Source organism: Pseudoalteromonas phenolica, from assembly GCF_005876835.1.
Classification (GTDB): Bacteria; Pseudomonadota; Gammaproteobacteria; order Enterobacterales; family Alteromonadaceae; genus Pseudoalteromonas; species Pseudoalteromonas phenolica_B.
Map to the genome: position 1 here is coordinate 346,028 of NZ_PPSW01000007.1, position 57,671 is coordinate 403,698.

Annotated in this window: 47 protein-coding genes (2 of these 47 running past the window's edge); 25 read left to right on the forward strand and 22 right to left on the reverse strand. The window is 38.7% G+C overall.

Annotation, left to right across the window (positions count from 1 at the left end):
* The 3 genes in view from minC to minE are tightly spaced (at most 5 nt apart) and all read left to right on the forward strand, a layout consistent with a single transcriptional unit that may run on beyond the window.
* Nucleotides 1-36, forward strand: partial view of a septum site-determining protein MinC gene (gene minC / locus C1E24_RS05250; RefSeq protein ID WP_138479392.1) — the end only. The gene continues 663 nt to the left of window position 1, outside the view; 36 of the gene's 699 nt are visible here — the last part of the coding sequence; its start codon lies off the left edge, out of view; the stop codon is at nucleotides 34-36.
* Between the two features lie 5 nt (nucleotides 37-41).
* The gene (gene minD, locus C1E24_RS05255; RefSeq protein ID WP_138479393.1) at nucleotides 42-851 is read left to right on the forward strand and encodes a septum site-determining protein MinD; all 810 of its coding nucleotides are present in this window, start codon (nucleotides 42-44) and stop codon (nucleotides 849-851) included.
* A 1-nt stretch (nucleotide 852) separates the two neighbouring features.
* Complete coding sequence (minE, locus tag C1E24_RS05260) at nucleotides 853-1,116, forward strand: cell division topological specificity factor MinE (RefSeq protein ID WP_058032510.1); 264 nt, start codon at nucleotides 853-855, stop codon at nucleotides 1,114-1,116.
* A 52-nt stretch (nucleotides 1,117-1,168) separates the two neighbouring features.
* Here the strand turns inward: minE and rnd are convergent, their stop codons facing one another.
* The 3 genes from rnd to C1E24_RS05275 all read right to left on the reverse strand — a co-directional run bounded on the left by rnd (nucleotide 1,169) and on the right by C1E24_RS05275 (nucleotide 4,961).
* Complete coding sequence (gene rnd, locus C1E24_RS05265; RefSeq protein WP_138479394.1) at nucleotides 1,169-2,296, reverse strand: ribonuclease D; 1,128 nt, start codon at nucleotides 2,294-2,296, stop codon at nucleotides 1,169-1,171.
* Between the two features lie 51 nt (nucleotides 2,297-2,347).
* A complete protein-coding gene (gene fadD, locus C1E24_RS05270; RefSeq protein WP_138479395.1) occupies nucleotides 2,348-4,000 on the reverse strand; it encodes a long-chain-fatty-acid--CoA ligase FadD in 1,653 nt (550 codons plus the stop codon).
* Between the two features lie 118 nt (nucleotides 4,001-4,118).
* Complete coding sequence (locus C1E24_RS05275) at nucleotides 4,119-4,961, reverse strand: alpha/beta hydrolase (RefSeq protein WP_171040796.1); 843 nt, start codon at nucleotides 4,959-4,961, stop codon at nucleotides 4,119-4,121.
* Between the two features lie 187 nt (nucleotides 4,962-5,148).
* On the opposite strand from C1E24_RS05275, the gene C1E24_RS05280 reads away from it, so the two are divergent.
* The gene (locus C1E24_RS05280; RefSeq protein WP_138479397.1) at nucleotides 5,149-6,447 is read left to right on the forward strand and encodes an alkaline phosphatase; all 1,299 of its coding nucleotides are present in this window, start codon (nucleotides 5,149-5,151) and stop codon (nucleotides 6,445-6,447) included.
* A 71-nt stretch (nucleotides 6,448-6,518) separates the two neighbouring features.
* On the opposite strand, the gene tsaB is transcribed toward C1E24_RS05280, so the two are convergent.
* The 3 genes from tsaB to C1E24_RS05295 all read right to left on the reverse strand — a co-directional run bounded on the left by tsaB (nucleotide 6,519) and on the right by C1E24_RS05295 (nucleotide 9,438).
* On the reverse strand, nucleotides 6,519-7,211 hold the full coding sequence (tsaB, locus tag C1E24_RS05285; protein WP_138479399.1) for a tRNA (adenosine(37)-N6)-threonylcarbamoyltransferase complex dimerization subunit type 1 TsaB: 693 nt from the start codon (nucleotides 7,209-7,211) through the stop codon (nucleotides 6,519-6,521).
* Nucleotide 7,212: 1 nt separating this feature from the next.
* Nucleotides 7,213-9,123, reverse strand: a complete 1,911-nt coding sequence (locus C1E24_RS05290; protein WP_346765670.1) for an ATP-dependent DNA helicase — start codon at nucleotides 9,121-9,123, stop codon at nucleotides 7,213-7,215.
* Nucleotides 9,124-9,207: 84 nt separating this feature from the next.
* Nucleotides 9,208-9,438 carry a hypothetical protein gene (locus C1E24_RS05295; RefSeq protein ID WP_138479401.1) on the reverse strand — a complete coding sequence of 77 codons (231 nt, stop codon included), beginning with the start codon at nucleotides 9,436-9,438 and terminating at the stop codon, nucleotides 9,208-9,210.
* Between the two features lie 311 nt (nucleotides 9,439-9,749).
* On the opposite strand from C1E24_RS05295, the gene hisG reads away from it, so the two are divergent.
* Genes hisG through hisIE form a run of 8 tightly spaced genes read left to right on the forward strand, consistent with a single transcriptional unit; the run spans nucleotide 9,750 to nucleotide 16,775 of the window.
* Complete coding sequence (hisG, locus tag C1E24_RS05300; RefSeq protein ID WP_138479402.1) at nucleotides 9,750-10,649, forward strand: ATP phosphoribosyltransferase; 900 nt, start codon at nucleotides 9,750-9,752, stop codon at nucleotides 10,647-10,649.
* A gap of 5 nt (nucleotides 10,650-10,654) precedes the next feature.
* The gene (gene hisD / locus C1E24_RS05305) at nucleotides 10,655-11,944 is read left to right on the forward strand and encodes a histidinol dehydrogenase (protein WP_138479404.1); all 1,290 of its coding nucleotides are present in this window, start codon (nucleotides 10,655-10,657) and stop codon (nucleotides 11,942-11,944) included.
* On the forward strand, nucleotides 11,945-13,000 hold the full coding sequence (gene hisC, locus C1E24_RS05310; protein ID WP_138479406.1) for a histidinol-phosphate transaminase: 1,056 nt from the start codon (nucleotides 11,945-11,947) through the stop codon (nucleotides 12,998-13,000).
* 16 nt (nucleotides 13,001-13,016) lie between these two features.
* Entirely contained in the window at nucleotides 13,017-14,078 is a 1,062-nt protein-coding gene (hisB, locus tag C1E24_RS05315) for a bifunctional histidinol-phosphatase/imidazoleglycerol-phosphate dehydratase HisB (RefSeq protein WP_138479408.1), read from the forward strand.
* Nucleotides 14,075-14,665 (forward strand): imidazole glycerol phosphate synthase subunit HisH, encoded by a 591-nt coding sequence (hisH, locus tag C1E24_RS05320; protein ID WP_138479410.1) that lies wholly within the window; start codon nucleotides 14,075-14,077, stop codon nucleotides 14,663-14,665. The genes hisB and hisH overlap by 4 nt, the downstream gene beginning before the upstream one ends.
* 12 nt (nucleotides 14,666-14,677) lie before the next feature.
* Nucleotides 14,678-15,412: a 1-(5-phosphoribosyl)-5-[(5-phosphoribosylamino)methylideneamino] imidazole-4-carboxamide isomerase gene (locus C1E24_RS05325; RefSeq protein ID WP_138479412.1), complete on the forward strand. Its 735-nt coding sequence runs from the start codon at nucleotides 14,678-14,680 to the stop codon at nucleotides 15,410-15,412.
* On the forward strand, nucleotides 15,394-16,173 hold the full coding sequence (hisF, locus tag C1E24_RS05330) for an imidazole glycerol phosphate synthase subunit HisF (protein WP_138479413.1): 780 nt from the start codon (nucleotides 15,394-15,396) through the stop codon (nucleotides 16,171-16,173). The genes C1E24_RS05325 and hisF overlap by 19 nt, the downstream gene beginning before the upstream one ends.
* On the forward strand, nucleotides 16,164-16,775 hold the full coding sequence (hisIE, locus tag C1E24_RS05335) for a bifunctional phosphoribosyl-AMP cyclohydrolase/phosphoribosyl-ATP diphosphatase HisIE (protein ID WP_138479415.1): 612 nt from the start codon (nucleotides 16,164-16,166) through the stop codon (nucleotides 16,773-16,775). The genes hisF and hisIE overlap by 10 nt, the downstream gene beginning before the upstream one ends.
* Nucleotides 16,776-16,864: 89 nt before the next feature.
* Here hisIE and C1E24_RS05340 read toward each other — a convergent pair whose 3' ends face one another.
* On the reverse strand, nucleotides 16,865-18,643 hold the full coding sequence (locus C1E24_RS05340) for a M61 family metallopeptidase (protein WP_138479417.1): 1,779 nt from the start codon (nucleotides 18,641-18,643) through the stop codon (nucleotides 16,865-16,867).
* 187 nt (nucleotides 18,644-18,830) lie between these two features.
* On the opposite strand from C1E24_RS05340, the gene C1E24_RS05345 reads away from it, so the two are divergent.
* The 6 genes from C1E24_RS05345 to C1E24_RS05370 all read left to right on the forward strand — a co-directional run bounded on the left by C1E24_RS05345 (nucleotide 18,831) and on the right by C1E24_RS05370 (nucleotide 25,853).
* The gene (locus tag C1E24_RS05345; RefSeq protein WP_138479647.1) at nucleotides 18,831-20,372 is read left to right on the forward strand and encodes a GGDEF domain-containing protein; all 1,542 of its coding nucleotides are present in this window, start codon (nucleotides 18,831-18,833) and stop codon (nucleotides 20,370-20,372) included.
* A gap of 14 nt (nucleotides 20,373-20,386) precedes the next feature.
* Nucleotides 20,387-21,727: a nucleotide 5'-monophosphate nucleosidase PpnN gene (gene ppnN / locus C1E24_RS05350; protein WP_138479419.1), complete on the forward strand. Its 1,341-nt coding sequence runs from the start codon at nucleotides 20,387-20,389 to the stop codon at nucleotides 21,725-21,727.
* The gene (gene xni, locus C1E24_RS05355) at nucleotides 21,724-22,491 is read left to right on the forward strand and encodes a flap endonuclease Xni (RefSeq protein WP_138479421.1); all 768 of its coding nucleotides are present in this window, start codon (nucleotides 21,724-21,726) and stop codon (nucleotides 22,489-22,491) included. Before ppnN ends, xni begins: the two co-directional genes overlap by 4 nt.
* Before the next feature lie 68 nt (nucleotides 22,492-22,559).
* Nucleotides 22,560-22,949 (forward strand): DUF3192 domain-containing protein, encoded by a 390-nt coding sequence (locus C1E24_RS05360; RefSeq protein WP_138479423.1) that lies wholly within the window; start codon nucleotides 22,560-22,562, stop codon nucleotides 22,947-22,949.
* 7 nt (nucleotides 22,950-22,956) lie between these two features.
* Nucleotides 22,957-24,639 (forward strand): hypothetical protein, encoded by a 1,683-nt coding sequence (locus C1E24_RS05365; RefSeq protein WP_138479425.1) that lies wholly within the window; start codon nucleotides 22,957-22,959, stop codon nucleotides 24,637-24,639.
* Between the two features lie 206 nt (nucleotides 24,640-24,845).
* Nucleotides 24,846-25,853 (forward strand): isocitrate dehydrogenase, encoded by a 1,008-nt coding sequence (locus tag C1E24_RS05370; RefSeq protein ID WP_058032489.1) that lies wholly within the window; start codon nucleotides 24,846-24,848, stop codon nucleotides 25,851-25,853.
* 73 nt (nucleotides 25,854-25,926) lie between these two features.
* On the opposite strand, the gene C1E24_RS05375 is transcribed toward C1E24_RS05370, so the two are convergent.
* Entirely contained in the window at nucleotides 25,927-28,887 is a 2,961-nt protein-coding gene (locus C1E24_RS05375) for an immune inhibitor A domain-containing protein (protein WP_138479427.1), read from the reverse strand.
* Nucleotides 28,888-29,286: 399 nt separating this feature from the next.
* Between C1E24_RS05375 and C1E24_RS05380 the strand changes: the two genes are divergently transcribed.
* On the forward strand, nucleotides 29,287-31,011 hold the full coding sequence (locus tag C1E24_RS05380; protein ID WP_138479429.1) for an acetolactate synthase 3 large subunit: 1,725 nt from the start codon (nucleotides 29,287-29,289) through the stop codon (nucleotides 31,009-31,011).
* Nucleotides 31,011-31,508 (forward strand): acetolactate synthase small subunit, encoded by a 498-nt coding sequence (gene ilvN, locus C1E24_RS05385; protein WP_138479431.1) that lies wholly within the window; start codon nucleotides 31,011-31,013, stop codon nucleotides 31,506-31,508. Before C1E24_RS05380 ends, ilvN begins: the two co-directional genes overlap by 1 nt.
* Before the next feature lie 58 nt (nucleotides 31,509-31,566).
* Here the strand turns inward: ilvN and C1E24_RS05390 are convergent, their stop codons facing one another.
* The 3 genes from C1E24_RS05390 to C1E24_RS05400 form a co-directional block, all read right to left on the reverse strand.
* The gene (locus tag C1E24_RS05390) at nucleotides 31,567-31,842 is read right to left on the reverse strand and encodes an HU family DNA-binding protein (protein WP_138479433.1); all 276 of its coding nucleotides are present in this window, start codon (nucleotides 31,840-31,842) and stop codon (nucleotides 31,567-31,569) included.
* Between the two features lie 149 nt (nucleotides 31,843-31,991).
* Nucleotides 31,992-32,300 (reverse strand): MGMT family protein, encoded by a 309-nt coding sequence (locus C1E24_RS05395; RefSeq protein ID WP_138479435.1) that lies wholly within the window; start codon nucleotides 32,298-32,300, stop codon nucleotides 31,992-31,994.
* Nucleotides 32,293-33,180, reverse strand: a complete 888-nt coding sequence (locus C1E24_RS05400; RefSeq protein WP_138479437.1) for a LysR family transcriptional regulator — start codon at nucleotides 33,178-33,180, stop codon at nucleotides 32,293-32,295. Before C1E24_RS05400 ends, C1E24_RS05395 begins: the two co-directional genes overlap by 8 nt.
* 102 nt (nucleotides 33,181-33,282) lie before the next feature.
* On the opposite strand from C1E24_RS05400, the gene C1E24_RS05405 reads away from it, so the two are divergent.
* Nucleotides 33,283-34,362 carry an efflux RND transporter periplasmic adaptor subunit gene (locus tag C1E24_RS05405; protein ID WP_138479439.1) on the forward strand — a complete coding sequence of 360 codons (1,080 nt, stop codon included), beginning with the start codon at nucleotides 33,283-33,285 and terminating at the stop codon, nucleotides 34,360-34,362.
* A 2-nt stretch (nucleotides 34,363-34,364) separates the two neighbouring features.
* Nucleotides 34,365-37,415, forward strand: coding sequence for an efflux RND transporter permease subunit (locus tag C1E24_RS05410; protein ID WP_138479441.1), 3,051 nt, complete (start codon nucleotides 34,365-34,367; stop codon nucleotides 37,413-37,415).
* 111 nt (nucleotides 37,416-37,526) lie between these two features.
* Here C1E24_RS05410 and rluF read toward each other — a convergent pair whose 3' ends face one another.
* The 10 genes from rluF to C1E24_RS05460 form a co-directional block, all read right to left on the reverse strand.
* Nucleotides 37,527-38,408 carry a 23S rRNA pseudouridine(2604) synthase RluF gene (rluF, locus tag C1E24_RS05415; protein WP_138479443.1) on the reverse strand — a complete coding sequence of 294 codons (882 nt, stop codon included), beginning with the start codon at nucleotides 38,406-38,408 and terminating at the stop codon, nucleotides 37,527-37,529.
* 57 nt (nucleotides 38,409-38,465) lie between these two features.
* Nucleotides 38,466-39,536: an ABC transporter substrate-binding protein gene (locus C1E24_RS05420; RefSeq protein ID WP_138479445.1), complete on the reverse strand. Its 1,071-nt coding sequence runs from the start codon at nucleotides 39,534-39,536 to the stop codon at nucleotides 38,466-38,468.
* Between the two features lie 27 nt (nucleotides 39,537-39,563).
* Entirely contained in the window at nucleotides 39,564-40,781 is a 1,218-nt protein-coding gene (locus tag C1E24_RS05425; protein WP_138479447.1) for an EAL and HDOD domain-containing protein, read from the reverse strand.
* 187 nt (nucleotides 40,782-40,968) lie between these two features.
* Nucleotides 40,969-42,501 carry a glycogen synthase gene (locus C1E24_RS05430; protein WP_138479449.1) on the reverse strand — a complete coding sequence of 511 codons (1,533 nt, stop codon included), beginning with the start codon at nucleotides 42,499-42,501 and terminating at the stop codon, nucleotides 40,969-40,971.
* 11 nt (nucleotides 42,502-42,512) lie between these two features.
* A complete protein-coding gene (gene glgC / locus C1E24_RS05435; RefSeq protein ID WP_138479451.1) occupies nucleotides 42,513-43,817 on the reverse strand; it encodes a glucose-1-phosphate adenylyltransferase in 1,305 nt (434 codons plus the stop codon).
* Entirely contained in the window at nucleotides 43,810-46,329 is a 2,520-nt protein-coding gene (locus C1E24_RS05440; protein WP_138479453.1) for a glycogen/starch/alpha-glucan phosphorylase, read from the reverse strand. Before C1E24_RS05440 ends, glgC begins: the two co-directional genes overlap by 8 nt.
* The gene (glgX, locus tag C1E24_RS05445) at nucleotides 46,319-48,361 is read right to left on the reverse strand and encodes a glycogen debranching protein GlgX (protein WP_138479455.1); all 2,043 of its coding nucleotides are present in this window, start codon (nucleotides 48,359-48,361) and stop codon (nucleotides 46,319-46,321) included. Before glgX ends, C1E24_RS05440 begins: the two co-directional genes overlap by 11 nt.
* A gap of 2 nt (nucleotides 48,362-48,363) precedes the next feature.
* Nucleotides 48,364-50,583 carry a 1,4-alpha-glucan branching protein GlgB gene (glgB, locus tag C1E24_RS05450; protein WP_138479457.1) on the reverse strand — a complete coding sequence of 740 codons (2,220 nt, stop codon included), beginning with the start codon at nucleotides 50,581-50,583 and terminating at the stop codon, nucleotides 48,364-48,366.
* The gene (gene malQ, locus C1E24_RS05455) at nucleotides 50,576-52,558 is read right to left on the reverse strand and encodes a 4-alpha-glucanotransferase (RefSeq protein WP_138479459.1); all 1,983 of its coding nucleotides are present in this window, start codon (nucleotides 52,556-52,558) and stop codon (nucleotides 50,576-50,578) included. The genes glgB and malQ overlap by 8 nt, the downstream gene beginning before the upstream one ends.
* The gene (locus C1E24_RS05460; RefSeq protein ID WP_138479461.1) at nucleotides 52,545-52,868 is read right to left on the reverse strand and encodes an isoamylase early set domain-containing protein; all 324 of its coding nucleotides are present in this window, start codon (nucleotides 52,866-52,868) and stop codon (nucleotides 52,545-52,547) included. Before C1E24_RS05460 ends, malQ begins: the two co-directional genes overlap by 14 nt.
* 386 nt (nucleotides 52,869-53,254) lie before the next feature.
* On the opposite strand from C1E24_RS05460, the gene C1E24_RS05465 reads away from it, so the two are divergent.
* Nucleotides 53,255-55,171, forward strand: coding sequence for a putative bifunctional diguanylate cyclase/phosphodiesterase (locus C1E24_RS05465; RefSeq protein WP_138479463.1), 1,917 nt, complete (start codon nucleotides 53,255-53,257; stop codon nucleotides 55,169-55,171).
* Between the two features lie 60 nt (nucleotides 55,172-55,231).
* Here C1E24_RS05465 and C1E24_RS05470 read toward each other — a convergent pair whose 3' ends face one another.
* Nucleotides 55,232-55,660 (reverse strand): Lrp/AsnC family transcriptional regulator, encoded by a 429-nt coding sequence (locus tag C1E24_RS05470; protein WP_138479465.1) that lies wholly within the window; start codon nucleotides 55,658-55,660, stop codon nucleotides 55,232-55,234.
* A gap of 150 nt (nucleotides 55,661-55,810) precedes the next feature.
* Between C1E24_RS05470 and C1E24_RS05475 the strand changes: the two genes are divergently transcribed.
* Together C1E24_RS05475 and astA are read left to right on the forward strand one after the other, a co-directional pair.
* Complete coding sequence (locus tag C1E24_RS05475; protein ID WP_138479467.1) at nucleotides 55,811-57,016, forward strand: aspartate aminotransferase family protein; 1,206 nt, start codon at nucleotides 55,811-55,813, stop codon at nucleotides 57,014-57,016.
* Nucleotides 57,017-57,051: 35 nt separating this feature from the next.
* A protein-coding gene (astA, locus tag C1E24_RS05480; protein WP_138479469.1) for an arginine N-succinyltransferase crosses the window boundary here: on the forward strand, nucleotides 57,052-57,671 show its 5' portion. Its footprint extends 403 nt past the window's final position; 620 of the gene's 1,023 nt are visible here — the first part of the coding sequence; it begins with the start codon at nucleotides 57,052-57,054; its stop codon lies off the right edge, out of view.

The following is a 57,671-nucleotide window of genomic DNA, read 5'->3' on the forward strand; positions in this document are numbered from 1 at the left end:
GAATCTTTAGAAATAACAGCTTTGGTCAAAGGATAATTCAGATGGCAAAAATTATTGTCGTAACTTCAGGTAAAGGTGGTGTAGGTAAAACTACCTCTAGCGCAGCAATTGGCACAGGCCTGGCCCTCAAAGGATACAAAACAGCCATTATTGACTTTGATATTGGCCTTAGAAACCTTGATTTAATTATGGGTTGTGAACGCAGAGTTGTTTATGACTTTGTTAACGTTATTAATGGCGAAGCAAACTTAAATCAAGCACTTATCAAAGACAAAAGAGTTGAAAAACTCTATATCCTTCCTGCATCACAAACACGTGACAAAGACGCGCTTACAAAAGAAGGCGTAGAAAAAGTTTTAAATGAGTTAAAAGAAGAGTTTGACTATATTGTATGTGATTCGCCTGCAGGTATAGAAGCTGGTGCTATGATGGCGCTTTATTTTGCGGATGAAGCAATTGTAACAACAAACCCTGAAGTATCTTCTGTACGAGATTCAGATCGAATTTTAGGTATTTTACAGAGTAAATCTCGCCGAGCTGAGCAAGGGTTAGATCCAGTTAAAGAACATCTACTTCTTACTCGCTACAACCCTGAACGTGTAAACGCGGGTGAAATGTTGTCTGTGGAAGATGTACAAGAAATCCTTGCTATTGACCTTCTTGGTGTGATCCCTGAATCAACAGCAGTGCTAAATGCCTCTAACTCTGGTCAACCTGTTATCCTTGATAATGAATCTGATGCTGGTCAAGCTTACGCTGATGCAATTAATCGCTTACTCGGTGAAGTCGTTGATTTCAGATTCTTAGAGGTTGAGAAGAAAGGTTTATTCAAGCGTATATTTGGAGGATAGAATGTCATTACTCGATTATTTTCGTTCAGAAAAGAAATCAAGCGCTTCGCTGGCTAAAGAGCGACTTCAAATTATCGTTGCACATGAACGCTCAAAACGCGGCACGCCTGATTACTTGCCACAATTAAAGCAAGATATTTTAGATGTTATTAGAAAGTACGTGAAGGTCGATTCTGACGCTGTAAACGTCCAATTTGAACAAAATGAGGATGATTTAGCAGTTCTTGAACTTAACGTTACATTACCTGATGACGAAAAGTCTTAATAAAAAGCCTAGGCAATGCCTAGGCTTTTTTATTTTTATCGACAAACTTTAGTTATTGCCATTCCGCAAGGACGTCTTTTAAAAACTCCCATCGCCAAGATTTAAGTAGATCTGGCCTAATTAATAAACCCCTTGCTTCATCAGTGTATTTCCATTTCCAACTGATCAATTGATTAATTTGTTTTTTTGAAGCAAATACGTCAGAAGGAATTTCTGTGGTCGAAGCCACTTGCTTTATTTTAGTTGCAATGTCTTTTGCAGCTCTTTTGTATTGTGGGTAATCAATCAAGCGAAGTAATTTCTCAGGACATGCTTCTATATCGACTGATTTCGCTTGCTCGATGAGATTTAGAATTTCTTTACCAGAGCGATTTACTTCCATAGCCTCAACACCAGGTATATTTCTCAAAGAAGACAGGCTAGTAGGCCGACGCCTTGCTATCTCGACCATGTTTTGTTCTTTTACAACAAAATTCAAAGCTAAATTTTTATTCTTAGCTTTACTCCTTCTCCACGGCGCAAGCAGTTGTAAAGCAGCTAAATCTCGCGGTTTAAGTTGCCACGCATTTTTAATATCTTGGTAAAGAAATTCATCTGGTAATTCGTAAGAACGTTTCTCAATAACCAATTGGCTTTCTTCAAGTACAATATGGGTTAAACCCTTTTCAGAGATTTGCTTATAAATATAATTGAAACAAGGTAGCAAATAAAACACATCACTGGCTGCGTAATCTAATTGCTTCGTTGTCAATGGCCTCTGTAACCAGTTTGTCCTTGATTCACTTTTATCAATCTCTATTTCAAGGATTTGCTTAACCATATTTGCAAAACCAACACAATTGCCTTCACCTAATAATTGTAAAGCAAATTGAGTATCGAACATCGGAGTTGGGACAAAACCAGCAAAGTTATTGAACACTTCTATGTCTTCAGACGGTGAATGAAGTATTTTTAATACATCATCTGATTTCAAAATTTCCCAAAAAGCAGAATAATCTAACGCTGCTAATGGATCTATTAATGCTAAGTTTTGTCCATCATAAACTTGGATCAGTGCAACTTCTGGATATAAAGTACGACGACGCATGAACTCTGTATCTAATGCCAATATAGTGGCGTCACCAATCGCTTTTACAAATTGATCTAATTGTTGTTGCTCTGTAATGACTTGGTACTGCACTTTCACTCCTAAGCCTTGGGTTATAAAAAAACCGGCTTTCGCCGGTTTTTATCAATCTTTTAAAGCACGCCTTAGAATTTTTCCGACGTTAGTTTTTGGTAACTCGTCACGGAACTCTACTAGTTTCGGTACTTTATAATTGGTCAAATTATCTCGACAATGACTGATTATATCTTTTTCTGTTAACGATGGGTCTTTTTTAACGACAAATACTTTAACTTGTTCACCACTAACTTCATGCGGTACACCAATGGCAGCAACTTCAAGCACACCATCATGCATGGCAACAATTTCTTCGATTTCGTTCGGGAACACATTGAAACCAGACACTAAGATCATGTCTTTTTTACGGTCAACGATATAGAAGAAACCTTCGTCATCGTAAGTTGCGATATCACCCGTAGCAAACCAACCATCCTTAAGACACTCTGCAGTAGCTTCTGGACGATTATAGTAACCTTGCATGACCTGTGGCCCTTTAACGCAAAGCTCACCGGCTTCACCTTTCGGTGCTTCTTCACCGCTTTCAAGAATAACCTTGAGTTCAGTACTCGGTGCAGGCAAACCGATTGACCCATTGTAACCATCTAAATCATATGGACAAATTGTTACAAGTGGTGCGCACTCGGTAAGTCCATAGCCTTCCATTAGCTTGCTCTTGGTAACTGCTTGCCACTTTTCTGCTACAGGGCGTTGAACAGCCATGCCACCACCTAATGACATTTTAAGATTTGAGAAGTCTAACTCTGCAAACCCAGGCGTATTTAATAAACCATTAAATAAAGTGTTTACACCCGTAATCGCTGTAAATGGATATTTCGAAAGTTCTTTAACAAAACCAGGCATATCACGCGGGTTTGTTATAAGTATATTGTGACCACCGTACTTCATGAAAGTTAGGCAGTTCGCCGTTAACGCGAAGATGTGATAAAGCGGAAGTGCCGTAATGACAACTTCTTTACCTTTGTCTAGTACATTATCTAAACAGCCTGACACTTGCTCAAGATTGCCAACCATATTTCCATGTGAAAGCATAGCCCCCTTCGACACACCGGTAGTGCCACCTGTGTATTGCAAGAATGCTAGGTCATCTCTATGAATCTCTGGTTTTTTATAGGCTGTATGATCAGCACTCACAACATCATTGAATGGAATTGCATTTGGTAATGAAAATGGCGGCACCATTTTCTTTACACGCTTCACAACAAAATTCACTAAGTGCTTTTTAACACCGCCTAACATGTCGCCAATTTGAGTTAACACAACATGCTGAACGTTCGTTTTACTTATTACACTTTCAAGCGTATGAGCAAAATTAGCCAATATGAAAATCGCTTTGGTTTCAGAATCATTTAGCTGATGTTCAAGCTCTCGCGCAGTATAAAGTGGGTTTACATTTACAACAGTACAACCTGCTCTTAATACACCGAGAATACTTATTGGTGTTTGTAATAAGTTAGGCATCATTACGGCAACTTTATCACCTCGGCCCAAACCTAAAGTATTTTGTAGATAACTCGCAACAGCTTTTGTTGCAATATCAATCTGTTGATATGTCATGGTTTTAGACATATTGCTGTACGCAGGTAAAGAAGCGTACTGAGTAAAACTTTCATCAAATAATTCAAGCAGTGAGTTGTAATGCTCTGGATCAATTGTTTCAGGCATACCTTTTGGGTAGCGCTTTAACCAAATTTTATCCACAGTAACTCCTCGTTTATCGTTCTTATTTTAATCTTAACCTTAATCTATCTAAGGCACTTTAACAATTGAGCAAAAGCTCTAATTTATCGATATTCCCATATTTTTCGACAATGTACAATCAAGTTTCATTATATGCGTCGAAATGAAATGAAATGCTTTGTAAAGTTTCACTGGCGTTTTCCATATGGCAATGGTGACCACCATTGATCAAATCCACCTTTAACTGAGTAAAACACTTTTCAAAAACCTTAAGCTGTAGTTCAATCATTGGGTAACCATTTGTTGCCTTTAGAAACAGAGTGGGTACTCCGATATTTTCTAAACAAGCCAAGGCCTGTGCTGCAGAAAATCTAAATCCTGAATGTTGTTTAAGTCTTGGGTCCGATGTAAGTTTTACACCTTCTGGGAATATTTCAACATTTCGACGCATAAGTAATGCTGCATTTTCATATTCTAAATCAGACACTTTAAGTCTAGCAGCAACCACTTCTTCAAAGTTTGAAAATAATTTGGTATTACTTTGCTGTTGAGCTTTGCTTCTTTGTCTAAAAGCATTGATTAATTGTTGTTTCGAATCGCTTGGCTTCGTGGTAACAATTCCAATGCCATCAATTAAGGCCATTGCTAAAAGGTTGTCAGGGTAACAAGCTGCGAATAAATTACAGATCATTGCCCCCATGGAATGGCCGACCAACATGACTTTTTCGCATCGCAATTTTTCTAATAAAAATTTCAGATCATAAACGTAATCAATAAAATAGTAGTGCGCATCATGGCTTCTCCATTGAGAACGCCCATGGCCTGGTAAATCAATTGCAATCCAAGTGAAGTTTTTATCTTCATCAACAAGTTCAAGCATGGGCTTGAAACTATTACTATTGTCTAACCATCCATGTAAACAAATTACAAGCTGTTCACCTTGTCCATAGATTTGACCTGACAAGCCAATTTCTTTTAGCACTTCTAACGTATTTTTTTTGTCACTAATCATATTTTAATTATTTAATCGCATTTGAACTGGTAATATCTTCCCTTCACTTAAAAATAAAAGCAAAAGAATTCATCTACATCCTGATATTTCTATTTTTAAAGATTTCTTAATATCAAGATTGTAGAAAAGTTTTACACGGGAATTTAAAGGAACTCATATGAAGTACGCGATGAGCGCATTAACAACATCGTGCTTAATGGCATTTGGTAGTCATGCATTTGCTACCGAAGCACCAAAGAATATTATTTACATGATTGGTGATGGTATGGGCCCAGCTTTTACCACTGCATATCGTTATTATTCTGACAACCCAAATACCAAAGTAGTAGAACCCACTATATTTGACCAAATCCTTGTTGGTATGGCACACACCTATCCTGACGATGATACTTATGTCACTGACAGTGCAGCAGGTGCAACAGCCCTTAGTACTGCTACTAAAACCTATAATGGTGCAATTGCTGTCGACACGCATAAAAAATCTTTGAAAACCATGCTTCAAGTCGCCAAAGAAAAAGGCATGCGTACTGGATTAGTATCAACCTCTCAAATAAATCACGCAACACCTGCAAGTTTTGCAGCACATAATGAGTCTCGTCGTAACTATGATGAAATCGCTGATGATTATTTCGACGTAAAAATTGAAGGAAAGCTACCCGTCGATTTAATGCTTGGTGGCGGCGTGCAATATTTTAAACGTAGCGACAGAGATTTAGTTAAAGAATTTGGAAAAGCGGGTTATCAATATACGTCTGACTGGAACAAATTAAATCAAATTGAACAATTACCTGCTCTGGGGCTATTTGCCGACAAAGCGTTTCCGCATGCAATAGATGAGAACCCAAACCGCTTAGAAAAAATGACGTTTAAGTCTTTAGATTTGATTTCTAAAAACAATGATAAAGGTTTCTTTATCATGTTAGAAGGCAGCCAAATTGATTGGTGTGGTCACGCAAATGATATTGCATGTGCCATGAAAGAAATGCACGACTTTGCCAAATCAATTGAACTGGCAAAAGCCTATGTCGACCAAAATCCTGACACTTTATTAGTTGTAACCGCCGATCATTCTACCGGTGGTTTAACTTTAGGTGCTAATGGTAAATATACTTGGCTTCCTGATGAAGTGAAGAAAGTGAACTCGTCTGTTATGACGATAACAAAATCACTACTTGAAGCTAATGATTTAAAAACAGCTTGGTCTCAACACTCAACTTTAGAGCTGAGTAAAGACGACTTAGTTTCTCTATCAAAAGCTAAAAAGGACGGTGGTGAAGTGCTTTACAAAGCAATTAACAAAGTTATCAATACAGCGACTTATACTGGTTGGACGACAAGCGGTCATACGGCAATAGATGTACAAGTATTCGCTTATGGTAAGGGTTATGAGCAATTTATCGGGTCACAAAACAACACGCAAATTGCAGAAAAACTAATTAACTTTATCGAACAGTGATTTATTGATAAATAATAAAAAAGCCAGAACATGGTTCTGGCTTTTTAAATATTTAAGCGTGATATCGGACTTTATTCTCTGCCAGGCAGCTTTTTCCAAGTTACCGTATCTCTGACATAATGCGGCTGCGCATCGGCAGCTTGAACTGTGTTACCTTTAACAAACTCAACTTCTGCAATTTTTAGCATGTACGCGGCATCAGGTAGGGTAATTTCAGAGATGACATCTAAATTTAATTCGGCGGCTTGCTCAGCATAAGGTTCCCATGCAGTTCCCACCGCAGTTAAGCCTTTAATCGACTCAGGTAGCTCAGCTGGCGCACACACCACTTCATTTTCATCTATGTTTAATTCAGCGAGTCCAGTTTCAGATTTAAAATAATGAGCGAAATAAATCTCACCCATTCTTGCATCAATTCCCGTAACGACTGAATCTAATTCTTTTTCCTCAAGCGCTTGCTGTGCCATTGCCTGTAATGTTGAGACCCCAACCAGCGTTAAATTTGCACCATACGCCAGCCCTTGCGCGATCGCGACACTAATACGTACACCAGTGAAGCTTCCCGGTCCGCGACCAAATACAATGCCATCTAAATCTTGTAACTTACAACCTGCTTTGTCTAATAACTCAGAAACTAAAGGCAAAACCTTTTGGCTATGTTGCTGAGGACAAACTTCAAAATGTTTAAATGTCTGACCATTAAATTGAATGGCGATACTTAGCGCTTCTGTTGAAGCATCTAAAGCTAATAGATTATAAGTCATATTATTCTATGTTCTCTAAAAACTGTAATGCGCTTTGAAAATCTCTTGTGCGGCGCATATTAGGTAAGCTTTGTAAAAATGTCTGTCCATATTTTCGCGTAACTAAACGGTTATCGCAAATGACAAGTACACCTTTATCACTGTGATCTCGAATTAAACGACCAACACCTTGTTTTAAATTTATGATTGCTTGAGGTAACTGGATGTCTTCAAATGGCTCACCACCGGTCAATTCGCAATCTTTCATTCTCGCTTGTAGTAATGGATCGTCAGGTGATGTAAAAGGCAGTTTATCAATTAAAACACAACTGAGTGCATCACCACGAACATCAACCCCTTCCCAAAAAGAGGCCGTGCCCATTAATACCGCATTCCCGTGGCGAATAAACTGTTCAAGAATGATCCGCTTGGACGATTGCCCCTGCATAAACACGGGATATTCAGTAGCAGTACTTAACCCCTCGTAAACTAAGTGCATGACTCGATAACTTGTAAAAAGTAAAAATGTGCGCCCTTTTGCCGCCTTAATAAGTTCTTTGGCTAGTTTTACCAAACTATGTGGCATCATATCATCACTGGTTTCGGGCAAATATCTAGGCATACATAACACCGCTTGATTTTCATAATCAAATGGACTTTCGACCAATAATTGATGCTTAGGTTTTAAGCCCAAGCTCTTATTAAAATGATCTAACGAATCATTTACCGATAAGGTCGCAGATGCAAAAGTAAAACTCGCTTGGGTACGCTCTATAATTTCTTTGAATTTGTTTGCGACGTTTAAAGGTGTGATATTTATTGTTAAGAAACGTCTGGTTGTCTCGTACCAATAGCTATAACCCGTTTGTGTGGTGTCAAATGCGCGCTCTAATTGGTTTTTAAACTGCAATACCTTTTCGAATGGGTGCTCAATTTTGTCGCTTCTATCAAGACATAGCTTTAAGACTTTATACAAGAAATCTAAATCTGAAATAACACGGTGCAACGCATCACAAATGGTTTTGCTGGTTAACGATTCTCGCCAATCTCCCCGTGAACTCTCACCTGAAAAAGCGAGTCGCAGATCGGCCACTGCAGTTTCTAACTTATTGAGTGTATTACCCAATTGCAGCATATCAGGAATATCAGAACGGTAGATCAAACGAAGATCGTTAATCAAAGCAACCAGCTGTTTGGTGCTTATGCTATCACCAAAATAATCACTGGCAATTTCTGGAATTTGGTGCGCTTCATCAAAAATATAATTATCAGCATCAGGCATAAGCTCAGCAAAGCCAGAGTCTTTCACCGCCATATCAGCAAAAAATAAGTGATGATTAATCACAACAATATCAGATTCCATGGCTTTAATACGTGCTTTTCTTATATAGCATTCAGCGTAATCAGGGCACTCCTTGCCTAAACAGTTATCCGCCGTTGAGTTTACATAAGGTAATACTTTGGCATCTTCTTCAATACCAACACAATCAGCTAAATCACCCGTATTAGTTTGAGAGGCAAACTTTGCAACCATGGCAAGTTGATGCATCACATCAGGGTCATCGGTTGGAACATGGGCGACATGCTGCTCAAGTCGATAGGTACATAGATAATTTGCACGCCCTTTTAACAGGGCAACTTTTCTACCTTTATTCAATATTTTAGAAAGTTGTGGCAAATCTCGATGATAAAGCTGTTCTTGTAGTGCTTTAGAGCCAGTGGTAATGATCGACTTTTTATCGCTGAGTAACACGGGAATTAAATACGCGAATGTTTTACCCGTACCTGTTCCTGCTTCGACCACACATTGAGATTTATTTTCTATTGCGGCATGCACCATCTCAGCCATATCAATTTGAGGCTGTCTTGGTTTATATCCAGGAATATTTAAAGCTAATGGACCTGATTCTGAAAAAAGCGTTTTAATTTGCAAGAAGTGACTACAGCAGTGTTTTTTATAATTGTACGGTTTAGTGTTTAGATGAGCAACCGAGTGTTCGAAAACATGACTAATATGTTACGCCCATATATCTAAATGCTTGCCGTCATCCTCGCCGTTTTCATTTTGTTTTTGCTTTTTGTTGGGTGATTGCTCGTTCAGTTTTCTTTTTGCGTCTTCTTTTTTGGCTTTGTCGAGTTTTATTTTTTCAACTTTATTATCGATAACACCTGCAACATAGAAAGTCGGCTTATGCGACACTTCAAGTCTAATTACATTATTTAACAAGGGCTTAAATACATCCATCATATCCTCCAGCAAGCTTATACCTACTTCTTATTATCGACAGTTATAATTTATACTTTAAAAAATTCAAAATTTTAGTTGCACTGAATCTATAAAATATGTTCTTCTAATTGTGTTATCAAAATTGATTAAGAGAATTTACATGTTTATTACACTGACAACTATTCATCATCACCATCATACACCCGAATAGCCTGTCAGGTATTTCGCTGGTGGGTTATTCCTAAAAGGAACCTCCCGGCGACTCAATTCAGAATTTATATCGCCCCGAGGTTTCCTCGGGGTTTTTCGTTTTAGAACAAAGGATATAAATTATGAGTACTAACAATCGTTTAAGAATCGCAATTCAAAAATCAGGCAGACTTTCAAAAGATTGCCAAGAACTTCTCAAGCAACTAGGTGTTAAATTAAACCTTCGCGAACAACGCTTAATTGCACACTCAACCAATATGCCAATCGATGTTTTACGTGTTCGTGATGACGATATTCCAGGTCTTGTAATGGACGGTGTATGTGACTTAGGTATCGTTGGCGAAAACGTACTTGAAGAAACACAAGCTGAGCGTCAGAGTCTAAACCAATATTCTGAAGTACTTAAAATGTCGAAATTAGACTTTGGTTATTGCCGCCTTGCACTTGCATGGCCACAAGAACTTGGTCCACAAGATAAGTCATGGTTTGAAGGCAAGCGTATTGCAACAACATACCCTGAAATTCTAAAAGGCTACCTGAAACGAGAAGGTATTAATGCAAGTGCGGTGATGCTAACTGGCTCTGTAGAAGTCGCTCCTCGTGCTGGACTTGCTGATGCAATCTGTGATCTCGTTTCTACTGGCGCAACACTTGAAGCAAACGGCTTAATGCAGGGTGATACTATTCTTGAATCAAATGCATGCCTTATTCAAAACCCAAAACTGAACGATGAATCTAAGCTTGCTCTAATCAATAAATTAATGCCGCGTTTAAAGGGTGTTAAACAAGCTAAAGAAAGTAAATACATCATGCTACACGCGCCTAAAGCAAAATTAACAGAAGTATGTGAACTACTGCCGGGTACTGGTCAACCTACCCTACTATCACTTGCTGGCTCTGACGATTATGTGGCGCTACACATGGTTAGCAGCGAAACACTATTCTGGGAAACCATGGAAGAGCTAAAAGCACTTGGCGCAAACTCTATCCTCGTTATGCCAATTGAAAAAATGATGGAGTAACAACTGTGTTTAAGTGGAATGAGGGTTCTCAATCAGCACAGGCAGCAATTTTAGAAAGACCTGCGGTTACAGCCAGTGAGTCGATTGAGAAGCAAACACAAGCGATTATTGATGATGTCATAGCAAGCGGTGACAACGCATTACTTGAGTTTGCTAAAAAGTTCGACAAACGTGAACAACCTCGTTTACGTGTGCCGAGCGAAGAAATAGTGCAAAGTGAAGGCTTGCTTGAACCGTCTTTAAAACAAGCCATTGATTTAGCTTATAGCAACATCAAAGCGTTTCACCAACAACAACAACCGGTGTCTAAAAAGATTGAAACCGCACCGGGCGTGGTGTGTGAATTAAAATTTGAAGCCATCGATGCTATTGGTCTTTATGTACCAGGTGGCAGTGCGCCACTGCCTTCCTCTGTTTTAATGCAAGGCGTGTGTGCACAGCTATCAGGCGCCAAAACTGTGGTATTAGCAACCCCGGTAAATGGTGATCAACGCATTCACCCTGCCATTTTATATGCAGCTAAGCTTTGCGGTATCACCACTATCGTTGAAAGTGGCGGCGCTGGTGTTATCGCCGCTATGGCGTATGGCACCGAGTCGGTTCCTAAAGTAAACAAAGTATTTGGCCCTGGTAACAGCTATGTGACCATGGCAAAACAACTGCTGAGTCAGTCTGTTCCTGGGTTTGCGATTGATATGCCTGCAGGCCCTTCTGAAGTAATGGTTATTGCAGATGAGCGCGCGAACCCGGCTTTTATCGCTGCTGATTTACTCTCTCAGGCAGAGCACGGACGAGACTCTCAAGTGCTGCTTGTCTGTAACTCTGAAGAAATCATTGCCCTAACAAAGCAGCAAATTGAGCTTCAGCTTGAAACCTTATCTCGTGCAGATATCGCACGTGCGGCGCTAGAAAACAGTGCCTTGATATTAGTTGATGACATTGCACAGGCGTTTGACGTTTCTGCCAAATATGGTCCTGAACACCTTATTTTACAAATTGACCAAGCCGACCAATATGTCGGGTTAGTTAAAAATGCAGGCTCAGTGTTTGTTGGTGATTATACGCCTGAATCTGCAGGCGACTATGCCTCTGGTACAAATCATGTTTTACCAACTTATGGCTACAGTAAAGTCTACTCAAGTCTTAATTTAATGGACTTCTATAGAACATATACTGTGCAAAGTATTACCCCTTCGGGTTTAGTGAATTTAAGCAAAGCGATTTTACCGCTTGCTGATGCAGAAGGATTAGACGCACACGCTAATGCCGTTAAAGTGCGTTTGGAGAATTTGTAAATGAGTGATGTGATAGCCTCGCTACTACCAAAGAACATCAATGAGCTAAAAGCGTATAGCTCAGCTAAAAGCATGAAGCTATCGGGCTCAACTTGGTTAAATGCCAATGAAAGCCCGTATACGAAAACTTTTGACGTAAGTTTAGATAACTTGAATCGTTATCCTGATCCTCAACCGCAAGCAGTGATTAATGCATACGCTGACTATGCAGGTGTGAGCGAAGAAAATGTATTAATGACGCGCGGTGCTGACGAAGGAATTGAGCTGTTAGTTAGAACTTTCTGCGAGCCGGGCAAAGATTCAATCAGCATTTTTGCACCAACTTACGGCATGTATAAAGTCACGGCTGATACACACAATGTCGCATTGAATGTATTGAGCCAAGAGCAACTAATTAATGACGATAAAACTACAATTTGTGAAGCGTGTGCGCAATCAAAACTTGTCTTTATCTGTAATCCAAATAATCCGACCGGCGCAATTTTACCTGTAGAAAAAATTGCTGAAATTGCGGATGAATTGTCTGGAAAGGCCATTGTTGTTGTAGACGAAGCCTATATTGAATTTTGTGAGGCTTACTCTTCTGTGAGTCTGTTACAAGACTTCAAAAATGTCGTTGTTTTGAGAACACTTTCTAAAGCATTTGCCTTAGCGGGTTTAAGAACGGGCTTCATGCTTTCTAACAGCGAGTTATTGAATGTTGTCAGAAAGGTCATCGCACCTTACCCAGTTTCGACTGTGGTTGCTGCGATTGCAGCACAAGCATTAAGTAAAGATGCCATCACCCAAGTAAAACGCCAAGTGCAAATTTTAAACTCAGCGAAAGCTGAGCTTTCGTTAGCGCTTAAAAACAATAAGCAAGTAGTCACTGTTTTAGAAAGCTATGCAAACTTTGTCACTATCCGCCTAAAAGACAAAAAATCGATTGATGTAGCCATGCAATCAGGTTTGATCATGCGCCCATTTGTATTATTCGACCAAGATGATTGGATCAGGATTTCAATCGGCACAGAGCAAGAATTACAACAAGTCACCGACTGGCTGAATGGCTTCTAAGTAGTAAGGAATAAAAATGAGTCAACCATACCTATTTATCGACCGAGACGGCACCTTAATTGATGAGCCAATCACGGATAAACAAGTCGACAGTCTAGAAAAGCTAGTATTACTGCCAAATGTTATTCCTGCGCTTTTACAACTTCAAGCTGCAGGTTACCGCTTAATCATGGTGTCAAACCAAGATGGCTTAGGCACTGATAGCTTCCCAACCGCTGACTTCGATATTGCACAAGACAAGATGATGGAAATTTTTTCATCACAAGGGATCAAGTTCGATGACGTGTTGATCTGCCCACACTTCGATGAAGATAACTGTAATTGTCGAAAACCTAAAACAGGCTTGCTTACAGAATTAATGCGTTCAGGAAAAGTCGACCTTGCTAAATCTTATGTCATTGGCGACCGTCAAACTGATTTAGGCCTTGCTGATAACTTGTGTATTCAAGGTATTCTTTATGAAGGTGACTGGCCGCAAATTGTTACTCTATTAACCACTCTGAATCGTGAAGCATCAGTAACTCGAAACACCAAAGAAACACAAATTGATGTTGCTGTTAATCTTGACCGAGGCGTAAGCGGAGAAATTTCTACAGGGTTAGGTTTCTTTGATCACATGTTGGATCAAATTAGAACCCACGCCAATATCTATCTTAATATTAAGGCCTCTGGTGACTTACACATTGACGAGCACCACTTAGTTGAAGATATCGGTATCGCGCTTGGCCAAGTTGTAAAACAAGCCCTTGGTACAAAAACGCAAATTAACCGATATGGCTTTGCGCTGCCAATGGATGAATGTAAAGCAGAATGTCAGATTGATTTATCAGGCCGCGCCTCATTCGTACTTAATGCCGAATTCTCCCGTGAAAAAGTCGGCGACTTAGATGTACAAATGGTTGAGCACTTCTTTAAATCGTTCTCTGATAATGCAGCTGTGAGTTTGATCTTGTCTGTATCAGAGGGTAATTGTCACCACCAAGTAGAAGGGTTATTTAAAGCTTTCTCAAGAGCATTACGCGTGGCAATCCAAAAAGATGCAAGCCAGTTAACAGCAAGCTCTAAGGGATGTTTATGATAGCCATTATAAATACCGGCTGTGCCAATATTAACTCAGTGCGTTTTGCATTTGACCGATTAGGCGCTAACCCTGAAATTATTACTGCTCCTGAACAACTAGCACAATTTGACAGAGCAATACTTCCTGGTGTTGGCCACGCGTCTGTTGCAATGAAGCGTTTACTTGATAATGGTTGGCAGCAAGCCATTGATGAATATCAAAAACCATTAATGGGCATATGTTTAGGTATGCAGCTTTTGTGTGAGAAGACTTCAGAAGGTGACGTTGACTGCTTGAACAAGATCCCAGGTGCAGTTACGCAGCTAGAAGTTGGCAAGTTAACAGCACCACACATGGGCTGGAATAATTTAGGAATTGAAAAACCTCACGCGTTGACACAAGGGATCACTTCACAAGATCAAGTGTACTTTGTGCATAGCTTTGCGCACAGTGTAAACGACTACACTTTGGCATCTGGTGAATATGGTCAAGCCTTTTCTGCCATCGTCTGTAAAGACAACTACGCAGGTATGCAATTTCACCCTGAAAAAAGTGCACAAGTCGGTGCTAAGCTTTTAACAAACTTTTTAAATTGGAATGTATAGGCAGAGGTTAACATGATAATTCCAGCTTTAGATGTACTACAAAATCAAATTGTTCGCCTCTATCAAGGTAAATACGACACAGCGCAATTCTATCCATTTGAATTAGGAGCTCGCCTGCTTGCTTATCAAAACTCAGGGGCAGAAAAATTACATTTAGTAGATTTAGAAGGCGCTCGTGATCCGCAAAAGAAGCAATGGCAACAAATTCAAGCAGCAACAAAAGCATTAAACGTCCCTTACCAGGTCGGTGGCGGCGTGCGCAGCTATGAAGATGTAAAGCAATGGATTGAAGTTGGCGCAGCTCAAGTTGTTATTGGTTCAATGGCAGTAGATCAACAAACGCAAGTTGCAGAGTGGATCAAAGAGTTTGGCCCTGATAAATTTGTCATTGCACTTGATGTGAACAAAACCGAATCTGGTTGGGCACCAGCAACACACGGTTGGATAAGCGATGCCGACAAAGACCTATTCACCTTACTCGACTTTTATGTGGAATTAGGTGTTGTTGACTTTTTATGCACGGACATCAGTAAAGACGGCACTATGACAGGCCCCTCTTTTGCCTTGTATGAAGAAATCGTTGCTCATAATAACAGCATAAAAGTACAAGCCTCTGGTGGGGTAAGTTCATTAGACGACATTAAGCGACTCGCTGAAATTGGTGTAGGCGGTGTCATATTAGGTAAATCACTTCTTGATGGTGCTTTTACAGTTGAGGAGGCACTTGCATGTTATCAAAACGCATAATTCCTTGCCTTGATGTAAAAAATGGTCAAGTAGTAAAAGGCGTTAAGTTTAAAGGTCACGAAGTTGTCGGTGACATTCTAGAACTCGCTGAGCTTTACAGTAAAGCCGGTGCTGATGAGCTGGTGTTCTATGAAATTTCTGCCAGTGTAGAAAAACGTCTATTAGATGTCACTTGGGTAGAGCAAATCGCCCGTCACATCGATATTCCGTTTTGTGTTGCTGGTGGCATTAAGTCTGTTGCAGATGCCGCTAAAGTACTTGAAAGCGGTGCTGATAAAATCAGTATCAACAGCCCTGCGATACACAGACCAGAACTTATTAAAGAATTACACGATGAATTTGGTAAACAATGCGTGGTCGTGGGTATCGACAGCTTTTATGATGCTGAAACAGATCAATATCTTGTTTATCAGCTCACTGGCGATCCTAATGCGTCTTCAAGAACTCGTTATAAAACACAAGAATGGGTTAAACGTGTGCAAGATTTAGGCGCAGGTGAAATTGTTTTAAACTGCATGAACCAAGACGGTGTGCGTAAAGGCTACGACAATAAGCAATTATCTGAAATAAGAGCGATTTGTGACGTGCCGCTTATCGCATCTGGGGGGGCAGGCACAATGCAAGACTTTGTTGATGTATTTGAGCAAAGCCAAGTTGACGGTGCTCTTGCAGCAAGCGTATTCCACAAAAACGTCATCGACATAAACGAACTTAAACAATACCTAACAAACAATGGGGTCGCAGCTAGATTATGCAACTAACCACAGAAAACTTATCAAAACTTGACTTTAAAAAGTCCGATATGCTGCCTGCGATTATTCAAGATGCAGCAACTGGGCAAATTCTGATGCAAGGTTTTATGGACCAAGCGGCCATTGAAATGACTTTTGATAAAGGTCTAGTCACCTTTTATTCTCGCTCTAAACAGCGTTTATGGACTAAAGGTGAAACCTCAGAAAACTATTTAGAGCTTGTGTCAGCACACACAGACTGTGACTTTGACTCAATCTTAGTGCTTGCTAATCCGAAAGGTCCAACCTGCCACTTAGGCACAACAAGTTGCTTTGGTGATGCAAAACCTAACTTAGCTTTTTTAGCTCAGCTTGAAAATGTCATTGTTGAACGTAAAGATGCAGATCCAGCATCAAGTTATACAGCGTCATTGTTTGCAAAAGACTTAAGCCGCAGTTGTCAAAAAGTGGGCGAAGAAGGTGTAGAAGTCGCACTAGCCGCCATGAAAAAAGACAATGAAGAACTGCTTAATGAGTCAGCTGACTTGCTTTATCACCTAACGGTTTTATTGCAACGTAGCGAGTTAAACTTAAAAGATGTGATTGATACACTCGAGCAACGTCATAAGTAATTAACCACAACTCAGGTTAAATCATAGAAAATATAAAGCCCAAGTGATTAAAATAACTTGGGCTTTTTTATTTCTTTTAAAAATGAAAATTAGATCGCATTTGGATGTTCTACACCAGTCCATGCTTTATACAATTTCGCCTGACGTTCAGTCGGAGCTTTAACTGCTTTCACCTTTTTAGGTTTATCAAAGTCAGATGTAAGCTTTACTGTTGTTGTCATAAGTTGATGACGTCTAATAAAGCTCACTGTAACTTGTTGCTCTGGCTCAAACAAAGCCAGCGTTTCTTTTAATGACTTACGTACTTGACGTCCATCTAAAGCAACTAGCTTATCACCGGCAGTTAAACCACCTTGCCATGCAGAACTCTCTCTCGCTACATGATTTAAAATAAGTAGCTCGCCATTAGATTTTGCCATCACATCCAAACCAGCAACGGCTTTGCTATTGTCTGGGCGTGTATATTCTAAGCCAACAGTTGCAAGCAGCGCATCGAAGTCAATGCTTAGCGGTGATTCAACATTCTCTTTCCACCAGGTTGAATAATCCCGACCTGAAATTTGCTTTAAAATATTCTGAACATCTTGGCTATTAAAACTTTTTGGTAGTTTAAACTGTTTATATAGTTCTGAATGCACATCTCTATAACTTACTTTACCTTCACTCTTATCTAGTAAGTCAATATCAAGTACTAGTGACACTAATGACCCTTCTGAGTAAATATTGGTACTGAAGTTACGGCCATGATCGCCACCTGCGTTAATCCACTTATCAAAACTGGTTTCAGCAGCTGACTGCACTTCTCTACCTGGCGTTTTTAAGTGACGCGAAATGGTTTTATTTAGATCTTTATAAAACTCTTCGTTGGTTGTTATTCCAGCGCTTAACAGTAAATAGTTTTCTAAATAACTGGTTGAGCCTTCAGACAACCACAATAAATCAGAGTAATTTGGCGCGATGTAATCGTAAGGTACTAAGCCTTCAGGACGGTAGTTTTTTACATTCCAAGTATGGAAAAATTCGTGTGCAGCCGTTGCGATGAAACCAATATAATCGTCACGCTTTGCAAACGAATCTCTATGCCTTTGGATAATGGTCGAATTTAAATGCTCTGTTGCACCACGAGCACCGCTGGTCGCATGTACCATAAATACATAGCGTTCATAAGGATAATCATGCCAAATTAAGCTGCCTGTTTTAACAAGCTTTTTGAGGTCAGAAAGCATTAATTCAACATCGTAATTACCCTCGCCCCAAATAACGAGTTCATATTTACGACCATCAACTTCAAATTTATATAAGTCGTTAATACCTGTTTCGATAGGAGAATCTAATAAAATATCGTAGTTGTTCGCTTTGAAACTATGCTTGTCATCAGCGAAATCCATCCCTGAGACTGAACGCCACCCTTTTGGTACATCTAGGTCTACAGTTACTGGCTCTTGTCTAAATGAATCACTGAACATAAAAAAGCCTGATGCATCAATAAATGCGTGGCTATCATCAATATGGCGAGAACGCATGCCTAATTGATTAGCATAGACTTGGTATGAAATGTTAACTTCTGTTGGCTCGTCTAAATGAACTCGCCATGTATTTTTATCAATCTTTTTCCATTGAAGATTCTCTCCTCTTTCACTTTTTGCATCAAAAAAACGAATACCATTGGCAAGGTCTAAAATTTCATAACGACCTGTTCGCCAATCTGGGAGATGCACATCTAAATGTGCTTGAGCAGTTTTAGGAAAAGTAACTTTAACATCACCGAGGTGATGAGCCGGTTCATCTATCGATAATTTATATTCCACATCAGCAAATGCAGGAAAAGCTGTAAAAGCAGCCAGAAAAGAGAGTGTAATTTTATTCATACTGGTATTTGTAATATTCATAGAAAAGTATAAGAAAAGGCTAACAAACTCCCCTTAAAAAGTTTAATAAAAGAGATAAACTACATATCATCAGGCTTGTTGTGATATGTAACAAATAAATTGCCTTCAAAAATGAGATAATTGTTGTAAACTTAAAGTGTTAATGAATTTATAGATGGCAAAATTTGTGACCAATAAAGATGCGCTTATAGAAAAAAAATTAAAACAAGCAGTTAAAGCACGAGCTGAACTCGAGAATGCGCATAAAGATCAAATACAGATTCTGAGTAATTTTGCGGCGAAGCTCGCAGTGAGTAGCAAAGGTCAAGATGTTGCTCTAGATAATCTTTTGGCTAAATTTAGACAAGCACTTAGTAAAGGCGTGAGCTTTGATGATTTAGCGCCTCTTATTAATACCATTACTCAATCTCTCAAAAATCAAGAATCTGTAAACGCTGAAAATCATCAAAAGCTTTCAAGCAGTATTTCTGACGCAGGTAGACAACTGCAAAAGCTTAAAGGTATCCCAGATGATACCCGTCGCAAGCTACGAAACTTATTAGATCACGAATTGACTGAAGTGAATGTCAGTTATGAATTCTTGCCGGTTTTTGAAAAGCTCATTGTTATCTATCAAAAAGTGTTAGCTGTTAAAACAAGCTTTGACGCTTCAGCAAAAACATCAACAATGCAAAAGCCTGAATTGGCCAGTGAATTATTAACCTTAGCCAATGAAATTACATTCGAGGACGATGTAGCAAAAGAAGTCATCGATATTAAAACGACACTATCTCAGTCAGCAGAAGTCGATGTTTTACTTGATTGTGCGATTGCTATCATAGAGATAATTGCAAACAGCATTGCTAGAGAACGTCAATCTGCTCAAGGTTTTTTAGTTTCACTAAATCAAACTCTAGAAGAATTACACGCTTCAATCCTTAGTACGACTAATTCGACTAAGCATATGAGTGCCGAGCTTTCAGGTCTCAATAAACAAATTGAGACTAAAATCAAACTTTTAAATGAACAAACGCAAAAAGCGACATCTATTTCAGATTTAAAAGAACTGGTTGACGGTGAATTAAAGCTCTTGAGAAAAGACTTAATCAAAAGAGAAGAGTTAGAGCAAAAGGATAAAGCGGATTTACTCGCCAGTTTTGAGCAAATTAATACACGTATTAATGTTTTAGAGACTAAAGTTAATACTTACAAGAAAAGGCTTTCTGAACAGCAATTTAAAAGCTTACTAGACGGCTTAACAAAACTCCCCAACCGTGCAGCGTTCGATGATAGGTTTAACCAAGAATTCCACATGTTCGAACAGCATGGTAATGAAACGACTTTGGTTGTTATCGATGTCGATTTCTTTAAATCAATCAACGATCAATATGGTCATAGTGCTGGCGATAAAACACTTCAAGTAATCGCTAGAGCTTTAAAGAAAGCAATACGTAAATCAGATTTCATTGCCCGTTATGGCGGTGAAGAGTTTGTTTTATTAATGCCTGGTATGCCTTTAACGCATGCCAAAGCACCATTAGAGAAGATTAGGAATACAATTAAAGCAATTCCATTTAAGTTTAAAGATAAGCAAGTACAAATAACTGTGTCTTTAGGAGCGACGCAATTTAAAAAAGGTGATACACCTTTGGCAGCTTTTGATAGAGCTGATGATGCACTTTACGAAGCAAAAAACAGTGGTAGAGATCGCCTTTGCATTCGTAAATAACAAGGAGAATGCCTATGCAAGTCCAACTAAATCCAACTGGCGTACTTAATTTACTTTCAAAGCTTGAAGTCGACCTTTTACAAGCCTCTTCAAGTACAGAAAGGTATAAACTTTTTAGAAACTGCGTATTAGCTGTATTAAACGTAGGTAGTCATACTGATTCTAGCAGTGAAATCTACGACAAATACCAAGATTTTGATGTAAAACTCATCGCCAGAGAACGCGGCATAAAAATTGAGTTAGACAATCCCCCCGAAACTGCCTTTGTAGATGGAAGAATAATCACAGGTATCCATGAACATATCTTTTCTGTGATCCGTGATTTGTTATTTATTTATCAACGCCACGAGCCAACTGAAGACGAGCAACAAATTACTCATATGGTCTTTGATATGCTCAGAAACGCCTCTGCGTTACCTGTTAATACAGACCCAAATATGATTGTTTGTTGGGGCGGTCATTCAATCAGTGAAATCGAGTATAAATACACGAAAGAAGTCGGATATGAACTAGGCTTACGCGGGCTAAATATTTGTACCGGCTGTGGACCTGGGGCAATGAAAGGCCCTATGAAAGGCGCAACCATTGGTCATGCAAAACAACGTATTACTAGTAACCGTTATTTAGGCCTAACTGAACCGAGTATTATCGCCGCAGAGCCCCCTAACCCTATCGTTAATGAGCTTGTAATATTACCCGATATCGAAAAACGTTTGGAAGCATTTGTCAGAACTGCGCATGGCATTATCATTTTCCCTGGTGGTGCAGGAACAGCTGAAGAGCTTCTATATTTATTAGGTATACTGTTACACCCTGATAATCAAAAACAATGCCTACCCGTTATTTTAACAGGTCCTGAATCATCAGCTGATTATTTCAAAGAAATCTGCCAATTTGTTGAAGATACGCTCGGTGAAGAAGCTTTAAGTAAATTTGAAGTGATTGTTGGCGATCCACAAAAAGTTGCTGTCACTCTCAAGCAATCTATGCCTAAGGTTAGGGAATATAGAAAATCTCAGGGCGATGCTTATTATTTTAACTGGACGCTAAAAATTGAGCACCAGTTCCAAATGCCATTTGATCCAACTCATGAAAACATGGCTAATTTGAACTTATCCTTAAATCAGAATAAAGAGCTTCTTGCAGCTGATTTGCGTAGAGCATTTTCAGGTATAGTAGCTGGTAATGTTAAGGATGAAGGCATTAGAGAAATCAAAAAGCATGGACCTTACCAGCTTCATGGTGAAACATCGTTAATGGAAAAAATGGACACCCTATTACAAGCATTTGTAGAGCAAGGCCGTATGAAGTTACCTGGCAGTAAATATACGCCGTGTTATGTAGTGAATAAATGAGTAAAACCTTAGTACTAATCGATGCGCTGAACCTCGTTCGGCGCATTTTTGCAATTGAACCAAACCAAGAAGATATTTCCGCTGTAAATAATACCGCTCAACGGGTTTCTTCAGCCGTTAATAAGTTACTAAATCTTACTTCAGCAACTCATGCTATAGCTGTGTTCGATGGTGATGGAAGTTGGCGGTATCATTACTACCACAAATATAAAGTCACAAGAAAACCTATGCCTGAAATCTTGTCTAGCAATATGGAGACTATTGAAAAAGCATTTGAACAAGCTGGTATACCCGTTTATAGACCAGATCACGATGAAGCTGACGATATCATTGCAACCCTTGCCACTAAGGCAGCTGCTGCAAACGTAAATGTAGTGATAGCCTCAACAGATAAAGGCTTTCTTCCTCACCTTACCCCAAGCATTAGAATATATGATTATTTTAAGAAAACCTGGATTGATGCACAGCAGATAAGAGATAAATTCAAAGTCGAAAAGCATCAACTTACTGAACTTTGGGCTATGGCAGGTGATAAAACAAACGATGTACCAGGTATAGCTGGAATTGGTTTAAAGACAGCACAAAGATTATTAAACCAATGTAGTGATTTTGAAAATATTTTAGCTTACGAATCCCTTAAACCCGCTGAAAAGCAAAAGATCCACTCTGGTGTAGACGATTTTATTACTAGTAAGAACTTGGTTTCATTAAGAACAGATATACATTTAGGGTTTAATCTACAAGACTTGAGAGTTACCCGTTAATTGTCTAAGAAAGTTTTAACTCTTGAAGACTTTGATATACTGACTTTGACTTAATTCTTGGACTTGTCATGATCAAAAAAGTACTGCAATACATAATTTTAGGCCTTGCTGTTTATGCAAGTATTGTCATGCTAGTGATCAATTTCTATAAAGATGACCCTCAAGCTATGATCTGGCAAGATAGAGAGGCATTCAATAACCGTTTTATTTCAAAACTTGATGAATCTGAAGTAATGCCTTTGGAGGAAGTACTTGAAACACTTGGTAGCCCGGACTTGACCTATGTGTCTAAGCAACAAGATGATGTTTTTCAAATAGTTTACTATAGAACACAACTTGTTAAATCTGATGGCATTACAACTCAAGACGAATGTACAGGCCTGTTATTTAAAAATGGTATTTTGCTAGTTTGGGGTGATAATGCAACTCTTGAATATACAAAAATAAGTGGAGAATAGTGCCACCGTGAAAGCATCTCCTACACAATTAAAAAAACTTTTCGAGCATTCACATCAAGTTCTAAGGCTTTACTACAACAAAGAAAAATGGCCTATTATCTATCCAAGTATTACGCAACTGGCTGAAAGATTTGTTCAGTGTTACAGTCAGCAACCTGGCGCATTACATGCTCACCTTCACTTTTACGCAAAGCATCAAGGATACACAACTAACCTAGTTGTAAATCAATGCATACTTGTTACTGCAATCTGTTACGCATTAAAGTTTAATAAAGAAATCACAGAATCATTAGTAATCGCTGCTATATCTGACCAAATTTGTACATCAAATGAAACTAATAAGCTTGCTGCAGGGCAACACCTAACAGAGCAAGCTCAAAGGTTAGTTCAAAATCGACATGCACTCGCTGTGAAAATGCTAAATAAAGGCAATGTGCCCACTGGACAAGTACAAAGAATTCTCGCGCGTTTGGATAAATATGCTTCAGCCATTACGGGTATTAATGCAATACCTCTTTATGATAATCCCAGCATTATCGTCGCAATCGCGATGCGCATTGCCAAAGCAATTACACCTAGACCAAAAGTAAAAACGTTTAGCCTTAATCAAGCGATAAAATCACTTTATTTAAGCTGTTATAATGAATTCGCACAGAATGCATTATGTGAATTAAGTGGACAACTTGTTGCCCACCCTTCTGGGCTGTCAGTGTCTTATAAGAATGAGCAATGTATTGTTTTAGCAAAAAATGGCAATATTCATTACCTTGCGTTAGTGATAGAAAATAAAGCCAGAAGGATCATCAGAACGTCTCAGCCCATCTTTGGTGAATACCGAACTCAAATAATCAGTGATCCTATTTTACTTTATAAAATTTGGTTTAATGAACAGTTACCAGAAAACGAAGTTAAAGCTTTAGGCGATGGTGAAAACCTTGAGTCTATTGCAAAGCTCGGAAACACAAAATACCCTGACTTTAAACAGCTAGAAAGAGTAGTTACTAATTTTGAACATATAGAGCAAGCACTTAGAACTGCAGCTAAGCAATATAATCGTCAAGGACAAAAAGCGGGGAGTTTGAGGCATAGTTTAACAATGGTCGGTTTAGATACAGCAGCTTTACTTTGCCAGCGTGTATTATTAGAAACCATGATTGCAAATATTAGTCACCCATTTGCCTCTGATATTGTTAACAAATACGCGCATATTAATAAAGTTATCACCTTGTTAATAAGTAAAAAGCACAGTGAGAAGTTTGAATTTTATCTATGCCCTTTCGCCGCTTTTATTTACTTCTTACTTCATCAGCACCCTGAGAAAGTAATGCGTTTTATTCAAATAGATGAGGTTGAATTTTCGAGTAAACCGCTTTCAGTTGCACAATTATTTGGGCTAAAGGATTACCAGCATGATTCATTAATAAAATATGTGAGCAATTACTTTTCTGAATCATTTTCACATCGCGCACTGTTAAATACTGAAACAAAGACGAAAAGTCAGTTAAATGACGTCGACAAAGAATTTGTTGCTATTAAGTATTTGGCAATGACAACACTATTCGATATTGATTTAGGAACACCATGGCAAAAGCAAACCACAACGGATGTCCTTAAACACTTCGAGTGGGAAAATATTGATGTGTTCAAAGCCGCTCTGCTAGACCTATCACCACATTGTGTCATTGAGTGATATTTATTCTATAAATACTATCAATGACAAACATAAACAGTACTTATGCCTATTTCTCATTACTTGCTGGCATAAGACTGCATAAATTGTTATAAAACGCGCTTAATTTTTCAAGCGAACACACACCTTCCTTCTTTGTTTACTACACTCTGTATTTAGTGCCCAAGTGGCTAGGTGTGAAAAATATATTGATAAAGGAAACCATAATGGCAAAGCAAACTATCACTGTGATCAAGGGCGATGGTATCGGTCCAAGCATTATTGATTCAGCAATTGAGATCTTAAACGCTGCAGGCTGTGATTTTGATTATGAATTTGTTGATGCAGGTTTAACTGCACTAGAAAAAACAGGTGAGCTTCTACCTAAAGAAACACTAGAAGTAATCGAAAAAAATAAGATCACTTTAAAAGGCCCATTAACTACACCTGTTGGTGAAGGTTTCACTTCAATCAATGTAACACTACGTAAGCAATTTGGCTTATACGCTAACGTTCGCCCGGTAAAATCTTTTGCAGGCACAAAAGCGCGTTACGACGACATTGATATTATTACTATTCGTGAAAACACACAGGGCATGTACTCAGGTCTTGGTCAGGTTGTTTCTGAAGATGGTAATGAAGCAGAAGCAATGTCAAAAATCACACGTGATGGTGCAGAGAAAATTGTTACATTTGCATACGAGTTAGCACGTCGCGAAGGCCGTAAGAAAGTAACTGCTGTTCACAAAGCGAATATCCTTAAGTCAACTTCAGGTTTATTCCTTAAAGTTGCACGTGAAGTCGGTGAGCGTTATCCAGATATCGAATCAGCAGAAATGATTGTTGATGCGACGTGTATGAAACTTGTTATGACACCGGAAGAATTCGATGTAATCGTAACAACTAACTTATTTGGCGACATCTTATCAGACCTATGCGCTGGTTTAGTTGGTGGCCTTGGGATGGCACCTGGTGCAAACATTGGTGAAAATGCTGCTATTTTTGAAGCAGTTCACGGTAGTGCACCTGACATTGCAGGTAAAAACCTTGCAAACCCAACTTCAGTAATCTTAGCGTCAATCCAAATGCTTGAATACTTAGAAATGGGTGAAACAGCTGACCGTATCCGTAATGCAGTAGCTGATGTGATCAAAACAGGTGACAGAACTACGCGTGATCTAGGTGGAAGCCACGGTACGACAGATTTCACACAAGCTGTGATCGATCGCCTTTAACAAAGAATAAAGCTACAATTTATTTTTGTTTATTAAATAAAAGAGCTGCCAAAGGCAGCTCTTTTATTTATGATTAAAGCTTAAATCTGCGTAACAATAATAATCCTGACAACAACAGAACAAACATACTACCGCCAGAGCTCGACTCTTCACTTTGATTTTCAGTAACTGTTACAGTTTTCGTTTCTGTCTTCGCTTTATTACTCTCTGTATCTGTTAATGTTGCTGTGACAGTAAACTGTCCACTCGCAGAATAGGTATGTGACACACTCTCACCATTTCCCTGATTACCATCACCAAAATCCCAGCTAACTCTATAATTTCCTGTCCCGCCAGACAAAGTTGACTTGGCAGATAACCGTAGTCCATTCGTCGTCACTGAAGTAGTTATTTCAAGTGGAACAGACAAAGTAATCTGCTTCGATTCAGAAACAGAATTATCATTACCATCTGTCACTGTCACTTTAACCGAGTAAGAACCGCTCAGTGAATAACTATGTGATATTTCATCACCGCTTAAACTATTTCCATCCCCCATATCCCAGTCAACTCTATAGGGTTCAACTCCCCCATTAAACGAAACCTTTCCTGTCAGAACACCATTTGCATGTGCTAGATCAATCTCTGCAACCTCTAAAGGTTTACTTAAGTTCACTTCAGTTTCGGCACGATTAATTTGACCGTTTTCTTTAAGTTGTGTGAATTTAACCGTGTATTTTTGATATTGTTCAAATTGAATAGTTGGGTTAAGAACTTCACTTGATTGGCCGTCGGAAAATTCCCAAGTGAAACTATCTGTCTCAGATAACAAAAACCCATTTGCAAAAAAGCGCACTTGGTTATCGTTGATAATATAACTTATATCTGTTTGTCCTTTTGTATAAGAAATTTGAACTTCTGCATTATCGAAAAATTCAGAGATATCCAAAAGCTCTATCTTTAAGCCATATTTAGGAACCTGAACACCAGACTCAGGCTGTAACTTGAAAGTATAATCTAAACTATCATCAAAAAAGTTCACTGAAGAAAGGTCATTGTCTCCGAGCCCTGCTGATTGTGGCGTTAGTCGCATAGCTGCGTCACGGACTTGTATCATTGAACTAGCAGCATTAGTACCATTAGACTTAAATATAGGTCTCTGATCTGTATCGATAATAAGTAAATCACCAAAGCCTTGATGTTCAGAAGTGTTATTAGTTTCATAATTTTCATTAGAATACCAAAGCGTTAAGCCAGCAGGGTATTGGGCTTGCTGTAGACCTTTATCCAATCCTTGATGGCTCCTTAATTGTAGGTAGTAAGCGTGTTCATTGCCTGACTTATATCGGCCTATTTTTCGAAATCCCTTGAATTGGTTACTATTATTACTTTCGGCGTTGTCAGTTAGTATTATTTCTTGTGATGAGGAAATAGATATGTCATCAAGTACTATGCCAAAGAAAGAAACTGCTGCATCAGTTTGATAAACAAATGTAATGGTCACTTGTTGATTAGCATATGAAGAGAGATCATAAGTTAAATCAACAAATTCAGCATTCTGTACATTGCTTGCAGCCGAGCTACCATCAATATAATGTCTAACGCTTGGGTAATTAGGGTGAGTTGTTTTCGTTACATTACCAGCTAAAGGTTCTGAGTTCACATAAACCTGAAAAATATCGTAGTCAGATTCAATACTAAATTTACTCTTCATTTTTAGTGTTAACAGATCAGAGTCTGGTAATGACACCCGAAATGACATTTGGTTATTAAGATTATTACCATCGCCTGAATAGTATTGAAATGAGCCAGAACTAGGTGCGATAAAGTCTTCTAGTATAGGAGGTAATGTAATTTTAATTTGATTTGTAGATTCGTTAAAAATACTTGCATGCGTTACATTATGACTTTCACTACCATCTATTGAAGTCAACTCAAGCGACTTTTGATTAACCCAGTTTCCTCCAAAACGATTTTGAAGATATTCTAAATTTTTAGGGCTGAACATGACTGGGGCTGATCCTCTGACTTCCCCCATCCAACTACCACTTGACATGACAGACCAATTAGCAACAGGTTCACCTATTTCTATATCTTTTAAGTCGTATTCGTCTGGCAGACCTAAATCATGACCAAACTCATGTACAACCACACCAATTCCAGCATCAATTGGGTTAATTGTATAATTAAACGCTTTTATTGATGAACCAGTTACATTTGCCGGCTGATTTGAGCTATTTGTCACAAAGAACCGATGTGACCAAATAGCATCATCACCGAGCACACCGCCGCCAGCTTCTTGGCCAATGCTTGAGTGAAACAATAGAATATGGTCAATGACTCCATCAGGCTCATTGATGACACCATCGCCATCAACATCATTCAGATCAGTTTGATCGTACTCAGTAAGATCTAAACCTTGGGAAACTAAAGCTTCAACAGCCTCTATGACCAACTCAGTTACATTGTCATCTCGAATGTCTCCACTCTGTCGACCATAATATGCAGCTTCTTCCTTTACAGTAACCCAACCATAAACGCTGCCTGTTAAGTCAAAATTGTTTCCTGTGACATTTCGGTAATATTGTCTTGCACTGGAAAAGTTCTCATCGTTAGGTCCATTAAAGCCATCGACAGAGAAAAGTAAATCACGGTAATGTTGAAGTGGATAACTGTTATAAAACATATCGGTATCGCCAGATTCGAGTCTAGGATCACTTGACCTCAAATCAGGAAAATCGACAAGAATACCTAAAATCTTTACTTTATTTAGCGTCTCGATGTTGTCACTTTGTGTAAATTGTTTTAGATGTTTACGTGTTTGTTTGACTCCTTCAAAAGGTATAGTTAACGATGATAATTTTGGCTTTCCGCTTTTTGAAATATAATTATTTAATAACTGATTTTTTTCATACTCGCTTAAAGCACGGCCAAGTTTCTTTTCTTGCCAATAAACAACTCTATCTTCATCCAATCGTAATAAATCAGGCATAGCATTGGCATGTAAACTAAATAAAAGACCAAGGTTAAGTAGAACAAAATACTTTAAATTCATATATTTCACCGATATCAGTTTATTAATTCGATACTATCACTACAAAGGGTACAGGTCTGTACCAAGATAAAGTCGCAGTAAAAATACTTTATTCATTCAATTACTAAAAATAGACCATAAGAACAACCAAACCATCACCATAAATAAATTTATAGAAATTTTATGCAACTTTAGTTTAAAGCATCTTGACTTATGCATATAAAAAACCTTTAATGTTTCTGTTTAAATTTTAATAGTATTTTTATTTCAAGTTATGATTTCTAATTTAATTGTAAATGTCGTGCTCGTACTGGTCTTTTTAATAAGCTCAGCGGGGACGTATTAACTTGATTTACGATGAAACCCCGCAATTGCGGGGTTTTTTTTTGTTTATTTTTACGATTGCACCGAGGAATGAGGATGGTACAAACGCAATTTAACGGCTCAGAGTTAGTCGTGAAAGCTTTGAAAGCTTTAGAAGTAGAATATATATTTGGCTACCCTGGTGGGTCAGTACTTGATCTATATGATGCATTATTTCAACAAAGCGACATTGAGCATGTTTTAGTACGACATGAACAAGCTGCAACACACATGGCTGATGGCTATGCCAGAGCAACAGGTGAAGTCGGGGTTGTCCTTGCCACATCTGGCCCTGGTGCAACGAACTGTATTACAGGTATTGCCACTGCGTACATGGATTCTATTCCAATGGTCGTACTGTCAGGCCAAGTGCCTTCAAATCTCATTGGCGATGATGCATTTCAGGAAACCGATATCGTTGGTTGTTCAAGACCAATCGTTAAGCATAGTTTCAACTGCCGAAGTGCAGAAGAGATCCCTACAGTTCTGGCCAAAGCTTTTTATCTAGCTAATTCTGGTCGCCCAGGTCCGGTGGTCGTTGAATTACCCAAAGACATTTTAAATCCACAGTTAAAGTTCAACTTTAATATGCCTAATCAGATAGAAATGCGTACTTATAATCCTAGTGTTAAAGGTCACGGAAAACAGATAAAGAAAGCCGTTGAAGCTATCTTGAATGCAAAGCGCTTAGTTATCTATTCTGGCGGTGGCGTTGTTTTATCTGATACATCAGATAAATTGAAAGAACTGGTTGAAACTCTTAACGCCCCAATCACAAATACCCTCATGGGATTAGGTGGAATTAGTGGCACTCACCCTAACTTTATCGGCATGCTTGGTATGCATGGCAGTGTCGAGGCGAACAAAGCGATGGCCAATGCAGATGTGATTTTAGCACTAGGTGCAAGGTTTGATGATCGTGTCACCAATAATGTTAAAAAATTCTGTCCAAATGCGACCATTGTGCATGTAGATGTTGACCCTACTTCTATTTCTAAAACCATCAAAGCACATATTCCAGTAGTAGGGTGCCTTGCCACTGTATTCGAGCAATTGTTAAGTGCAATTAACGCCAGTTCAGAACGCATTGACAGAGCTGCACAAGAGGTTTGGTGGGAAGAAATCACAAAGTGGAGAGCACAAAAGTGTCTTGCTTATGAAACCAACCCTGAAGTTTTAAAACCGCAAACTGTCATCGAGAAAGTATACAATATTACTAATGGCGATGCCTACGTATGCTCTGATGTTGGCCAGCATCAGATGTTTGCTGCCCAGTACTACCCGTTTAAAAACCCGCGCCAATGGATTAACTCAGGTGGTCTTGGCACTATGGGCTTTGGCTTGCCCGCTGCAATGGGGGTTAAAATGGCTTTCCCAGAAAACGAGGTTCTGTGTGTAACGGGTGATGGCTCTATTCAAATGAATATTCAAGAGCTATCAACATGTTTGCAATATGGCTTAGCAGTGAAAATTATTTCGTTGAATAACCGCTCATTAGGCATGGTGAGGCAATGGCAGGATATGCAATATGGTGGTCGCCATTCCAGTTCATACATGGAGTCTTTACCTGATTTTGTTGCTCTGGCAGAAAGTTATGGCCACATCGGCATTAAAGTCGATAGACCTGATCAACTTGATGAAGCACTTAAAAAAGCATTCTCTATCAAAGACAGATTAGTATTTTTAGATATTCGTGTAGACGAAAAAGAACATGTTTATCCTATGCAAATAAAGCTGGGTGCAATTGACGATATGTGGTTGAAAAAAGGAGTAAAAGCATAATGCGTAGAATCTTAAGTATCCTTTTAGAAAATGAGCCTGGCGCATTATCAAGAATTGTTGGCTTATTCTCACAGCGCGCCTATAACATTGACAGCTTAACGGTTGGGACTACCGACGACCAAACCTTGTCGCGTATTACAATCACCACCCATGGTGACGATAGAGTCGTCGAGCAAATAACAAAACAAGTAAATAAACTGGTAGATGTGCTTAAAGTACAGGACTTAACAGAAGTTCAGCATATTGAAAGAGAGCTGTTACTTGTTAAAGTGTATGCCAGAGACGAAACCATGCGTGCCGCTGTTACGCGTATTGCCGATGTTTATCAAGGCGCTATTATCGACATGGGTAAACAAAGCTATACGCTGCAACTGCTTAGTAGCTCTGAAAAAATTGAATCGTTTTTAGATATGCTAAGACATGAGAGCGATATTATAGAATTAGTACGCTCTGGTGCGGTGGGGATCGGCCGCGGTGATAAGGCTTTAAGAGCCTAAATTAACAATAAAAAAAGGGGCTGAGGCCCCTTTTTTGTCAATTCAATATAAGTAAATATTACTGATTTACTTGATCTTTAAGACCTTTACCTGCTTTGAAGCTTGGAATATTTGCAGCTGCGATTTGGATCTCAGCGCCAGTCTGAGGGTTACGGCCAGTACGAGCTGCACGCTCTTTTACTGAGAAAGTACCAAAACCAACCAGTGCTACTGAATTACCTTCTTTTAAAGAAGTTGTAACAGCACCAGTGAATGATTCAAGCGCTCTTGCTGCAGCGGCTTTAGAAATTTCAGCATCAGCTGCCATCTTTTCAACTAGTTGAGCTTTATTCATTATTTAATTCCTATTTATTGTAATTTTGCCTAAGCAAAACCTATGTTTATGTATTTTTCGGCTTAGTGCAACTATTTACTACAGATTTTTATGAAAAATCGCATTAAATACCGTAAACAAAGGGCTTTCGAGTTGTTTTAGAGTTTATTTTAATCAAGCCACTTAAATTCTTTTAAACTCACTTTGTTATTTAGAAAAATCACGCCCTCGTTCTCAAGCCTTTCTTTCTGTTCAAAAAACTTGCTGCTATCCACCGGAAATGAAATTTTCCCTTGAGCGTTTATAACTCGGTACCAAGGTAACTTAGAATCTTTTGGCAACGTTTTTAAAATGCGGCCCACTTTTCTAGAGTAATTGGCTTGCCCCGCCAATTTTGCGATTTGTCCGTACGTTGCGACATGACCATATGGGATTGCACCTATAATGGTATGGACTCGTGATTCAAAATCATCAACCATATTTTTCACCTAATTGCTTAAATCTAGACCAAATCGCTCTAGCTACAGGTCCATGGTGTCTCGTATGCTTTCTGAACACATGGATATTAGCTGTGAAACTGTCTTGTCTATCTACAATCCTTATTCGCTCTAATTCCCCGTTATCAATATCATTTTTACAATGTGCGAGACTGGTTAGTGCAAACCCTAAGCCTGACAACAAAAATGATTTCATAGAGGTCAGGTCATCTACTTTCATGCGATTCGTGTTTAGCGTGTAAGCCAAACGCTCACTGTCAAAAGCAAACGCACTTTCAAACATCGCAATACATGGATAGGACTCTAAGGCTTCGTATTGCAAAGATGAAGGTAACAAACCTTTTTTTGCAACAATTCCGAGTTCTATCTCCCCTACTTTCATCGTTTCAAGCTCACCCGTTGCGTGAAACAAATCAAACCAAGGGCCTATGCCTAATTCAGCTCTACCACTGTTCACTTGTTGCAGTGCTTCAAAACGCGGGCCACTGGTAATTGAAAATTCAGTAGACTTATACGTTTTAAAAATATCTCCAATTGCTTCATTGTATATATTCTGATAAGAAATGGGTTCATAACAAATACTAAACTTAGCTTCATTACCCTCAGCAAATTCATTGGCCAGAATTTTCAAATCATCACGAATAGCCAGCAACTTGGTTGCTTCTAAATAAAAATGCCTACCTTGCTCTGTGAGTTTTAATCGATATGCTTCCCTATCTACAATGCTAAACCCAAGGTTTTGTTCTAGTCTTTTAATTGACTGAGAAATGGCCGGCTGGGTCTTGTGCATTCTTAATGCAACTTCTTGTAAGCTTTTAGAATTTGCAACTGCATCGAGTATTTCGAGATCTGCCAACTTCATAAATTAAACTTATCAACTTTACAATTTTTAATAATTTTAATTTTATCAGGTTTTTTCTTATCCTTACCGAAAATTTTCAGAGCTAACTAAATGGAGTGAACCATGTTGAGGTTAAGTGTTATCGCACTGCTTACAGTTTTGACACTAGGCTGCAGTCAAGAAAATGAAAAGTCAGAAAAAATAGAGGTCATACGACCAGTAAAACTATTCGAAGTGAAAGATCCTACAGCGCACAATATTCGCAGCTTTCCAGCAGAAGTCGTGGCTAACCAAGGCTCTTACTTGGCTTTTCGTGTCAGTGGAGAACTCATAGAGTTCCCTGTACGCGCTGGGCAAACTATTTATAAAAACGACCTACTCGCTAAATTAGATCCAGAAGATTTTCAATTACAGTATGAGCAACGTAAAGCACAATTCGAACTTGCTAGTGCTCAACTCAAGCGTGTGGATTCATTATTTAAACGTTCTATTGCAACCAAAGCCGAGTTTGACCAAGCCCTTGCTAACAAACAAGTCTCTGAATCGGCATTTAAAATCGCTAAAACAAATTTAGAAAATAGTGAGCTTCGCGCGCCTTTCTCAGGAACGGTTGCCAAAGTCTTTGTTAAGAACTTCGAAAATATCGTTGCCAAGCAAAATATTCTGCGTCTAGAAAGCAGAGATATGATGGATGTGGTTATTTACGTGCCTGAACGTTTAGTTGCCAGAGTTAAAAAAGATTTAGATTATCACCCTTCTGTTACCTTTGATGGTTATCCAGACAAAGCGTATAATCTATCAATCAAAGAATGGGACACACAGGCAGATCCTGCCACTCTAAGTTATAAGGTAGTTTTCTCATTACCCATTCCTAAAGACTTTAATTTATTTGAGGGGATGACGGGTCAGGTTTCGATAGACCTTTCAAAAATCACCGAACATCACAGCAATGCAATCACCGTCCCTGCCTCTGCAGTTTTCTCTTCTGATACAGAGCAGTTAGAAAATAACGCATATGTTTGGGTTTTTAATCCAGATACACAGAGTTTGTCTAAGCGCAAAGTCTCGGTTGGCAATATCTATCAAGACCAAATTGACGTACTTAAAGGCCTTAACGTTGGCGAACAAGTTGTATCGGCTGGCGTATATCACTTGTCTGAAGGTCTAAAGGTAAAACCTTGGGTTAAAGAGCGAGGCTTATAATAATGAGTCTAGCTAAATGGTCAATTGATAACAAAGTCATTAGTTGGATGTTCGCGCTATTGCTTTTAACAGCAGGCGCTGCCTCTTACTTAGACTTAGGGCAGCTAGAAGACCCTGAGTTTACGATCAAAAAAGCCATGGTCATCACCTATTACCCAGGTGCGTCTCCAGAACAAGTAGAAGAAGAAGTCACCTTCGTCATAGAAAATGCCATTCAGCAATTACCCTATGTCGATACTATTTCTTCAATTTCTTCTGCAGGAAAATCACAGATAACTGTTGAAATGAAGAGTACTTATAGAAAGCAACATTTACAACAGATCTGGGATGAGCTAAGAAGAAAAGTAAACGACCTTTCAGGACGTTTTCCTCAAGGCGTTTCTACACCTAATATAATTGATGACTTTGCCGACGTGTATGGTGTGTTATATGCGATAACTGGTGACGGCTACTCTTACAGTGAATTAAAAGATTATGTTGATTACTTAAAGCGTGAACTCGTACTTGTTGACGGGGTGAGTAAAGTCACAGTCTCTGGTACTCAGCAATCTCAGGTTATAGTTGAAATATCAACGCAAAAATTATCGCAATTGGGTATTCCGCCAGCACAAATTTTTTCTCTGTTACAATCTCAAAACCATGTTTCGAATGCGGGCAAAATACGAGTTGGCGATGAGTCAATCCGTTTTCACCCAACTGGTGAGTTCCATGATGTATCTGAATTAGAAAGCTTATTAATTTCAAGCCCTGGTGCCAATGAGCTAATCTATTTAAGGGACGTCGCGACAGTCAAAAGAGAGTTTGCTGAAATCCCAACTCATTTAACTAAATACAATGAGCAGCAGGCACTGTTATTAGGGATTTCATTTAATTCCGGAGTGAATGTTGTTGATATTGGTAAAGCAATCGATAAACATCTTGCTGATTTAGAGTATCAGCGTCCACATGGTATGGAAATTTCGTCTATTTATAATCAACCAAGCGAAGTAGAAAAGTCAGTTAACGGTTTTATTGTTAGTTTAGTTGAAGCCGTCGCGATTGTGATTGTGGTATTACTGGTATTTATGGGCGTAAAAAGTGGCATTCTTATCGGTGGTGTACTGCTCCTTACGGTACTTGGTACGTTTATATTCATGAAATTGTACGCCATAGATTTACAAAGAATTTCTTTAGGTGCACTGATCATTGCACTAGGGATGTTGGTTGATAATGCCATAGTCGTCACTGAAGGTATCTTAATCAATCTAAAGCGCGGACAAACTAAAGTTCAAGCCGCTGTAAATATTGTCGCTCAAACTAAATGGCCACTACTTGGTGCTACTATCATAGGGATCACCGCATTTGCGCCTATTGGTTTAAGTAGTGATGCAAGCGGTGAGTTTGCAGGCTCTTTATTCTGGGTATTGCTAATTTCATTGATGTTGAGTTGGGTTACTGCAATTACATTAACGCCATTTTTTGCTGACCTCATGTTCAAAGAAACAAAAAGTAGCGATAAAAAAGCATTAGATCCATATCAAGGCGTTATTTTTACTGTCTATAAAGCACTGTTAAGTACCGCGCTTAAATACCGTGTTTCAACCATTTTACTCATGGTTGCACTACTCGTTTCTTCTGTCATCGGCTTTGGCCAAGTAAAACAGTCGTTCTTCCCAGCGTCAAATACACCCATGTTCTATGTCGACTATTGGCATTATCAAGGTGCTGATATTCGTAGTACCGCGGACAACATAGCTCAGATTGAGAATTTCTTGTTAAATGACGAACTCGTTGAAGATGTTACAACAACAGTTGGTCAAGGGGCGCCTAGGTTTATGCTTACCTATGAGCCAGAAAAACAATACAACGCCTATGGACAACTTATCATCAGAGTCAAGGACCGTGACTCCGTTGCGGTTATGATTGAAAAGTTAAGAACGTTTGAAATGAATATGCCGATTGATGGCAGAATCAAAGTGAAGCGTATGGAAATTGGTCCATCTACGAGTGCAAAGATTGAGGCTCGTTTTTCAGGTGGAGATCCAGTTGTACTTAGACAGCTTGCTGAGCAAGCTAAACAAATTCTGCAGAAAGATAAAGGAGCTTTTAACATTCGTGATAATTGGCGTCAGCGAACTAAGGTGCTCCGTCCTCAATTTAATGAACAAAAAGCCAGAAGACTGGGTATTAGTAAGACTGACATAGATGACTTACTGCTTACCTCTGTAACAGGTAAAACAGTCGGTTTATACCGAGAAGGCACAGAGCTGCTACCAATTATTGCGCGCTCTCCAGTTGATGAACGTAATCAGGTAAATAACTTATCAGATTTACAAATATATAGCCCTATCCTCAATGTCTTTGTACCAATAACAACGGTTGTTGATGATTTTGAAGTAACTTGGGAAGATCCACTGATCATGCGTAAAGATAGAAAGCGTACTATCACAGTCATGACTGATCATGATGTCATAGGCGACGAAACGCCAGCTAAACTATTTGCACGCGTGAGAAGTGATATTGAAGCGATACCACTCCCTAAAGGCTATCACTTGGATTGGGGGGGAGAATTTGAGGCCTCAAGTAAAGCACAAAAAGCAATTTTTGGCTCATTACCCTTGGGTTACTTGGTCATGTTTATCATTACTGTTTGCCTGTTTAACTCTGTAAGACAACCGCTTGTGATATGGTCAACCGTGCCTTTAGCCATTATTGGTGTCACAGCCGGGTTAGTCGTGTTTCAAGCACCATTTAGCTTTATGGCACTTTTAGGCTTATTAAGTCTATCAGGTATGCTTATTAAAAATGGGATTGTGTTAGTCGACCACATAAATCTGGAGTTAAGTGAGGGTAAATCACCATATCAAGCAGTTTTTGATTCAGGTGTGAGCCGTGTTAGGCCAGTTTCGATGGCTGCGATCACAACTATCTTAGGCATGATCCCATTGCTATTTGATGTGTTTTTCAAATCAATGGCTGTGACTATCATGTTTGGATTAGGATTCGCCACAATCCTGACCTTGATTGTTTTACCAGTGATTTACTGTTTGTTTTTTTCGATTAAACAAAAATAAAAAAATGGCCTTAATCGGCCATTTTTATGCATGCAATTACTTATGTATTTGCATGCTTTAATAATTCAGAACTAGTTAATTTAAATCTAGCTAGCTAGCTTAAAACTATTTTTATTTGCGATTCAAAGACAAGGTGCCTTTTTTTCGTTCTGCAGGCTTTCTTGAATTCTTCTTAGGCTGCTGCCCATCTCTTTTAGACCTTGCATCGGTATAACGCGTCACAGCTTTTTTATCTGATGGCTTTTTGATTTTTTTATTGCTATCTACTGAACCTTCTTCTGTTTTTGCTGACCCTTCTATGGCTTTGTTTATTTCTGCCATTTCTTGCTCAGTTAAATGTCGCCATTGACCTGGTCTTAATCCATTCAAGTTAACATTCATAATACGTACGCGTTTCAGCGCTGTTACCTCATAACCAAGGTATTCGCACATTCGACGGATCTGTCTGTTTAAACCCTGAGTGAGGATAATGGTAAAAGTCTTATCGCCGGTCTGCTTCACGAAGCACTTTTTGGTTACCGTATCTAAGATTGGCAAACCACCAGCCATTCTTTCAACAAAACGTTTATTAATGCTTCTATCAACTGTAACCACATATTCTTTTTCGTGGTTATTACCGGCACGTAGAATTTTGTTAACGATGTCACCTTCATTTGTGAGAAATATTAACCCCTCAGAAGGCCTGTCGAGTCGACCAATTGGAAATATACGTTCTGGGTAATCTATCGCACTGACAATATTACTTTTAATTTTGTTCTCAGTTGTACAGGTCACGCCAACTGGTTTGTTATAAGCAATGTAAACACGTTTAGGCTTTGCTTTAAGCGGTTTGCCATCAATTAGAATCGTATCTGCGTCAGATACCTTCACACCCATTTCGGGTAGATTACCGTTAACTTTAATACGTCCAGCATCAATAAGCTTGTCAGCTTCTCTTCTAGAACAAAAACCTGTTTCACTAATGTATTTATTTAAACGTGTTGTAGCAGTCAAAAGACAATCCCAAAAATTCAATTGGCAGTATTTTAAAGGATTAGTATTTAATTTTCTCTAATTTTTCTGCCAAACCTTAGGAATTAAGTGGAGTTGATATTCAGATTGTTTATTTAGGTGCAAACTTTTAGATTTATAGTCAATTTGCCCCCAATTAGGATTACTTTTCATCCATTGATAATTTTGCACATTGTCTTTGGTAATAATACCCATAGGTATTACTAATTTTGTGTGTTCAGCCCAATAAGGGTGTTTGTTGTGATGATCAAATAAACTAACAAGCGCCCATGCCCCCATCATAAAATGCCCTCCGACGCTTGCTTGTACTTCACCTGAGGCTATTTTTTCTAGGCCTATTGATAACCAGTCAAACCCACCAAACACGATATTCTGACTTTCTGTGCAGGCTTGTTTGCATGCTTTCATTGCGCCAATAGCCATAAGATCTGAAGCAGCCCAAACAATATTAATATCTTGATGTCTTTTAAGGAGTTTGAGAGTTTGTGCAGTTGAAACAGATTCAGACCAAGACGCGTGGACTTCTTGTGCAACTGTCACACCTTTAGAAGAAAAGAAGTCAACGGCGCCTTTTGCGCGCATATCTGACTCAGAGCCATAATGACCATTAACAAGCACAGCTTTAAGGCTTTTATTGTTATTGCTTGAATTATATAAGCCTTCCGCTAGGTCATAACCGGCTTGATAATTATCGTGGTAGACTTCACCTAGCCAAGATTTAAAATTTTCACCAGGGCTTGCTATTTGTTGCTTTTCTTCTCCAGAAATTGTCTCTTCTAAAGTAATTGAAGGCACTTTATATTTTTCAAGTAATTTTAGTGTTTCTAACGCTGCGCCAGGGTAAAGGATCAAAATGGTGTAATCAGGTTTTTTTTGATACTCGAGATATTTCTTTAACTCTTGATATTGAATATGGCGATTGCCTTCACCATAAATCACATCCAGTTCAAAGCCCAATTGAAAAGCGGCATGTTGACTAATAGTCTGTACTTTTCGCCAAAAAGGGTCATCGACCACTGAAGGGTTTACAAACAAAACGGTTTGCTTTGCAGCAACATTAAAAGCAAGCATAAACAGAAATAAAAAGAGCAACCTTAATTGAAACCACATTTAAATTTTTCTTCTCATTGACTGAACCTAAAATGCTTTATCTTTGTACATATCTGCCCACAGGATGGCTGAAGCGTGAAATTCAGGTAAGCACTCATCACTGATGTTTATATATTGACACGCTTTTTGTAATTTCCACCAGCTCCCTGATTCATAGGCTTTCACGATATTTAAGACATAGTAATGAAAGTTTGCTTCACCTAACAAGGCTTTTTGAAGCTCTTCAGGAAAAGGTAATTTATCGACAACTTTTTCCATTGGCCTATCTAAAATTGCATCAAGTAATGAAAATAGACCAACTAAGAAACATGCTGATCCTGAATTTGGTTGAGCCTTACTGCCAATTAGTTCACAAAATCGAGCGCGAACAATACTCATTCTAGTTAGTTCTGTTGGTTTGCCTTTGGCAACATGCGCCGTCATGATCAAGCCCACAAACTTTTTAGTACGTTCGTACCCTAAATAAACCAAAGCTTGCTTAATAGACTCAATTTTACTTTTTATAGGAAATACACCTGAATTAATTAATCGCAACAATTTATAAGCTAACGCCGTATCTTGGGAAAATAATTGCGCAATTTTAGTCACATTGAGATTGGGTTTTAAAACTTCAGTATAAATGAGCATGACGATGGTGTAGTTGAATTCAATATCATTTTCTTCAATAACACGGGGTTTTGCAAAAAAATAACCTTGAAAAAAATGAAAACCCATTGTTTTTGCTATTTCATACTCTTCTTCAGTTTCTATCTTTTCAGCTAAGAGTTTAATATTTTTTTGCTGTTTTAATTCATCAATAATAGGACCAAGTGTATCAAGCGGACTTTGCATCACATCGAATTTTATTAGGCGAACTAATTTCAAAAATGGCTGCCAGCCCTCTTCGTATACAAAGTCGTCTAAGGCGAGTTTATAATTCTGATGAAACAAACTCCTAACACGTTCATAGTTTTCTTTCGTAGGTTGGATCGTTTCTAACAGTTCTAGGATAACATCATTAGCAGGAAGAAATGTTGCAAGCTCTTGCTTTAAAGATTCAGGGCCAATGTTAATAAGAGCTTTCTTACCGGATGTAAGATACCGCGTCCCAAGATTTAACTGATTATCAAGAATAAGTTTTGCAGTTGCTTTATCTTCAGCAATGTTGGGAAAACTGTTGCTCGAGCCATCTCTAAAAAGTAGCTCATAGGCAACAACTTGCTTTTTTCTATTAAAAATAGCTTGTCTTGCTACAAAAACTTTCAAGCATAAGCTCCTTTTCCCAATTACATCTTTTCAATATGAAACGTTTAATATAATAGCATTATAGTAAGACAAAAAAACCCAACTAAATAACTAAAAACAAAGTCATTAATTTAAAATTATAGCAAAAGATAAATAGGAATACGGCTGAAATAAGCATAGTTACTCATTTCAGCCAAATAAGTAAAGATTAATTATACAGTTTTGAGATGTATTCTTGCGCTAATCCATGCCACTCGAAACGGGCAGACTCAGCGTTCCTCGAAATAACATTGTATTGTGATTCATTGGTACTGAGTAATGACAAAGCTTGTTCAAATGATTCGATTAAATTTTCTACTTGTTGAACTAATGACTCACCATTAAAGACAAAGCCTGTTTCGTTATGCGAAACTGTATCTTTTAACCCACCGACACCATGCACTAAACATGGCTGTCCATCACGCATAGCAAGCATTTGGCTTATACCACAAGGCTCAAATGAGCTCGGCATTAAGAATAACTTACTTAATGGATATAGTGTATCTCCAAGCTTTTGATCATAGCCATTTAAAAATAAAACATTGTCTCTTCTTGCCATCACTTGCATAAATTGCGATTCGATATATGGATCGCCACTTCCTAGTATAACTATGTTGCTATTAAACTTATCCGCAACTAGAGCTAAATCATCAAGTACAATACCATTTGCAGATTTTTGCATTAGCAAAAGCACTTTTTGATCCGTGATACGGCCAACACTAGAGACGATGGCTTTCTCTTTCAAAGCTTTCCAGTTAGACACTCTTTGGTGAGCAATATAATGTTTGGTTTCGATAAGGTTAGACTTAGACATCCATTTAAAAATGCATTTTTCCGCTTCAGTTAGATACTCACTATAAGAGAGCTTATCCTTATCTGCTGCACTGTAATTACATCCATTTAGAATACCAAACAGCCTACCTTGACCCGCTGCCAAACGCATGTCATGTTCCAGGCCTTCACCACCAAAAAAACCTTCGTCAGGTCGGCTTGTCTCTTGTACCTCAAAACTGTAAGTAGTTGAGACGACATGGATCACATCACATAAGTTGAGACCACTACGCATCGGGTTATAGCAATGAGGATACTGATGATCACAAATTTGATGACCATCATAATTTAAGGTTGGAAACCAGGCTTCTAAGCTTGATTCATCATGATTAAAAGGTCTTATACCTTGAAGGGCTAAATTGTGCACTGTATATACAAGTTTCAACGTTTTTAAATACACAAATCGTGGGCTAAACTTAGCAAGCACAGACACACCCGCAGCATGCCAATCATGTAAGTGAATAACATCTAGGTTATCAATTACCCTGTGCTCTATAATTTCACAAACTGAAGCACTAAAAAAAGCAAATTTCGTTGCATCAGAGGCAAAAGGTCTATTTGCACCATCATCACAATATATCTTCCCACCATTGTCTGAAAACAAAGAATGTGAAATTACATATTGATTTACACCCTCACTTGATTCAACTAACCACAAACTCGCTGTCTCTAAATGTTGCCTAAAAGGCACTGCTATGTCTGCGATAAAATGTCGAGTTAATTGCTCTTGACCATAATCTGGTACTACAACAGATACTGTTAAGCCATGTCCACTTAAAGCATAAGGGATGTCACGGATAACATCCGCAACCCCCCCAACTTTACAGTTCGGCAATCGGTCATTTTCAGCACCGACCATTAAAATATGCATATAATGCCTTATTAAACTACTGAAAGCTCTTGTTTTTCTTCATTTTCTATTTGACGTTGATTATAAGCAGCAAGCATATCTCTCGTCACCAAAACAATGCCTTTTTTTGACACCCTAAAACCATTCTCTTCGTCAATTTTTGAGTCATAACCAATCACTATGCCTTCCGGAAGTTCACAGCTACGGTCGATGATGGCATTTCTAACTTTACAATTTCTGCCAATCTTAACACCGGGTAGGATCACTGAACCTTCAATAGTACAATAAGAATGAACATGAACGTTTGAAAACAGTAATGATTTACGCACAACAGAACCAGATATAATACAGCCACCAGAAACCGTTGAATCTACAGCCATACCGCGTCTTTCCTCATCATCAAAAATGAACTTGGCTGGAGGAAGCTGCTCTTGATAAGTCCAAATTGGCCAGCTTGGGTCGTATAGATCTAATTGAGGTTCAGGAGAAACGAGTTCCATATTTGCTTCCCAGAATGAGTCAATTGTGCCCACATCACGCCAGTAAGCTTGACCTTTTTGTGTTGGTTCTCTGAAAGGGAATGCAAACACGTTATGTTCTTCTATGATGGCAGGAATTATATCGTGACCAAAGTCGCGGCCTGACCCCTCACGTTCTGCATCATTTTTTAATTGCTCAAATAGGAATTCAGTATTGAAAACATAGTTGCCCATTGATGCTAGACAAGTCCCTTCTTTTCCTGGAATAGAAGAAGGTTCAGCAGGCTTTTCGTCAAACCGTCTGACACGGTTACTGTCATCAACTGTCATCACACCAAACGTATTCGCCGCTTCTTCACAAGGGACTTCAATACAACATACTGTCATATCTGCACCGGTTTCAACGTGTTTTGCGAGCAACGCGCCATAGTCCATACGATAAACATGGTCTCCTGATAAGATCATGACATATTTTGGCAATTCATGACGAATAATGTCCATATTTTGGAATACCGCATCCGCTGTTCCACAATACCATTCATCGCCATAACGCTGAGATGCCGGTAAGATTTCAACAGATTCACCGAGCTCCTTTTTAAAATGTCCCCACGCTCGATTAACGTGGCGAATTAGTGAGTGAGACTTGTACTGTGTGGCAATGCCGACACGTCTGATACCTGAATTTATACAATTTGAAAGCGGAAAATCGATGATCCTATGTTTACCGCCAAAGTAGACAGCAGGCTTTGCACGCCAGTTAGTTAATTCATGTAAACGAGAGCCTCGACCGCCCGCTAAAATCAGGGCATAAGTCTCTCTGGTTAAATTACTAATATAACGATTTTCATAACTAGGCATGTTGCTTCTCCATTTGTTCCTTGTCTGTAATCTTTGTTGTATCTGGCGTTATATGCCAGATCTCTTCACTGTATTGTGAAATAGTTCTGTCACTTGAAAACTTGCCACTGGCCGCAGTATTGAGAATACTCATTTGAGTCCAATGAACTTTATCTTGATACGCTTTGGCCGCATTACTTTGCGCCTGACAATAACTGTCAAAGTCATAAGCGGTTAACCAAGGGTCGCTTGGGCATTTAACAGCATTAATAATGTCGTCGAAGATGTTGGGTTCGAATAAATTAAAGTGACCGCTTTCAAGCAATTTAAATACGGCGCTCAAGTTTTCGCTGTTGTGAATAACTTTTTGAGGATCATAATGTGACCTAATAGTGTTGGTTTCTTCTGCTTTTGCACCAAATAAAAAGAAATTATCTGCACCAACATTTTCTAAAATTTCAATGTTCGCACCATCGAGTGTGCCGATTGTAATGGCGCCATTCATCATAAACTTCATGTTGCCTGTGCCCGATGCCTCTTTGCCTGCGGTTGAAATCTGCTCTGATAGATCGGTCGCCGGACAAATCGTTTCCATCGCCGTAACATTGTAGTTAGGAATAAATGCAACTCTTAAGTAAGGCTTAGCCCTTTCATCTTTATTTATGACTTCTGCAACATTGTTTATTAATTTAATGATTTGCTTAGCCATGTAATACCCAGGCGCAGCTTTACCACCAATCAAAACACATCGCGGTGTTAGGTTTTCTGTTTTGCCCTTACAAATCTGAATGTACAAATGAATAACATGAAGGATGTTCAATAATTGACGTTTATATTCATGAATACGCTTCACTTGCACGTCGAACATCATATTTGAATCAAACTCAACACCACATTGTGATTTAACTAAAGCAACAAGCTTGTCTTTGTTAGCTTTTTTAACTTCAAACCATTTGCCTTGAAACTCCTTATCATCGTAGTAGCGACGCAAGTCTTTAATCTTACTGAAATCTGAAATCCACTCATTGCCGATATACTCACTGATTAAAGACTTAAGCTCAGGATTGCAATGTGCAAGCCATCTTCGAGGAGTTACGCCATTGGTTTTGTTATTAAACTTCTCAGGCCAAAGCTTATAAAAGGTATTGAAAAGACCGCTTTTCAATAACTCAGTATGAAGCGCGGCAACACCATTAACGGAGAAACTTCCGACGATTGCTAAATATGCCATACGAATTTGTGGTACATCCCCTTCTTCAATTAAAGAAAGTTCTCTCTGTTTTGCAACATCGCCCGGCCAGTGAATGGCAACCTGCCCTAAGAAACGGGCATTAATTTCATAAATAATTTCTAGTAAGCGAGGTAAAAGTCTTTCAAATAAAGGAACTGACCAACGCTCTAATGCTTCAGGTAACAAGGTATGATTCGTGTATGCCATGGTACTTGTGGTGATTTCCCACGCTTTATCCCACTCGATTTCATAGTCATCAATCAGCAAACGCATAAGTTCTGCCACTGCAATACTTGGATGTGTATCGTTTAACTGAAATACATGAAATTTTGCAAAATCATCAAAATTTTCACCATGCTCGGCCACCCAATCATCTAGAATGTCTTGTAAACTCGAACTGGTTAAAAAGTACTGTTGTCGAAGCCTCAACTCTTTACCGTTTTCGCTACTGTCATTGGGATAAAGCACCATCGAAATTTGCTCTGCTAAATTTTTTTGCGCAACAGCATCAGAATAACTACCCTCATTGAACTCTCTTAAATTGAACTCATCTGTTGCTTCTGCTTTCCAAAGTCTCAATGTATTAACAATGTCATTTTTATAGCCTGGAATTGGTACATCATAAGGTACAGCAAGAACATCCTGGGTATTCACCCACGCTCTATGTGTTCTACCATGCTTATCGACATATGACTCAACATGACCAAAGAACTTAACTCGCTTTGACTGTTCAGGCGCACTCAACTCCCAAGGGTGCCCTTCACGTAACCAGTTGTCTGGATGCTCGACTTGATAACCGTTTTCGATAGATTGGTTAAACATGCCATATTCATAGCGAATACCATACCCAACAACCGGAAGTGCTAAACTTGCACAACTATCTAAAAAACATGCTGCAAGTCGACCTAAGCCTCCATTGCCAAGACCTGCATCATGCTCTGCACTACTTACACACTCCAACTCTGCACTATATTGCTCAAGCGCTGTTTTTACATCTTGTTCTAAATCGAGATTCAAAATAGCGTTACCGAGCGCTCGCCCCATTAAAAACTCGAGTGAAATGTACGCGGCTTTTCTGGTAGGCTGCTGATTTCTTATCTCATTAGTTTTTCTACATTTAGCTACCAGCCTATCTCGAATTGTTAATGCCAGAGCATGATATAAATAGAGTCTAGATTCGACGTTTTTATCTCGCCCTAAGGTATAGTAAAAATGTCGATTTAGATCTTCACTGACATCAGCTAACAAGGTGTCGACCTTGGCTGTATCAGGCACTTGTCCATTTGAATTTTTATGACTCATTATCATTTCCTTCAAAATTAGTAGAAAAAACCCAGCTTGATTGCGCTGAAATATCTAAAACTTGATCTATTTGGTTGAATTTATCAAAGGGCTCAGAAGTGATTTGTAATTGCCACTTCTGTGTAGCTTTGGGGAGACTGACATTAATTGTTACCTCGCCTGCATTTAAAAGTAATAAAAGAGACGTTTTATTGTTGTTATCATCCAAGCGACACATTAAAAATTGCGAAGTTGGGTCATGCCATTTAATCGTATCCATAGGCTGAGAGTGTTCATCAAACCAATGCACAGAAAAATCGCTGTCTTCTTGATGTACAAAAAAAGGATGCTTGAAAATAGCAAAACAACGCCTTATCTCGATAAGTCTAGCAATAAACTTTCTCAAATCGTGGCTGTTTTGCTCTTCCCAATTTAACCAACTAATGTCGTTATCTTGGCAATAGGCGTTGTTATTACCTTTTTGAGAGTGGCAAAGCTCTGTACCTGCGGCAATCATAGGCACACCGCAAGACATAAAAAGCGTGATAAGTGCATTCTTTTGCTGTTTTAATCTGAGAGCATTAACGTCAACATCTTGGGTTTTACCCTCAATACCGCAGTTGAAACTGTGATTGTCATTGTGACCATCTTGGTTGTTCTCACCATTAGCAAGATTGTTTTTATTTGCATAGCTCACCCAATCTTTGAGTGTAAAACCGTCATGGCTGGTGATGAAATTGATTGAATTTAAGGGACCTCGCAAGTTGTGTTCAAATAAGTCATTTGAACCATGAATACGTTTAGCCAATTCAGGAAGGATATGTTGCTTGGCTTGCCAGAACTGACGAATAGTATCTCTGTATTTATCGTTCCATTCACGCCAAGGGGCTGGAAACGCACCGAGTTGATAGCCTCCAGGACCAATATCCCAAGGCTCAGCGATCAGTTTACATTGACTTATAATAGGATCTTGATGGATTGCTTGAAAGAAGGTGTGACCTTTATTGAAGCCTTTTATGCCTCTACCGAGAATACTGGCGAGGTCAAACCTAAAACCATCAACCCCGTAATATTCAACCCAATAACGTAGGCTATCTAGTATGAGTTTTAGCGTATATGGGTCATCTATATTGACTGTGTTACCACACCCCGTATCGTTAATGTAATCACAACTATCTGCTAACAATCGATAATAACCAGAATTATTAAGCCCTTTAAAAGACAACGTTGGACCTTCAAGGCCTGCTTCAGCGGTATGATTAAAGACAACATCAATGATAACTTCTATACCCGCTTTATGAAGCAGCCCAACCATTTGCTGAAATTCATCAATATTTCCATCAACAAGGTATTCTTTATGTGGGGTAAAAAAGTTAAGTGTATTGTAGCCCCAATAATTCTTTAAGCCTTTGGCTGTTAAAAACTGTTCACTGATAAAGCTATGAACAGGCAATAACTCGATTGCATTGATACCCATAGACTTTAAATGACGAATGAAGTGCTCATGTGCAAGGCCAAGAAATTTACCTCTCAGCGCTTCCGGGATTTTGTTATTTAATTTCGTCGCGCCTTTAACATGACACTCGTAAATAACAGTCTCACTCCATTTAACATTCGGCCTTTCTCCTTGATATTTTTCAAGTAAAGTTAGCTTCGACTTCGTCATATCAAAGGCATTATCAGCATTATTGAAATGCCCAACGGGTAAATGACAAAAGTGCCTTTCGCTCCAATAAAAATGACCTTGAAGGTCTTTTGCGTAGGGGTCTAGCAATAATTTATGTTCATTATGTAACTGACCAGAACTCAAATCATAATTACCATTAACCCGGAAGCCATAAATACAACCTTCATGTAAACCGTCAACACAGACTGACCAGACCCCCCCTTCGTGTAAATGCATAGCCAAACGCTCTGTTTCAGCAAAGCCACTGTCATCAAATAAACAGAGTGAAACATGTGCAGCTTGTGGAGCATATACGGCAAAGTTCACTGAATTACCTGACTGTGAAGCGCCTAAGGGTGAGCTATTACCTTTACCAGAAATCAGCATTCTTAACCCGTCACGAACTTTAAATAAAGTGTAGATAAAGGCGGGATAGTTATTTGAATGCTTTGCTCAAAGCCGTGACTGGCGATATCTTGTGTTTCTATAAGTTGCTGAGTGTGTGCAACTGCATTAACACCACTGCCCCAAAACGTCTCATCGTCAGTGTTTAGGGCTACTTGATATACACCTTTAGCTGGCACCCCCATTCTAAATTGGTGGTAAACTTGACCGGTGAAATGAGAGATTACAACGATATGCTGATTTTTAGTTTTAGAAAAACGGACAAAGCTGAAAATACTTTGCTGACTATTATCACTGTCAATCCACTTGAACCCTTCAGATTGCTGATCCAATTCATAAAACGCAGGTGATGTTTTGTAGACTTGATTTAACTTTTGAATTGTTTTAAATACACCATGATGCGCTTCAGAGTTAAGTAAATCCCAATCTAAACCAGCATTGTGGTTCCACTCTTCCCTGGGTGCGAGCTCAGCGCCCATGAAAAGTAACTTTTTACCAGGGTGCGCATACATAAATGCATAATACGCTCTTAGATTAGCGAATTGTTGCCAATCGTCCCCTGGCATTTTAGATAGTAAAGAGCCTTTACCATGTACCACTTCGTCATGGCTGAGTGGCAAGATATAATTTTCTGAATAAGCGTATGCCATCGAAAACGTCATTTCATGGTGGTGGTATTGCCTATGAATTGGATCACGCTTCATATAATTTAACGTATCATTCATCCATCCCATATTCCACTTGTAACCAAAACCCAAACCATTATTATCAACAGAATTGGTCACTCCTGGCCAAGCTGTTGACTCTTCTGCAACCATCATGATGTCGTTTTGATTGGCATAACTGCGGGTATTTACTTTTTGTAAAAGATGTATGGCGTCAAAGTTTTCTCGACCACCTAAATGATTTGGTACCCATTCATTTTCTTCACGGCTGTAATCTAAGTACAACATAGAAGCAACAGCATCAACGCGTAAGCCATCTATTTGATATTGTTCTAACCAGTAGATGGCGTTTGAAAGTAAATATGACTGAACTTCAGGGCGACTGTAATTATAAATATAGGTATTCCAATCTGGGTGGAAACCTTGTCGCTTGTCTGCATGCTCATATAAATGCGTGCCATCAAAACAATGCAAACCATGTGGATCAGACGGAAAGTGCCCCGGTACCCAATCCAATAAAACGCCCAATTCCGCTTTTTTACATGACTCAATAAAATAAGCAAAGTCATCTACAGAGCCGAATCGACTTGATGGAGAAAATAACCCAACAGGCTGATAACCCCAAGAGCCATCAAAAGGATACTCACTGATTGGCATTAATTGAATATGCGTAAAACCTAGCTCTTTTACATAATTGATTAAATCATCTGCCAATTCTCGATAAGTAAGATAACGCGCCCCTTCATTTTCTCTTCTTTTCCAAGAGCCTAGATGTACTTCGTAAATACTGATTGCCGCATCAACTCTATTAAGTGTATTTTGAACTTTACTCTTTTTTACGGAGACTTGAGGGATCGACTTTTGAATAACGGATGCAGTACCTGGAGATTGTTGGGTTTTTAATGCATATGGATCTGCCTTTTCAAAACGATTACCGTGGCAATCTGTAATCGAATATTTATAACATTGCTCCGTTTCTATTTCTGGCAAAAACAGTTCCCAAATGCCACTTGAAGGGTGTTTTCGCATGAAATTTTGATTAGCATGCCAATGATTAAACTCACCGATAACAGACACTGACTGAGCATTTGGCGCCCATACAGCAAACCTAACACCTGATACACCTTGTTGCTCTACACAATGTGCGCCTAATAATCGATATGCATGTTCAAAGGTGCCTTCATTAAAAAGATACATATCATTCTGACTTAGGGATGAATTAAACTGGTAAGGGTCGTAATAAACGTTGTCTGAGCCATCGTGGTATAACGCCCTCAGTTGATACCGCTCTGGTAAATCGACATTTTTTAGCGCTAGGACAAATAAACCTGAGTCATTAATATTTGAGAAATTAATATTTCCAGAAGGGCTCACCAACTCGACAGAGTGTGCCCCTTCAATAAATGCTCTTATTTCAAATTGCTGTTCAGAGTTAACATGTAACCCTAAGAAAGAGAAAGGATCACTAAATTGACCTTGTTGTAATGCTTTTATTTGCGCGTCGTAAGTAGTTTCTTTGCGGGCCAAAGAGTCAATCATTGCTTTTCCTTAATGCTGTTAAATCATTGAGTAAACTTTGCTGTACGGCAAAAACGTCTTCTATCGGTGTGAGAATTCGACGTCGCCAATTTTTATATTCTTTATCTGTACCAGGAATGTTAATAGGCAAGGTTTGTTTTGCTAAATCATCAAAATTTAAGCTAAAGAGTTTAGGTGGGGTTTGAATGAGTGTTTTAACTAGCTCATTAAACAACTCGTCTACATCGCTTTCTAACTTAAGGTGCGATTTATTGAGCCAATTCAACACGCGTTGTTTATCAATTAGTCTTTGAGACTTTAATTCATTGGCTTCCAGTTCATTGCAAAGAGATAAACTTAATTTCAAATCAACGTCATGAGCATACCACCAAGAAATAAACGGTGGGACGTCATGGTTCGATAACATTAACATGCAATTTTCACGGTAATCGTTACCATGTTTGAACTCGCCCAAGTGGTTTTTTTCGAAATAAAACAGAGTATTTCCATAAATACCACTTATCGCCAAGGCTTCAGTAACTTCAGGCGGCACGACCCCTAAATCTTCTCCTACTAAACCAGTATTATTGAGATGAGATTCAATTTTTAAGATAGCTAAAAGATATTCAAACGGATAATAAACATAACAACCATTTTGTTCTTCATCGACTGTTAAGCACCACCACAAACGCCTTAATGACATCACATGGTCTATTCTTAAAGCTCCAAAATACTGCATGTTCTCTTTTATTAACTGCTTAAAATAAGCAAAGTTATTATCTGTCATTTTTTTAGGATCAATAACTGGTAACCCCCAATTCTGACCATTCTCAGCCCAAGGGTCGGGTGGCGCACCTATTTCAGCATACTTTGAAAAAATTGACTGATTTGCTAAGAATTCAAGACCATCTTTCGCGCAACCAACCGCTAAATCGTTGACTAAACCAGTTTTCATCCCAAGGGACAAACACAGCTTTTGACATTTATTTAGTTGTTCATGAGCAAGCCATTGCCAGAATTTTGCCCGTTCATCATCTGCAAAAGTGCTCAATAAATTACTTTTGGTTTGACAAAATCGACGAAAATTGCGTTGTAATTTTAAGCTGGCATTTTGCTTAAACTGACGATAAAGAGACTTTAATAACTTGTATTTGGTCTCTGCGACTAGTTCATAGTCTATATATTGCGCCTGTTTTTCAGCATTCAAAATTGCTAATGCCGAATTATGTTCGTCTGCCATTTGTACAAAGGTAGTCTGAGTAAGGCATTCAGCTATCGAAATATAGAGAGGGTTTATTAGCCCTCGGTGACTTGGACTATATGGGCTGGCTCTTTGTGGCTGCTCTTCAAACAAAAGATGTAAAGGATTCAACAAAATAAAATCAATGCCCGACTTTGCACTGCTGTTTATTAGTTGCTGCAAATCTGAGAAGTCACCAAAACCATAATTTTCTGCTGAAGTTAAGGTATAGAGTTGAACGCTAACACCAAATTGCTTTTGTTCATTAAAAGCCACAGCTTCTTTGGGTGTCACCCACAACTCTGTAAAATATACTTCGTCATCAAGTGTTACCTGTGCGGTGAAATAACCCGTAGGCAGGTGTTTTGATATAGGTAACTTGAGCTCAACAAAACGGTTATCGGCATCAATATATTCACCAGAAAAAACTGCTTTTTTAAACGATAATTCGACACTTAAATCAATCTCAGATACCTCTAAATATAAAGGCCCGTATTTTTGATTGTCTTTTATCCTAATCGTAAGATGAGGCTCTGATTGTTCAACTAAACTGATACTTGGCAATAGCGAATGCCATGGCGCAACGTCTAACTTGTAGTTCAAAGCATGTATTGATTTATTAGAGTAAAAATCAATGTCACATGCTTTTAAAGCCGCTTCTCTAACTTGCTGAGAAAACCTAACTGTTTCACCAGTATATTTTGTGAACTCAGAACCTATGCCGTATAAATAGCAAAGTTGTTCAAATGCATTCATTCTGAATACCAACTTCCTTTATGGTAGACACTAAACTGTTTTCTGAACCAAACCCATTTGCTTTGTAGCCATCAGCTTGATTATCATTTTCCCAAACTTCACCATCTATCAGGTATCTGAACTGATACTGTTTATTTGTTGGTAAGCGAAATTTACTTTTGAATACTTGACGTGATTTAACGAATTTCATCTCAACTGGTTGCCAGTCGTTAAACTCAGCAACCAGTTCGATTTTATCCGCATTTTTAAACTCACACTCGAAAGTTATTTCAGCTTCTGCTTTGGTCTTAAAGAATCGCTTATTTAGCATTGCCTTGCCTTATTCCTAAAGAATTTACGCATTAAGTTCTTGCTTGTGAAATAAACTGCATTTCAGCTTTGAAGATTATTTGCCTATTTAATCAACTGAATGTTTATCTTATGTGACAACTCCAGTGTCAACAGCGCAAGATTCAATGCGCAAGTTAAACAATTTCAACATTACGTTGAGTGGTATGTATGTGTGAGAGAGAATTTTAAATTAGACTAAGTTTTAAACAGTGTAAAGTGAATATTCCTAATAAGTACGCAATTTTTACTCATAGCTATTCAGTTTATTGCTAAATTTAAAATCTTACTTTCATAAAATGTCATAAATATGATAAAACTTAAGTTTGAAATTGTTTCTCCGCATGGGAATTGCTGGAACCAGCTAATATGTTAAAAAAGCTTAAATTACAAGGACTACTCATTCTCTGTGTGATCTTGTTGGGTTTTATATTCAACTTTTTATTCACCAAGTCTCTTATTGATATAGTTAACGAAGAGCAAGTTAACGTAACTAAGCTTAGTTCGGCATCAAATATCACGCCTTCTTCAGCCTGGTTTAGATTTATGTTGCCATCTCATGAATTCATCGAATTGGACAACACTGTATACGTCTTAACGCGAAATAAAGGTGAGCTACTCGCAATCAAAGCAAAACATGCTTTTATCCAAAGCATACTTTCACCCTATGCCTTAATCTCCATTTTACTTATAGTCATATCTCTAAGTAGCCTAGTCAGAGCTCAAAGAAACCTTCAACGTCAAAAAGTGGCCTTAGATGAGATCAATAAAGACGTACAAAAGTTGTTAAAACGTTTTGAGGTTGATGAAAAGAGCCTGAAGTATGGATCTTCTGTAACTCAAATCAGACATGCAATAAATTTAATACATGAACAAGTTGGTGAAATTCAGCAACAAACAGACCACCATGTTTATCAAGATAAACTCACGCAATTAATCGATAGACATGCTTATATAGAGCACCTAGAGAAGCAGCTTAAACTTGCAGAGCAAAACAAACTTAGGTGTGGGCTTTTATTTATCGACTTAGACGGCTTTAAGCAAGTAAATGATTCTTTTGGTCATAGCTTCGGTGATGAAATTTTAATACAAGTTGCCAATCGCCTTAAAGATATAGTTCGTCAATTTAAGATCCAGGACCTTCACCCTCAAAATGGCATTGATAAAAACTTATCTAGACTGGGTGGAGATGAATTCTCAGTTTTTGTGCCTGATATTAGAGATCCTGCATTTTGCACTGAGCTCGCCCAAGCAGTTTTGACAGAGATAGAACGCGATTTTGTGCTTGGTAACAAACTGGTGAAAATTGGCGCCAGTATTGGTATTGCCTCGTACCCGGAAAGCGCATCGCAACCGCATGCATTATTACAAATGTCAGATGTTGCCATGTACAGAGCGAAGACTGATGGTCGAGGTATCTTCAGAGTTTATTCTCCAGAAATGGGAAATAAAATGCGCAGATACCACTATCTGCTTGAAGAGCTGCGACTCGCAATTAGCTCAAACAGTTTCCATATGTCATTTCAACCGATTGTACATGTTGAAGATTGTGCCATTGATTACTTTGAGGCATTAATCAGGTGGCAGCACCCTATAGAAGGACTTATTCCGCCTTCTGAGTTTATACCGATTGCAGAAGAATCTAATCTTATCTTAGAGCTAGGAGATTGGATTTTGCTTGAATCATGTAGGCAAATGTCAGCTTGGCACAATGCTGGCATGAAGAAAGTCAAAATATCAGTCAATGTATCTGGTATTCAACTTAAGCATAGAGACATTTATAATTGGGTAACGGATGCACTTAATAAAACAGGACTTCCTGCTAGCTCCTTGATGCTAGAGATTACAGAATCAACACTTATTACTGCCAGCGAAGATATAATTCAGCAATTAGAGTCTTGTCGTAAGGCTGGTGTGAGTGTTGCAATTGATGACTTTGGTACAGGCTTTAGTTCGTTGAGTACACTTGCCGATTTACCTATTGATGTTATTAAGATAGACAGGCTTTTCATTACCCAAGCCAATGAAAATCCAAAGTACCTTAAAATTTTGAACTCTATTAGTGAGTTAGGCCATCAACTTGGGTTAAAAATTGTTGCTGAAGGCGTTGAACAAATCGAACAGTTTGAATTAGTTAAAAACCTGGGTATTCGGTGTGTTCAAGGCTACTTAGTCAGTAGACCAGAAACCTCTTATAATGTTGGCTCAAAAGTGTTAACTGGCAATGTGAACCATATAGCAACAACTGGAACGAGTGTTTGGTTACCTGAAGTACAAAAGAACTAAACTCAGGTAATTTTCTTTACTGTACCACTTCAAGTTATTGCCTTTTGTTAATCTGAACGTTTAACGTTTAAACTTGGTCTCTAGAATGACAGATGAATTAGTCCTCTCTACTCCATCTAAGTCACCGATGTCATCGAGTATGCTACTGAGTTGCTGGAGACTTTGTGCTTCAACAATGGCAATCATGTCGTATTCACCACTGATTGCATATAAGGCTGTTACGTTATTATGATGCTTTAAGGCAACCGTTGTTTGTGTGGTTAGCTTCTGCTTTACCTTTATAGAAACATGTGCAGAAACGAGCCCTTCTAAATACTCTTCTCCAAATTCAACACTATAACCTTTGATTATCCCAGCTTGTTCAAGCTTAAGAAGCCTGTTCTGGACTGTTGATCGCGACTGATCAAGCATTCGTGCCAAATCTGAAATGCTCGTTCTTGCATTCGCTCTTAACAGAGCTATCAACTTTTCATCTTGTGCTTTTATCATAATGACCATTCACTTGGTTAAACTGATAAAATTATCTATCAATTTGAAAAATATTGCACTGCAAATTTCACTATATCAGAGTGATAATTAAGAAAACTATCAAGCGATAGTAAAGAACAATTATTAAACACATGTTTTAGAGGCAGTATTATGCAAGTAAACCGCGAACTTTTTGACCACGTCATGGTGCCAAACTACAACCCTTCAGAAGTTATTCCTGTTAAAGGTAAAGGATCACGAGTGTGGGATCAAAAAGGTGATGAATACATCGATTTCGCAGGTGGCATCGCAGTAAATTGTTTAGGTCATAGTCACCCGAATCTTGTAAATGCACTAAAAGAACAAGGCGAAAAAATTTGGCATTTGTCAAATGTAATGACCAATGAGCCTGCACTTCGACTTGCTAAAAAAATCACTGATGCAACATTTGCTGATAAAGTTTATTTTGCAAACTCAGGCGCAGAAGCAAACGAAGCTGCACTCAAACTTGCTCGCCGCTTTGCACTTGATAACTATGGTGAGCACAAATCTAAAATTATTGCCTTCAATAAAGGCTTCCACGGTCGTACTTTCTTCACTGTGACAGTAGGTGGTCAAGCAGCATACTCTGATGGCTTTGGCCCTAAACCTGCTGATATCGTGCATTGTGATTACAACGATTTAGAAACATTAAAGTCACTAATGGATGACAATACATGTGCAGTTATGATGGAACCGCTTCAAGGTGAAGGCGGTATTATCGCTCCGACGCAAGAATTTGCTGAAGGTGTAAGAGCATTATGTGATCAGCACAATGCATTGCTAATTTTCGATGAAGTGCAAACTGGCGTAGGACGTACAGGTCATCTTTATGCATACCAGGGTTTAAATGTAACACCTGATATTTTAACAACTGCAAAAGCACTTGGCGGTGGTTTCCCAATTGGTGCAATGATCACGACGACTGATATCGCTAAACACCTTAAAATTGGTACTCACGGTTCAACCTATGGCGGTAACCCGTTAGCATGTGCTGTCGCTGAAGCGGCTTTTGACACAGTAAATACCGAGTCTGTTCTAGCTGGTGTTCAACAAAAGGAAGCGATGTTCCGCGAGCTGCTAGAGGCTATCAACACAAAATACAATGTATTCAGTGAAATCCGCGGTAAAGGCCTACTTTTAGGTGCGGTTCTAAATGCACAGTTTGAAGGTCGTGCTAGAGACTTCTTAGTTGCAAGTATGAAACATGGACTAATGACACTTGTAGCTGGTACTAATGTCGTTCGCTTCACGCCGTCACTTGTCATCGAAGAAGACGATATTAAAGCAGGTCTTGCTCGTTTTGAGCTTGCAGTTGCTGATGTTGTAAACGGCTAAAATAGGATTGGGGCCAATTGGCCCCTCACTTTAATATGCAAATCTTAAGACCAATAAAAAACACTGACTTTGCAGCTTTAAAGCAAATTGCAATAGAGTCTGGTCATGGCTTCACGTCTTTGCCTGTTGATGACAACTTACTGCAAGATAAAATTTCGCGTTCTGAAAATAGTTTCTCAAAACATGTTGAAACACCTTTTGATGAAGGCTATTTGTTTGTATTAGAAGATACAAAGACTAATGAAATTGTTGGCACAACAGCGATTGAAGCAGCGGTTGGAACACAAGTCCCTCTTTACCACTATCACCTGGGTAAAACGGTTCACCATTCAAGTACATTAAACGTGTATAACACGGTTGAAATATTGAGTATGTGTAATGACTACACGGGTTGCTCTGAAATCTGTACTTTGTTTTTACGCGAACAATACCGTAAAGGTCTTGCAGGTCGATTTTTAAGCCGTATTCGTTTTGCTTTTATGGCAGATCAAAGTAGTCGTTTCAGTGATACTGTGATTGCAGAAATGCGCGGAGTAAGTGACGCTCATGGCCATTCTCCTTTTTGGCAATGGCTGCAAGAACACTTCTTTTCGATTGAATTCCCTCAAGCAGACCATTTAGTAGGTTTAGGTGACAAGGTATTTATCAGCGAATT

Bases quoted from the DNA above. Each gene is read 5' to 3' on its own strand.
- minD (WP_138479393.1), top strand. From the start codon at position 42: ATGGCAAAAATTATTGTCGTAACTTCAGGTAAAGGTGGTGTAGGTAAA.
- minE (WP_058032510.1), top strand. From the start codon at position 853: ATGTCATTACTCGATTATTTTCGTTCAGAAAAGAAATCAAGCGCTTCG.
- C1E24_RS05280 (WP_138479397.1), top strand. From the start codon at position 5,149: ATGAAGTACGCGATGAGCGCATTAACAACATCGTGCTTAATGGCATTT.
- tsaB (WP_138479399.1), bottom strand. From the start codon at position 7,211: ATGACTTATAATCTATTAGCTTTAGATGCTTCAACAGAAGCGCTAAGT.
- C1E24_RS05295 (WP_138479401.1), bottom strand. From the start codon at position 9,438: ATGATGGATGTATTTAAGCCCTTGTTAAATAATGTAATTAGACTTGAA.
- hisG (WP_138479402.1), top strand. From the start codon at position 9,750: ATGAGTACTAACAATCGTTTAAGAATCGCAATTCAAAAATCAGGCAGA.
- hisC (WP_138479406.1), top strand. From the start codon at position 11,945: ATGAGTGATGTGATAGCCTCGCTACTACCAAAGAACATCAATGAGCTA.
- hisB (WP_138479408.1), top strand. From the start codon at position 13,017: ATGAGTCAACCATACCTATTTATCGACCGAGACGGCACCTTAATTGAT.
- hisH (WP_138479410.1), top strand. From the start codon at position 14,075: ATGATAGCCATTATAAATACCGGCTGTGCCAATATTAACTCAGTGCGT.
- C1E24_RS05325 (WP_138479412.1), top strand. From the start codon at position 14,678: ATGATAATTCCAGCTTTAGATGTACTACAAAATCAAATTGTTCGCCTC.
- hisF (WP_138479413.1), top strand. From the start codon at position 15,394: ATGTTATCAAAACGCATAATTCCTTGCCTTGATGTAAAAAATGGTCAA.
- hisIE (WP_138479415.1), top strand. From the start codon at position 16,164: ATGCAACTAACCACAGAAAACTTATCAAAACTTGACTTTAAAAAGTCC.
- C1E24_RS05340 (WP_138479417.1), bottom strand. From the start codon at position 18,643: ATGAATAAAATTACACTCTCTTTTCTGGCTGCTTTTACAGCTTTTCCT.
- ppnN (WP_138479419.1), top strand. From the start codon at position 20,387: ATGCAAGTCCAACTAAATCCAACTGGCGTACTTAATTTACTTTCAAAG.
- xni (WP_138479421.1), top strand. From the start codon at position 21,724: ATGAGTAAAACCTTAGTACTAATCGATGCGCTGAACCTCGTTCGGCGC.
- C1E24_RS05360 (WP_138479423.1), top strand. From the start codon at position 22,560: ATGATCAAAAAAGTACTGCAATACATAATTTTAGGCCTTGCTGTTTAT.
- C1E24_RS05370 (WP_058032489.1), top strand. From the start codon at position 24,846: ATGGCAAAGCAAACTATCACTGTGATCAAGGGCGATGGTATCGGTCCA.
- C1E24_RS05375 (WP_138479427.1), bottom strand. From the start codon at position 28,887: ATGAATTTAAAGTATTTTGTTCTACTTAACCTTGGTCTTTTATTTAGT.
- C1E24_RS05380 (WP_138479429.1), top strand. From the start codon at position 29,287: ATGGTACAAACGCAATTTAACGGCTCAGAGTTAGTCGTGAAAGCTTTG.
- ilvN (WP_138479431.1), top strand. From the start codon at position 31,011: ATGCGTAGAATCTTAAGTATCCTTTTAGAAAATGAGCCTGGCGCATTA.
- C1E24_RS05390 (WP_138479433.1), bottom strand. From the start codon at position 31,842: ATGAATAAAGCTCAACTAGTTGAAAAGATGGCAGCTGATGCTGAAATT.
- C1E24_RS05395 (WP_138479435.1), bottom strand. From the start codon at position 32,300: ATGGTTGATGATTTTGAATCACGAGTCCATACCATTATAGGTGCAATC.
- C1E24_RS05400 (WP_138479437.1), bottom strand. From the start codon at position 33,180: ATGAAGTTGGCAGATCTCGAAATACTCGATGCAGTTGCAAATTCTAAA.
- C1E24_RS05405 (WP_138479439.1), top strand. From the start codon at position 33,283: ATGTTGAGGTTAAGTGTTATCGCACTGCTTACAGTTTTGACACTAGGC.
- C1E24_RS05410 (WP_138479441.1), top strand. From the start codon at position 34,365: ATGAGTCTAGCTAAATGGTCAATTGATAACAAAGTCATTAGTTGGATG.
- C1E24_RS05420 (WP_138479445.1), bottom strand. From the start codon at position 39,536: ATGTGGTTTCAATTAAGGTTGCTCTTTTTATTTCTGTTTATGCTTGCT.
- C1E24_RS05430 (WP_138479449.1), bottom strand. From the start codon at position 42,501: ATGCATATTTTAATGGTCGGTGCTGAAAATGACCGATTGCCGAACTGT.
- glgC (WP_138479451.1), bottom strand. From the start codon at position 43,817: ATGCCTAGTTATGAAAATCGTTATATTAGTAATTTAACCAGAGAGACT.
- C1E24_RS05440 (WP_138479453.1), bottom strand. From the start codon at position 46,329: ATGAGTCATAAAAATTCAAATGGACAAGTGCCTGATACAGCCAAGGTC.
- glgX (WP_138479455.1), bottom strand. From the start codon at position 48,361: ATGCTGATTTCTGGTAAAGGTAATAGCTCACCCTTAGGCGCTTCACAG.
- glgB (WP_138479457.1), bottom strand. From the start codon at position 50,583: ATGATTGACTCTTTGGCCCGCAAAGAAACTACTTACGACGCGCAAATA.
- malQ (WP_138479459.1), bottom strand. From the start codon at position 52,558: ATGAATGCATTTGAACAACTTTGCTATTTATACGGCATAGGTTCTGAG.
- C1E24_RS05460 (WP_138479461.1), bottom strand. From the start codon at position 52,868: ATGCTAAATAAGCGATTCTTTAAGACCAAAGCAGAAGCTGAAATAACT.
- C1E24_RS05465 (WP_138479463.1), top strand. From the start codon at position 53,255: ATGTTAAAAAAGCTTAAATTACAAGGACTACTCATTCTCTGTGTGATC.
- C1E24_RS05470 (WP_138479465.1), bottom strand. From the start codon at position 55,660: ATGATAAAAGCACAAGATGAAAAGTTGATAGCTCTGTTAAGAGCGAAT.
- C1E24_RS05475 (WP_138479467.1), top strand. From the start codon at position 55,811: ATGCAAGTAAACCGCGAACTTTTTGACCACGTCATGGTGCCAAACTAC.